The organism is Paenibacillus sp. NPDC093718 (assembly GCF_050279985.1).
Classification (GTDB): Bacteria; Bacillota; Bacilli; order Paenibacillales; family Paenibacillaceae; genus Paenibacillus_AQ.
In genome coordinates, this window is sequence record NZ_JBNNUS010000001.1 from 634385 (window position 1) to 688951 (window position 54567).

A 54567-nucleotide genomic window follows, 5' to 3' on the forward strand; every position below is an offset into this window, starting at 1 on the left:
CGACTGATAGAGAAACTCTACGTGTTCCTGATGATAGGGTAAACCCCGGGAATCAAGGATATCCCGGATCGCGGCGTGATAGGTGGGAAAATGACCATTCATTCTTTGCTCAAACCGGATGCTCCACTCCCGTTTAAACTCCGCTTCGGATAGCCCGAGTCTATTCATATAATCATAGGACCTCTTGGATATCCGCTTGCCGTTTGCGAATTCTGTAATTAACGTCTCGAATAAATCAAAGAACACCGCCCTGACCAACATGAACACAGCTCCCTTCGTTAATCAACGACACCTGCCGCCTGAGGTGATTTCGCCGGATACCGCTTGATGGTTTCATCCAGAACAATCCCCGTCTGCTCATCCCAAATCTCGCTTAATTCAAATGTGCCTTCTTCAAAAAACAACGGAAACCGGCGTTTAAACCAATCCTGCATGGGCAGCTTTAATGCCTCTTCCCGGTCCACCCATAACAGCTCTCCTTCAGGTGGATGCTCCAGCAACTCCCCTTCAAAGGAAGTGGCCAAATAATTAAACACCATATACCGTAGACCTGTATTCGGCTCACACGATTCCTCAAGGCCCTTATAGACGATGTCTTTTACAATCAAGCCGGTTTCTTCCCGAACTTCCCGAATCGCTCCGTTCACAATGCTTTCCGGAAAATCCACTTTGCCGCCGGGCGCAATAAAACCGGGAAATCCTTTGGCATCCGGTCTGTTCATCAGCAGGACTCTGCTTCCGTCTTGTATCATGCACATGGTGTACAACTTCACTTCGGTCTGCAACCTAACCCCTCATTCCTAACGGTTCTACTTGGTTTATAGTATACATCCGGAAGCGCTGAATGACGATATGGTGGACGGAGATTCATGTTGTCATTTTCAAACTCAAGATTGTTAATTTGCATCAAAAAAAGGCCCGAGCAACCTCTGCTCCGGCCTTCCCGATAAGTGTATGATCAACCTGCTCGAATCTTCGCTTTTACGCTGCCATTCTCATGTCGGACGAATATCCGCCGTACATCATATAACTTGCGCTCGGGGTTTCAACCTGCATCGGAACCATGCTACCGATGGCTGAGGCTTCGCGGCTGTTCCATTGAATAAGTCTCACAACCGCTTCAACATCCCCGGATTGGTATGCCTCTGCCAATGCCTGAAGATTCAGGGTCATCTCCTCGTCTTCCGGCATAGCCAATTCAAGTTCCTCTTCCTCCGGATCCAGCGACTGCAGCACTTTATGGGCACGATGAAGGGCCGCTTTCACCGCTCCCTCCGTCGTTTTCAGTTTCATCGCGGTTTCCGAAACAGAATATTCGTACACTTCACGGAGCACGAGCACCGTTCGCTGCAGGGGCGACAAGTGTTCCAGCAGCCATTGAAAAGCGAACTCAATGTTCAGTTTGCTGTCCTCGTTCGACGCTTCTTCCCTAGGCAAAACATGTTCCAGCTTCTCATCCAGAATTCGTCTATAGGTCTGATCCCGGCGGATCCGGTCAATCCATGTATTCTTGGCAATCCGAAGCAGCAGCGCTTCGGGGTTGACATGGCACCGCTGCTTCATATGCTCCAGTGCCTTGATCCAAGTGTCCTGCACCAGATCATCGGAATCCCATGAGGAGTTTGTGAGAGACAGACAGTATCTGTGCAGGGTAGCATTCATTTCCTCAAAGCTCAGATCAGCCAGTGGGGTAACGCTCGGTCGAAATATCGTCATCGGAAGCCAACTCCTTTCCTAATCTCGATAAAGATATCTTATATGTAAACGAATGAAGTTATCTTTTCGTTACTTTGATTTTCGAACAATTTATTTCGTGGTTTCTCCGTATCTTTTGCGGCTGCCTCTTCGTTTACTTGCTGAAACCTGAAAACCTAACGAGTATGGAGGATGAAACCATGAATGTTGTTCCTTATGTTGTAGAACAAACCAACCGGGGCGAACGATCTTACGATATTTATTCCCGATTGCTGAAGGATCGAATCGTGTTTGTGGGTGCAGCCATCGATGACGCCATCGCTAACAGCATTATTGCACAGCTGTTGTTTCTGGCGGCTGAGGACCCTGAGAAGGATATCCACATGTACATCAACAGTCCTGGCGGCTCGGTATCCGCGGGCTTTGGCATTTACGATACCATGCAGATTATCAAACCTCAAGTCAACACCATCTGCACCGGTTTTGCCGCTTCTTACGGCGCGATCCTGCTGCTGGCCGGGGCCAAAGGCAAACGACTTGCGCTGCCAAACAGCGAGATCATGATCCATCAGCCGCTTGGTGGTGTACAGGGGCAGGCTACCGATATTGCCATTACGGCAAAACGCATCCTGAAAACCCGTGAGAAGCTGGCACAAATTATATCCGAGCGGACAGGTCAATCCGTCGAGCGCGTCGAAAAGGATATGGAGCGGGATTATTTTATGTCGGCGGAAGAAGCGAAGGAATACGGGATCATTGACGATATCGTCACGAAACTGTGACGCTAATCGAAAAAATGGCATGATCCGTTAGATTCGATACTCTAATTTATTCACAAGGAGTGGACCGAATATGCTGAAAAGTTTGCTGAATCAGGAAGTGAGCATTTATTTTACGGATGGAAGCTATGTGCGGAACGGCACGCTGGAGGAAGTAGGCGATCAATTTATCCGGTACCAGGACGAATATGAGATGCTGTATGTACCGTTAACCGCAATCCGCTACGTTTCCGTGAATACCAAGGAACGAGACAAACCAAGAGTGGGATTTGCGCCAACCTCCCGATAAGATAACAAGAACCGCATGGGCTCCTTAAGCTCATGCGGTTCTGTTTGTATCGCGGTTGATTTTTTCTAATATGAATGAGAGCATTCGCTGTTTGCAGACATCGTTGTGCTCCTTTTTATGAAAGCCGATAAACTGCAGGGCATGAATAACGGAGTAGAAATCAATCAGCGCCCGTTGTTCTCGCTTCACTCCCCAATGCCTGCATAACGCCTCCACGTAGGGCATCCCCTGATCTCCAATATCGGAGACCACCGCCGTCTGGGTGAGGGCGATCATGTACAGCGGATCCCCGTAGCAGACCCAATCAAAATCAACGATACCCTGAAGCTTGCCTTCGTCCACAATTACATTCTTGATCGTAAGATCATCAAGGAAGCAGATGGACTCCACTTGGTCAAAATAAGGCGTGTAACGCTGCTTCATTTTTTGCAATTGGACGATAGTCTCCGGAGTAACATCATCGATTATGTGATCTATATGCTGGCGGATATCACGATCGATGATCTGAGTCCAGGATGAGAAGGGCCCCTGCTCTCCAATTGGAACCCATCCGAATCCGGTGCCTCTGGGAAGCTCTGACACGCTGCGTTGGTATGAAATGATCTGTTCGGCAAGTTCTGTCATTTGTTCATGCGTCATACCCTCAAGCTCATATCGGAGATCCCGTCCGGGAAAGTGCTCCAGTATCATATAAGCAAAGGGGACCAATTCCATGGATACATCCGTTCGAATTACGCTCGGTACCGGCAAGCCCAATGAAGAGAGAATCGCAATATTGTCCGCTGTATGCTCCAGGACGCCGGGCTTGTCATTGGTTCTGAGAATGATTTGCTCATCGGATAACGTCACACGATATACCTGATTGGTATGGCCAAATGACATGGCTTCGATCTTCAGCGGCGGACTGCCGTAAACCTCTCTTATAAGATCCTCCAGGCTCATCTCCAACACCTGCCTTAACGGTCACTTTATGTATACATCTTCAAAATGTTCAACGACGGGGAATGGATCATAAAAGTGATGCAGCAATTCTTTCCATTCCTGATATTCGGCGGATCCCCTAAAACCTATCGTGTGATCCTCCAGCGTCTCCCATTTCACCAATAGAACGTATTTATCCGAATCCTCCAGGCACCGCTTCAACTCATGATGGATATAGCCCTTCATCTTGGATATGATCCCTGAGGCGATTTGGAAATTGCGTTCAAAATCTGACGTAAGTCCTGGTTTCACTTGCAGCATGGCCACTTCGAGTATCATTGCGTTCCCTCCTTGGTATGTAAATTAATATTCATATCACGGTCTATCCACTATATTCAAGCTCGGTAGAAGGCTGAAACGCAAATACCCCCTCTTCATCCGGCTCAAGACGATACACCTTCTGGACGGCGTTTAGGTTCAGCCCTCCATATATATGCGGGTACAACTGGTTCATCTCATATAAGTCCTCATACACAATCTCCGCATCCACCTGGTCTTCCTGGATACCCAGAACAATTAGATCCGTCATACCCGTGTAGAACGTATTGGCTACTCCGCTGACTTGCTCCTCTGTGGAGCAGTGGATGAATCCGTCCGTTTGTAAGCTCGGCGGCTCGTACAATCTATTCGCTCGTGCTGCCATCCAGGCTTCTTTAGAAATCATATGATAGATCATGCCGTCCGTTCCCCCTGATGCTTATTTTTCGTACTATCTTGACACACTTGAGATAAAAAAACCATTCTTTTCTTATTTTTGTCAGATGGCATCCTTCCCATTGGCATACAAAAGGGTGTGTCCCAAAAGATCTTAGATATGGCGGATGCCCCTTTTCCAGTCAGGAGACGCTCCGTGTACGAATCGTTCCTCCCATCGCTGTTGCCCCCAAATTTCTTGGAATGGTTTGAAAGCAAGGAAGAAATTCGGGGACAAAGCATATGCTTTCGATGCGAGCTTTCCGTTGGAAAGCTTTCAGGCGACCGCTCTCGCTTGTCCGGAATCGTTTCGTCCTCTCCGCCTCCGTTGTGCGAAAACATACGTTAGACATACGAAAAGAAACCGTTTCTTGGTAAGATGGAAGTGTGACCCCACCCTTTACCAAAGGTACGGTTTCTTTGTACGTTCATTATACCTTCAGCGTCCGCCGAGTGAGTACGCCTACTTATGGGACAGCCCCTTTACAATCGTATATTGATCCAGGTCATCTTCCTCGAAGATGACTTCATGGACGGCTTCCCCCAAAGCATAAGCCAGCTGCCCATTGATAAATACGGCACAGGCCTGCTCATCGATGCCGATCCCGCGCTTCACCTTCTTAGTCCTCATACCCTCCAGCAGATTGGACTGGTCGCTCCACTCCGTATAATGAACGCTGATCAATACATTCGAAAGCAACCCTACCCCTTGTTTAAACAGCATTACGCTTTGCTCATTATCCAGTGGCGATATAAGGCAGGTCTCCGGAAGAATCAAGGCGCCTGCCGAATTTCCTGCAATAGGAACGCCGTTCTCGTAACAGTTGATCAGCAGCTCTTTAAAACGACCGGTCGCGTAATAGTGATGGTAATTCTCCGTGTTGCCCCCGCCAATAAATATTCCCGTGGCCTGTGACAGCACCTGTTCAGCCTGTTCCATGTCCAGCTTTCCATCCTCAGCAGGAACGATGACCTGCAAGTCCCGAGCACCTGATTCTGCCCACATCTGCTGAACAGGGGAACATACTCCTCCCAGCCCGGTCTGTTCATAATGCATAAAACGATTCTGGCGTTGGAACCGCCAGCTTGCTCTATAAATTGTCTATTTGCCTCTGCTTGAAAGGAGTTTCCTCCAAGCAAAAATAGATATCGATCCCTCACGGTAACGCCCCCTTATTTCTTCTTTTTCGGACCTCGTTTATAAACATAGAACAGCAGCACGGATATAAAATAAATCGGAAGCAGAATAATGCCAATCACTGCACTCAGCAGGACGATGGAGAGCTGGCCGCGGTCTGCCATAGCATCGTAATTCACATACCCGTAGACAATCCATACCAGCCATACCAATGTAACGGCATATCCTATTTTATAAGGTAATCTCACAGCATGGTTCACATCCTAGAAGTTGTTTGTGTAACACATTCATAAACATTTCGAATACAACAATTCAGCAAACTCATGTTGCTTTCGTTCCATCCATTCTCTTCTGATCCGAAGTTGATTCAACATCAGCTGAAAATAGGAGGCGATGTTCCTTCCGGCAAAATGCTGTCCGATATAGATGCTTAATAATGAAACATAGTATAACTGCATAATATAGGGAATCCACTGAATCTCTGCACGGGTCAACCTCATATATTTTCGATATTCATCTAAAAAAAGCTCGACCTTTGTCAAGGTCTGGTCCTCATGTTGAAGAAGATGGTTCAGACAAATGGATAGTTCCCATATCCGGATGTCCATAGCCGCAAAATCAAAATCCAACACACCACTCATCTCCCTGGACTGGGGATCGATCAAGAGATTAAAAACTAAAATATCATGATGGACCATTTGCTTAGGCAGTACATTCAGTTCAGCTGCATGGTTAAACCCTGATTCATAGTATCCATGCAATACAGCTTTCTGTTCGGCATCAATCTCAAAAGGAGGGTATGCCAAAAACTCATTAATTTTCGTCTCATCTGACAGAGGATGGAGATTGTAAACATCATGGAACGCAATCGCAGGACAAACCACACTAACGGAATTTGATTCGAATTGCTGAAGAGCATATGATAATTCCCCAACTGTCCGCCCGTAACTTAGCACATCGGTCATGCTGGATAGTTCAGGGACCTCACCTTCGATAAACCGTGACAGGGAGCCCAGGGAACCGTCCGACAGAACCACGTACTTCGCATCATCCTTACTGGAGACGAAACCGGGAACATCAAATGATAAGGAACAACGCTCCAAGTAAGCTGTTAGTTCAACCTCAAACCGTAACCTCTCTTCATTCTTCGTATGATGATTGTATATTCTTGCAACGTATTTCTTTTGGTTCATTGCTACAATTCGGGAGTCATTCGTCATGCCGAAAGGAACGGTCTCGATCGAATGCACAGGGCCATGAAAATAATGATGCAACAGCTCTTGAAATAAGTGTTCCAGTATCTACACCTCTTTTCTGTTCAGCGCGTTCCCTCTATGCAACATATTTCTCAGACGATCACTACACGTCAATGCCCAGCTTCATCAGCGGCGAATCCATATGTCCTTGAAATAGGTGCAGCACACTCCACTTGGTCTGTCCGTGTCTCACGAGGTAGATCGTGGTTGTTTCTTTCATCAAACGTTCCCTCGCCTAACTCATGGCTCATTGTTAGTTAGTTGAATCGAACGGTCTTCTTGACGTATGGCATAAGCAAGCTTGTACAGGTCCGCAATATCTTGCCTGCCCGTCTCTTCCAATCACTTCACGGCTTCCTCCAAATCAACGGCTTCTACCGCGATGACCTGCTCCCCATCCTCTGGATTCAGCGGTTCACCGACGATGCGTACATCCCCGTATCCAACCAATCTGACAAAATGAGGATGGGGAATATGCGGCCGATAAGGTGTCTTGCTGCTGGATTCGCAACGGAACTGGCCGAAGACCCGGAACGACTCGAGTTCTGCGCCAAGCTCCTCTCTAACCTCCCGTCTAAGTCCTTCCATATAGGACTCGCCGGGTTCCAGGGTTCCCCCGGGAAGCTCCCAGCTTCCGTCCGCTACCTGATAAATAATGCAACGATCCCCGGCAAACGGAAGAATCGTGACGTTGCTGACCTTCGATTCTTCGATTTCATCTCCGAAGGCAAACCTGGCTCGGACTACGCCCCATTGGATATCTTTCGAGAGAGCCGGGTACAGGCTCATATCCGTGTTTTTTCTCATACACGCAATTCCTTTCGAACTTTACGAATTCATTCAACCTATGTAGCGCTGTACTCATGAACCATAAGCACCTGCTCCATCGAGTTCGTAAATCCAAGCTCCTGCAGCACGTTTACCAGTTCCTTATGCGAAGAGCGGATGTTGAATGCGGACCGCTTGCAGGCATAACCGGGTTGTATCATCTCCAGTACCGCGGTCTTCATTACAGCTTCTGCATCCGGATGTTCTGGAGCGGCCTCACAGCGAAACAGCGTAATGGCTGCCAAACTACCTGAGCCATCAAACACACGCTTAAACAAACCAAAGCCCACCTGTTCTTCTCCTTCATACACAATAACGCATTCGCCATCCTTGATACTGGAAGCGTCTGTCTGCCAGACTTCACCGGATCGATAGAAGGCTACCGATGCAGCCTCCGCTGCTAGGCCTCTGACCAGCGTATACGGTGAACGAGTATTCTTCGCACCTTGCTGCTCCGGAGACTGTTCATTCGCCATGATGAGCAGCCGGTCGATGATATGATATCCAACGCTTTCGTAGAGTCGAATCGCCGGCGCATTTGTGCTGATCGCCTCTAAATAGGCACGACGGACGCCTTGTTCTACGTACAGCTCTTCGTTTTTCTCCATCATGTTTTTGCCGATTCCCTTCCCCCGGAAATCGGGAGCTATCGCTGTCCCGCCGTTACGTGCAATCTTAACGCCATCTTCCTCCCGAAAGCTGTTCATGACGATGCCGGCCGGTACGCCATCCATGTAACAAGCGAGTGATCTCTCCATGCACAGACCATCGTTTCCGATACGGGCAATGAAGCGGTCCAGCGGCATCGAGGCGTTCACCATGTATCCTTCAAATGAGCGATTCCACAACTCCGATACTTCCCGAATCGGAAGCTCGCTTAACGGTTTGTATGTAATCATAGTCATAATCCTCCTAATTTTTGGGCAATAAGTTGGTACTATGAAAGATGCTTTCTATTAAAAACATGCAGGAAGAACACCTGAGTCTTTACTCACTCATGTTCTCCTGCATGTCTTAGCCATGCTTATTTACGATTTAAAGAGCTGCATCGTCTACGCTGTCCAGCCAAGCTTCGATGCTGCCAATGACGGAAGTGACACAGCCATCCTCGAATGGGGAAATCAAACCTGCCACCTTCACCAGTTCGGTGAACGACTTGCTTCCGCCTTGACGGCACAGGTTCAGATAATCTGCCCATGCAGCGGATTGGTCCTCATGCATCTTCTTCCAGAATTGGAATGCACAGATTTGAGCCAACGTATAGTCGATATAATAGAACGGTGAACTAAAAATATGACCCTGCTTATGCCAGAAACCGCCTTGCTCCAGATAGGAATTGTCATCATAGTTCCGGTGCGGCAGATATTTCCGCTCAATCTCGCGCCATGCCTGTTTCCGTTCAGCCGGCGTCGCATCCGGATTCTCATAAACAAAGTGCTGGAATTCATCAACCGTTACGCCGTAAGGGATGAAGATAAGTCCGCTTGCGAGATGGTCGAAGCGGTATTTATCGGCCTCATCCTCGAAGAAACGGTCCATCCACGGCCATGTGAAGAATTCCATGCTCATGGAATGGATTTCGCACGCCTCATAGGTTGGGAACCCATACTCCGGTACCTCGAACCCTCTGCTCTCGTACACTTGGAATGCATGACCTGCTTCGTGCGTCAGCACATCAATATCACCGGAAGTCCCGTTAAAGTTGGAGAAAATAAACGGTGCGCCATACTCGCTAATATAGGTACAGTATCCGCCGCTCTGCTTGCCTTTTTTGGCAACCAGATCCATAAGGCCGTTCTCCTGCATGAAGGTAAAGAACTCATGAGTTTCCGGAGACAATTCTTCATACATCTTCGCACCGTGGTTGACGATCCAATCCGGGTCACCCTTCGGTGTTGCGTTCCCCGATTTGAATGAGAAGTTCTCATCGTAGTACAGCAGTTGGTCCACATCAATTCGTTTCTGCTGACGTTCTTTCAGCTTGCTTGCAACGGGAACGATATGCTCCAGCACCTGGTTACGGAAATTAGCGACCATCTCCGCGTTATAGTCCGTGCGGGCCATGCGGGCATAACCAAGCTCTACATAATTGTTAAATCCAAGCTTCTTGGCAATCTTGGTTCTTACTTTAACCAGATCATCATAGATGCGGTCAAAGTTTGCTTCGTTTTCAGCCATGAAGCCGCTGGATGCCTCCATTGCACGTTTACGCATATCGCGGTCCGTCGATTGCTGGAAAGGAATCAATTGCGACAGGGTACGCTCTTCACCTTCGAACTGAATTTTAGCAGAAGCGATCAGCTTCGTATATTCCGTCGTCAGTTTATTCTCCTGCTGTAAATCCTCGATGATCTCAGGACTGAAGGTTTTGAGGGAAAGCTCTGCCAGCTGGAACAGCTGCCGCCCCCATTTGTTCTCCAACTCGGCTCTGAATTTCGAATCCACGAGGGCCCGATAATAATCCGTTATGTATTCCTGGATGACCGGTCCGTTCTCGTCAAAGAAATCCTGCTCTGCCTTATAGAACTCGTCGTTCGTATCAATCGAGTGCCGGATATACACCAGTTGGCTCAGGGTATCCATCTCACTGCGTAGTTTGTTAATGCGGGTCATCGCCTCATCCTGTTCCTCGTACGTGCTGGCGGCGGTGAAGGCGTTAAGCTGCTCTTTAAACTTTTGCTCAAAAGCTTTTACGTCGGGGCGTTCATAGCGATACTCGCTGAATTTCATAAGATACACCTGTCCTTTCCCATATAAAAAATGCAACCTGGCGTCTGATCGCATGGATTCAAAACACCAAACTATATCTAAATTCTATATGCGAATCAGAATATCCTTCACAGGTCTATGAAATTCTACACCCCCCTATGGGTTACGTTATAATCTTAAGGCCGATCGCTGAAGCCAGGATTAAAGCAATGAAAAATATCCGACGCGCTTCCTTCGGTTCTCCGAACGTAAACATCCCCAGCAAGGTACTGCCGGCCGTCCCCATTCCCGTCCAAATCGCATAAGCGGTTCCCATGGAAATAAAGGCCATCGCGTACGTCAGCAGCAGGAAACTCGAACCGAGCGAGCAGGCCAAAAAGATGTAGGATCCCAAGCTGCGAGTCAGGCTCACCCTTCTTAACGCAATCACACCCAACACTTCACATAACCCTGCAGCGATCAGAGCGATCCATTCCATTACGCACCACTCTCCTTCGCCTGATTATCCGTATCCTTCGTGACCAGTTTGAGTCCGAGCACCCCTGCAGCCAACATGCCAATCAGCAGCAGCTTAATGGGATTCGCCTGCTCGCCAAACACGAGGATCTCTACTAGCACCGTACCGGCTGTCCCGAGTCCTGTGAAAATCACATATACCGTACCGATGGGAAGTTTAGCCGCTGAGTCCAGAAAAACTTTAAAGCTGAATATAATAGAAGCGATGGTAATGATCCACTGCCACCAGGTATCGGAATGCTTCAATCCGGATACCCATACAACCTCCAGTGCCCCCGCCAATAGTAAGAGCCACCATGCCTTTTTCATCCTGCAACATCCTTCCGCTGTATTTGTATATAAAATGTTCGTGATGTAGTTGTGATTGTAATCTAAAAATGGCATACCGTATAATGATAAATAATAATGTTGTCATCATTTTTAGTGATGCCTTAAGGAAAGAGAGGAGGGTTTAGATGGAGCTTACCGATCTGAAGGTTTTTCTAAGGATTGCCGAGGAAGGGAATATCACCCGCGCTGCGGAGCAGCTTGGGTATGTGCAGTCCAATGTTACGGCCCGGGTCAAAAAGCTTGAGAATGAACTGGGAGTCCCCTTATTCAACCGACACTCCAATGGAGTGACCTTGACGGAAAAAGGGCGCACGTTCCGGGACTATGCGTGTACTATTCTCAATCTGTCTGAAGAAGCGGTGCGTGCTGTACAGGAAACGCCTTATCCAAGCGGTTCGTTAACCATTGGCGTCGTGGATACGGTGCATTGCGGACATTTCATTAAATCCTTGTCGGACTACCAAACCATGTACCCGGACGTCAAGCTATCGCTCTTGACCGGCAGTTCTTCGGAGCTGATTACCCAAGTATTAAACTATCAGCTGGACGGGGCATTTGTGACAGGAAACATTCCGCCGAAGCTGGTTGCTGATTATATAGAAGAGGATGAAGTCAAACTGCTGACCAAGTCGAAGGAGCAGCCCTTTCCCGATCTGGCGGTGACCAAATGGGCCGTTGCTCCGGCGGGATGCCCGTTTCGAAGCATCCTCGAAAGATGGCTGTTAAGCGAAGGGGTTCCGCTGACCAATATGATCGAAGTCTCATCATTAGAGACCCAATTAGGCATCGTACAATCAGGTCTTGCCGCTACGCTGCTTCCCACCTCCGTCTTGAGTGGAGAATTTGCGAATATGGGCAGCTTCTCGATCCCGGAAGCCTTCCGGCATACCTCGACAAGCCTGATCCGGCGCAACGACCGGTTCAGGAACAAGGCATTTTCCGCTTTTGCCGAGCTGGTTAAAGTTAATTTCGATAAAGGTGTGAGCTCTAAGTAATGGGTGTAACGTGATGTATTGTCATTATTGTCCTCCGAGAGTGGATATAAAGGTATTCTCTCCTGACAGTTCCATCTGTTGCCGGATATAATGGGCGACGCCATCAAGTTCATTCGATTCAATAATATGGTCAGCCAGCTGCCGTATCCTTTCATGCGCGTTTCGCACCGCGATCCGGGTGCCTCCGGCTTCAAACAGCCCCACATCATTGATGTGGTCGCCGAAGACAACCGTGCTCTCCAGATCAATACCCATATGGGAAGACCATAATTGGAGTCCGTCACGTTTGTTTGCTTTGGCATGACTGAATTCCAGGAAAAAATGGTTATGGATGTAGTAATCCGGCATCATATGAGCATGAACCTCATCACCGTATAATTCCATAACCTCGCACCGTATCGGCTCCAATTCCTCATAAAGTCCAATATATGTAAGAGCCAGCGTCCGGTAATCCGGTGGGCAGTTCAGGCTCCGCACTTCCATAAATCGCGGATCATGGGGCCGGCTATGATAAAAAGCCTTCTCTCCCTCTCGCCGCAGCGACTCATGCAATACACGCTCACGATGATCCGCATCCAATGAAAAATAGTAAGGAGTAATACCAAACTTCCTTCCCACGTCGATAATCTCATTCGAGATGTCCCGTTCAAGCCAGTAACCATCGATTACCGTTCGATTCACCCCGTCATATACCAAAGCGCCGTTATATAGAATCAAAGGGTACTTCCAGGGGATATCCGAGACAACGCTTTGAGCACTAATATACCCGCGGGCAGTGGCATACGTGATAATCACGTCCTGCTCCAGCGCGTTTGTCATAACATTCGTAGTAAAAGGTGATAGTGTTTGATCCGAACGCAGCAGCGTGCCGTCCAGATCAGTAATATACGCTTTTTTCTTCATCAAGAAGCAATGCCTCCTTCGCCGTCCAGTATGTGACAAAACCCAGCCGTAGAGTAGCTCTATCTTAGACTGGGTCCTTATTATGAATTTGGCGTCTTCCATGATTATACAACGTCTAACATGGAGATGGTAAAGGAATTCTATAGAGTCATCAATATGACAGAACTTGTCTAGGGGATGGCACCTCCGAGATTTATTTAGTGGTACGCGGCTGAAGATAACCTATAACGTCTTGTATATGCTGAATCTCCGCAAACGGAAAAACACCCATGCTGTTCATTCTGGCGATGTTCCCACAATAGGCGATAAATGGAATTCCGGCGCTCTCGGATGCCTTGCCATCCACCCAGGCATCTCCGACAGACAACCATTCTTTCGGCGATGTTTGAGGGAAATGCTTCAGTACCTCCATATAACCATCGGGTGCCGGCTTTAACAAACCCATAGCCTCTCTGCCAATAATGAGATCAAAATAATCCGCAATCTTATTCTCTTCCAGAGCAGCCATTGCTGCTTCCACCGCATTATTTGTCACAATGGCCAGATGCAGCTGCCCGTGCAATCGCTGAACAAGCTCTCTTGCACCCGCTTCAAGATCTGCACCGATCATCCCTCTCATCTCATGTTCCTTGGCAATATCCCACATCACGTGACGAAGTTCTTCCGACAGCAGCCCTGTATTCATAGCTTCAGCAATGATGGTTGAGGTAGTGTGGGTGTCCATGGACAGACCTTGGGGCAAGATTCTGTGATGGCACAGAAAGGCGTAGATGTCCCTCTTCATTGCGCCAAAATCAATGCTTGAACGCAGCAGCGTATTATCCATATCAAAGACAATTCCTTTTATCGTAAACTCGATATCTAATCAACTCCAATCATGGAAACGCCTTGAATTACCGCTCCGACAGCAATCCAGATTTGGATAACCCCGTTCATCTCCTAATCATACACAACTTCCGTACCGGCGATAAAATCGTGCAGAGAACGCTTATCCTCGCGCATCGCTACCATAAAGATGCTCACGATAAGTCCAATTCCAAACGTCAGTGCATACACGATTCCCGCTACAAGGTTGCGGAGAAGCATCGTTCCAATGCCTGGCGGCTCAAGAAAATCGAATTTGCGAATGCGAATGCCGCATATGCGCTTGCCGATGGTATAACCATTCCAATACACGGGGACCAACAAAGCATACAGACTGTAAATCAAATTAGAAATCGGCTCATTCTCAAAATCTCCCGTGATAATCCCTGCAATGATCCATAACGGAAGGCTCACGATAATTCCATCCAAAAGATTGGCACCTAGCCGGATCCAAAAGCCGGCAACTTGATTTTCGCCCATCAGCATTCCTCCTTAATAATCTAAATAACATTCTGTTATGGATTCCTATCGGCGTTGTCTGGCTGGTCAAACTCCTTCCAGTTATCCTTGATCTGGTTCAGGTCATCCGCTAGCCATTTACGAATGACGGGGACGATGATGCATAAGATACCGAGAATCAAACTGATGATGCTGAATATCAACGGCCCTTTTCCATAATCCGATAACAAATCCTCAAACATTCTGGGACTGTATATCCCAGCGATCGCGGCCGTTAAGTACCGGATACCGTACAAAAAAGCCGAAATACAGATAAAAATCATGCCTATCGTTTTATTGTTCATAGGGTGTGTAATCCTTCCGTTTATCGGTGGCTGTATCCGGTTGCACAATGATTATACCCTTTGGTTAATTAGCTCACTTCTAGCTGCTATTAACCACGGATGCACCAATTTCATTTTGTCACGCTGATTCCATACATGTTCCAAATACACAAGCGCCGCTCCGTCTAAATCCAGTTCGCTCAGTTTATTGCGCATGTCCGCTTGATAGGCGTGATCGCCCTCAAGTTCCCAAGAGATCTTATCCGCAACGAATAATACCTTATCCAATTGGCTTGCCCCGGCTTTTAACGTTGTATGGCATTCAATCGCGTTCAATATGTCCGGTGAGGTGCAGCCGAAGATGCGCTGAGCCATTTCCATGGAAAGCTTCTGATGAATGATCCTGATATATCGATGCTCCTCTTCCATAATGGGAAGAGACCATTCCTCTGCGGCATCCTTCATTTCGCTCACCGGAATCGCATTGCTGATATCGTGCAGCAGCGCCGCCTGCCGGGCTGCATCAGGACTGACATCAAATAACGGTGCAATGGCTAACGCCTCTCGAACTACATTCATGATATGCTCGAACGTTTCCTGCTCTCCATGCTTGATGAGAAAAGCTTCCACATCATCCCGAAGGTTATGTGTAAACTCTATGCCATAAGTCAGCTTACTAATCACGGAATCCTTCATCGTAGTTCCACCTTTCCACACAACATTTTCCAGCACCTCATATCATTGTAAGCTTAGGTTCCTGATCGAACAATAGTTTTTTCCACAATTCCCCATATCACTGTTATCCAGCTCGAGTAGAGAATGTAACGTTAACACAACAAAATCAGCCACACATAAAAAAACAGAATGACTTCCCTACATCGTAGTTAAGCCATTCTGCTGATTGTTATAAACTATTTTAGGTATGATCGAAATATGCGGCTACGGTTGTCTGCCCCTTGATTTCATGATGACCCCAAGCAAAGCATAGCCCAGGATAACACCAACCGAGTTCAAAATAAAATCATCCACATCCAGGCTTCCTCGCCGCGAGATCAGTTGCGCCATTTCGAGCACGAATAACCCGGTCAAAAAGTAGGCTAGCATCTTACGAAATCGAATTTGAAATGCAAGCGGAATGAGCACTCCAAAAGGTACAAACACAGCGATATTTCCAACGATATTGATCAATGAGCCCAAGCTGCGAATCGGAAAATAGCTTGCCATCGTCGTGAATGGAACCAGATTATAACTGAATTCCGGCTGAGTGGTCCTCCCGAATCCCCAAATCATCCAGTAAGTTAGCAATACGGTATAGCCGATGAGGAGGATCAAGGCGATCATTTTGACATGCGATTTCATGAAGGTCTCCTGTTACGTTCAACTCACACATATTTGTCCAATACGTAATCCTCGATCATGTCAATATTTCGGCGTTCTTGTGCATACTGAATAATGTGCTTCTTGATATTCGGATACAAAATAATGTCGTCCAGCTGCTCAAGCGGAATCCACTTCACGTCGGTTTGATTCGGATCTGGAATAGCCGGAAGTTTAGGGGACGATCCTTCATGTGGATAACATTCAAACACGATGTATAACGTATGGATGCCCGATATGTTATCTCTAGACTGTTTATGCGGAGCATTCTCGTACACAAATGCAACAGGCCCAGTCTGCGCTTCCAGCGTGGTTTCCTCGTACAATTCTCTCAAGGCTCCCTCTGCGATCGACTCTCCTGGCTCGGCCCCGCCCCCCGGCAAATTGTAATGCAATCCGTTCTCATCTACATACTCAACCAACAAAACATGCTCATTCTGAAAAACCAACGCTGTCGGTCTCACCCGAATATGATATGTCATCTTAACCACCTCTCCACACGGCTAACGAATAGCTGCTGAACTTTCTTGATCTGTCTATCATACAATTAACGAGGCTAACATGGAAATATTATGTATAATTGCAGGTCAAAAAGGTTATCAGGCGAGGCGAATCACATCGACCTCCCCAACAACCTCCATCCCTCAGGGATTCACATGGCGTCTGTTCCGTTAGCGTCCTGTTCGATCGTTCTCATCCAGTCTCACGGTTTCACCCGTTTCGCGGGAGACATTCGCAGCCTCCAGAAATCGAATGATCTCCAGCGTCTCAGATAAAGGAACATCCGAGACACCTGTCGTGAACATCTTCATGATCTGCTCCAGGAGACTCGCATAATAGGGTTTGGGGTGCGCCATAATGTCCACAAAGCTGCTACCCTCCGTGCGATGAATGGTCATCCCAAATCGTTCATTACCTGCACGGTTGCCTCGAATCGTCCCGATCCTCCCGTCATTCCAAACCGCTGTTAATACCTCATGCCATTCGGTCGCGGCGACATGTACGCTTACGCATCCGGGTCCGAGAACGCAGTAAAGCATCTCCGCCGCGTGGATTCCATACCAGAAAAACCCCGGCTGTGTCGGTTGAAGGGGAAGCGGTCCTGCGCAGTCCACGCCAATGATATCATCGACACCGCCACGAGCCAGCTCATCCTGAAGTCCTTGCGCATATCGAAGAGACGAGCTGCTCATAACAGTAACCTGAAACTGCTCCGCCAGTTCGGCAATTTCCACTGCGTCCTTACTGCTCACCGCAAACGGCTTATCGATAAATACCATTTGGCAGTGAGGAGCAATCGCGCGAAACAAGGACAGATGCGATCTTCCGTCGACCGCTTCAAGCATGACGGCATCAACCTGTTTGGAGACGTCTTCCGGAGAATCCAATATTTTGCTTCCCCGTGCAGCGAGTTCCTTCGTATATCCCTCCACCCGGCTTATGCTAAGCTCGAAGTCCGGGGATCCACCGGGAAATGCCGCCGTAACCCGTCCGCCGGGAACATGATAGGGATGCGTCTTGTCATGCAGCATTTTCGAGAAAATGGAGACATGCGATGTATCCAAACCAATCATACCGATTTTCAAAGTCATAAGTTCATTCTCCTTTACCTTCAGCATTTTAGATGATCACGCTGGCTTCTCCATTTCGCTGCGTTACTGAGGTTATCCAGCAGGCGGACATAGGCTTTTCTTTCAACCATCATATCATCCTGAACGACTAAAGGACGTGACTTTAATTCGTCTTTTAACCTGATCCCGGATCCAATACAAAAAGACCGCCTCCATCTAATTATCTGACGTTGGCAGTCTTTCTAACGGACTTATAAATGCGTCGTGCAGTTGAATAAGGGGCAATTCCATATAGTTACAGCTGCATTCTCCATTTTATCACGATGAAGCGGTTGACCAGAGCCACAAGGGCAAAAACGATGGCAAACGTAATAAAGCCCGAATAAATCTGGCATGCCACCGCGGTTGCAAATATAAGAAATTCGATGAGCAGTACCACGGCAAGCGGCAGCTTGATCCTTGCCTTCGGAGAGATGGTCATTCCCCAGACGACGGCTGCAAGCAGCGGAAGCCCAATACCGAGTCCGACCTGTGCCATGAGCCCGGAACCGTAGTGGAAGCCCCAGTAACCTATCGAAAATAACATGATCAATTCCAAAATAAATCGAATCGCAAGATTCCATAATTTGAACATATTGGAGCACCTTTCGTTTCCTGTTGTACACCCATTTCCAATGCTGTAATCACAGCTCGATTTGCTCCAGGTGATGGATCATATGATCCACATAGTCGTTAAACAACCACTCCAGGGTGACCTCCGTTTTATCGGGCAGCACGCATTTTTTCTGAAAATCTGATGAATCGGCTTTTTGCATGACACGCAGAATCATCCGGTTCAAATGCTGCCACAGTGACAACACTTCCGATTGATCATATTGATCTTGGTAATCGTTCACCCGGACCCAATCGTTCTGCGCGTACCCCGAAATGGCAATCGGATAATCGGATAGCAAGATTTTCACAAACCGGATATGGTTATTAACCGCTGAATCGCAAAGGTGACCCAGGATCTCCTTCTTGGACCATTTATCAGGCGCAAGCTTCAGATTGAACTCCACCTCATTAGTCGCCGTTACAATCTCTGTCATTTCGGTAATCAATGATTCCAGCTTTATGATGGACTCCATGCGCTATTCCTCCTTCAAACTTATGATTCCATTCGTGTAATCGGCATTCCCACGAAATCGCTATATTGCTTGGCAGCTTCCATAAACTCCTCTTCTCGATCCTTCCTTTGCGAGAACCGACTAAACGTGATTTCGATACCGCTGCGCTTGATCTCCCGCTTCCAGATACCAACCACTTCCCCTCCTGCCACCATCATCGGTTGAAAAACCCCGTTACGATGGGGAGCGATCTTCGCATCGTGCTCTGTCTCTATGATCGCGCTGCGGTCCTTGTAACCCAAGTAATATTCATCAAAACCTGGAAGCAGAACCACCGAATCCGTATCAGCGGACACGGCCGGCGCAGTAACAGAGCTCCAGTATTCCGTGCCGTTGACAAAATCTAAACGAAGATTTGATTTGACCGCCTCAAAGCCTCGTTTAGCTTCCGTCAGCGTTAACCCGACCCACCACGCAAAATCCTGAATCGTTGCGGGCCCGTGACCGGTAAAATAACGAAGCGCCAGCTCCCCCAGCGATTCTTCGAGCGTCAGCTCCCTTGAATTCGGGACCCACTCATCGAGCAGCACGAAACTCTGCTGTTTGCCTTCATGCGGACCGAAACAGATCATGCCTGTCCGTCCCAAATATCCAAGAATATAATAACCGCGGCCGTTCTTGGTACTGATCCCCGCTTCCTCCAGCAGTTCCATCAGTCTGGGACGGGATACGGGTGTGCAGCCACTCAGCGCGTCGCCAATTATTGTTCGGCATCGATGGAGCGTACCTTCGTCAAGCTCAAGTTCGACCTGCTTCTTCTTGTCATTCGTTTGAAAGCGCGATTCCGTCAACTTCACCATCCATTTGGCGTCCTCGGACGGTACGAAGAATATCGTCCCTCGCATCGGCCAGGTTAGCACGATTTTGCGATCGTTAAGGGCCTGCTCCACATCGGATACCTTGGCGGACTTCGTACGGAGACCGATTCCCCAGACCGCTTGGTGGTAATCCTGGGCTTGCACAGCGCCGAGATTTCTGACGACTTCCTCCGGAGTTTCATGCTTCATGCCGGTTATCCCTGAATTGAACAGCCTTCGATTCGCTATGATTCGATTTGGCACAATGGTCACTCTCCTAGGTCATGAATATCTCGCGAGCTTCAAAGCCATCATTATAAGTCCGGAATGGACATCCAGGCCCGATCATTCTGCCAGCTCACCTCGACCGGCGTCTCAAAGAACGAGCTTAAATTGTCGCTGGTCAGCATATCCCGGGAACGACCTTTTCCGAAGACGGTGCCCCGGCGGATGAGCAAGGAGTGCGAGAAGATCGGCAGTATTTCTTCGATATGGTGCGTAACGAACAGCAGGGTCGGCGCATCGGGCTTTGAAGCCAGTGCCGTAATGCTGGACAGCAGCGCTTCCCTCGACAGAAAATCCAGTCCGTTACAGGCCTCGTCCAGTATCAACAGCCTGGGCGAAGCCATAAGCGCCCGGGCAATCAGCAGCTTCTGCTTCTCCCCTTGCGAACAAGTTTCATATGTACGACCCATCAGATGAATACAATTAAAATCCTTCATAAGCTGCTCGGCCTGCTCCCGGTCTGCTTCATCCACCTTCTGATACAGTCCGATCGAGGCGTGTTTGCCGCTAATCACGACGTCCAGCGTGGATTCGCTCGGCCGGATTCTTTCCTGCAGCGAGGAGCTGACCCAGCCTATCGATTTACGCAATTCTCTTAAATCCACCCTGCCAAAGAGATGCCCGAGCACCGAAACCGTACCGCTGGTTGGCCAGATGTATCCGTTAATCATATTCAAAATGGTTGTCTTTCCGGACCCGTTCAGCCCAAGAACCGCCCAATGCTCTCCTTGCTGTACGGTCCAATCCACGCCTGTAAGAACGGTCTTCTGCTCCCGTTTCCAGGTTACGTTATTCAGTTCAATCGTCGTGTTCATCACTGCTCCCTCTCCTTCTTCAATCTGCTGCGTCACTTCGTTTCTCTTTTCAAGGATTATACCAGCAATTACATATTCCTCAATAGCGAGATGAAATCCAGTCTTGTGAGCAGACTACGACTTGGAATCATGCTTGTACCCCAGCCGGACATTTCATAGATTAACGAGGGCTCTGGCTCATGAATTATCTATTGACAAATAATTATTTTTGTGTTATAATATAATATTTTTCTATTTACATGGTTCTGCTTGTTTGATAATCTACTTCTGCTCAGTCTTCTCTAGAAGTTGAAATCGGGAGAAGAGATCCCCATATAGTGGAGGTATGTAACATGTTAATCGATCAAGGCATTGCCATGCTGGAAATTTCCGCAGCCATGATGGGACGAATCGAAACGATCCATCCAACATTCCTATGGGATCATCAGAATCTAGTTCTGATCGATACCGGCTATCCCGGCCAGTTCCCGCTTATTCAGGAGCAGTTATCGAACATCGGCTTTTCCGTTCAGGACATAAACAAAATTATTATAACACACCAGGATTTGGATCATATCGGCAGTTTGCGAGCCATGATCCAACACAGCAGCCACGCGCCTAAGGTGTTCGCCAGCGAAATAGAAAAGCCTTATATCGAAGGCGATACAAGGCTTGTCAAACTATCGCCCGAAGCCATTGCACAAGCGTTGGCTTCGATGCCCGATAACGTGCCGCCGGAGTGGAGGAACGCGTTTAAACACACGCTGGAGAACCCGCCCACAGCACCAGTGAACCGCATTTTGCGCGACGGCGAGATGCTGCCGTTATGCGGCGGTATCATCGTGATCCATACGCCCGGCCACACCCCGGGCCATACCAGCTTATATCATATGCCGAGCAAAACCTTAATTGCCGCAGATGCCCTGAACGTGATCGATGGACGGCTGGTCGGCCCGGATCCGGCAACCACTTTTGATTTGGTGTTAGCCCAGCTTTCCTTGCAGAAGCTCACTCACTATGGCGTCCGTAACGTGATCTGTTACCACGGCGGATTATTTACGGACAATCCCAACCAGCGCATTCGTGAATTGGCTTTTGCTTAAGCGTTTGTCGGTCCTACCGGACGGTCAACCAGACTTCGCTACTTTTTTGATCCATCGATCCAGGATACCTCAAGCCACCACGAATACGTACCGCCGGCCGGCACTTCGGCCGCTGCCTGACGATGCATAGCATGCGAGAGATCATCGAGCAGCCCCGTCGCGGGTTCCAGCGCAAGATGATACTGTCCAACCGCCCGGGTAACCTTCGTACATCACATAAGCTATATTGATTAGTCAAAACTTCAATTCTGCGAGCTATGACGTAACATGCAATGCCGTCAGGACCCGTAAAACTGGTATCTTACCCCCTCCGCAGACCGTGTTCATATGGAGTTGAAATATGTCATTGACACGACACCATATGGTGACCTAAAATCAAAGTATCACTAAATGGTGTCCAATTAGAAGTCCGGATGAAGATATAGCGATTGCCTTACCGATAACGTTATAAGAGGGAGATGGGGCAATGAGTTTTTTTCAAGATATGTTCTCCATAATCAAGAAGAGAGAACTATCATTTATAGAAAGCCGCAAGGAATCAGCCGATGTCTATTCTTTTCTATTTGAAAGAGAGAAGGATTTAACCTGGAAGGCAGGGCAATATGGTTTGTTCAGCATTACTCATAAGACCATAAAAAAAACCACAAAACCATACAGCTTGGCACCTGCTCCTACAGAAAATATGGTTAAAATAACAACGCGTATCAGTGATGATCCAAATGATTTTATAAAAAAGCTCTATTAGAATTAAGACAGGGAATGAAAGTTAAAATGAGCGGTCCTGTCGGTTCATTTTATTTGCAAGATAACAGTCCTTCGCTTACGATCGCAGGCGGAATTGGTATCATACCATTTCGATCGATCCTTAAACAATTAGAGGCAGAAGGGAATTATGACGGGAAACAAAGAAAGCTGCTCTATTTGGATGGCAGCAAAAAGTCTTGTATCTTCAAGAATGAGCTAGATGAAATGGCTAACCATACTTCATTAACTGTGACTTATCTTGATTCAAGAGATGACTTGCATCAGGAAATCGATAGGTTTAACACCTTATATAAAAACAAGGGAAAATACTTTATTGCGGGTCCGAAGTCATCGGTAGATTCTATTTCCAGCCATTTGCAAAATAATCAGATTACTAAGCGGAATATCAAAAAGGATGCCTTTTTTGGGTATTAGTTTAGAATGGACATTAGAGATTAACACTAACTCTCTAATCGAGTGATCGTCATTTCCAGGTATATCTGAAAATTTCACTTATAAAATCATGAGGCAGAGGTGGTGAAATTAACGGCGGTCCCTTCACACATCATTAGATTACTAACAACAAAATTAGACTTTTAGGAGGGTTGTCGTGATTGAGAATAATCCGTCCCGCGATGTATTTGACGCGATTGCAGATCCCACTAGGCGTCAACTGATTCATCTGTTATCACAGGCAGAGGAGAAACCGCTTCATGAACTAAAGGCACCATTTTCAATGGGCCGTACAGCGGTATCCAAACATTTGACCATCCTTAAAGAGGCCGGACTGGTGCTCGACCGGAAAGTAGGCAGAGAAACGCGATTTAGGCTAAACGCCGATCCGCTTAGAGAAGTTCAAGATTGGGTGGCTTTCTACAGCAAATACTGGACTACAAACATGCTGCGCTTGAACCAGCTGCTCGAGGAGGAAGAAGAATGAGTTTAATCTTATCCATGGATTTTCAGTACACGACATCGATCGAGAAGGCTTGGGCTGCCTTAACCGATTCAAGCAAGTTAGCAAAGTGGATCACGGAAAATGATTTTAAGCCTATCGTTGGACATCGTTTTCAATTTCGCCATGAGCCGTCCGAATATTGGGATGGAATCGTTGACGGCGAAGTACTTATCGTAGAGCCACCCAACCGGTTGTCCTATTCTTGGGCTACCGGAGACGAGCGGCATACCGTCACCTGGACACTGCATGATTTAGGAGACGGTAAAGTTAACCTTCATCTCGAACAAACGGGCTTCTCCAATGTTCATGGACTCGAAGGGGCCAGATATGGCTGGGGTGAGTGGTTCGGCAAGTTTGAGAACGTGTTGGAGCAATAACAGAGCGTTAACCCTGCTTGACTCGAATCAAGATAAACCGGCTGCATGTGTTTGCAGTCGGTTTATGTCTAATTTGTACTATCTTATAAGCTCTTGTCATTTCGGATCAAGAACGGCGATACCTTAATTAAAGGTCATCCATGCCGTACTTCCTAGAATCTCAAAATTCTGCTTGAACCAGAAATTCCGTGATTTATCCAGGGTATAGACATACATTTTTTTGTTAGGATACTTTGCTTTGAGCCAGTCCACGAAGAAAGCCGCGTATCCTTTGTTTTCGAATTCTTTGAGTACATCCAAAGCTTGGATAAAGATAAAATCCTTCTTATTCTTGACATCAATATAGAAGTCCTTCTCTAAATACCGCTCATCGGCGCTAAAATAATCTTGTTCGGCCTTCTGCATGAGCTGCTTCCCGTTATCGTATTCCCACACGACTCCGTACCCCACCATCTCATCTTCCGCCTCAATAATGTAGATTTCCTCCGGTAATTCCGCGAGGTCCATCGTGCTCAGTTCCCCTGCATGATAAGCCGATGTAATTTCACTTAGACATCGCTGCATTTCATGATCAAATGACTTTGTAATCATCGTTGGCATTCTCTGTTCTCCTTATGATCCATTAGCAAACATCTTCAAATCAAAAAAAGCAGGGCTCACATACGTTCCCTTCTTCTCCAGTTGAATGTGTATGGGTTATTGTCCTTCGCAATTCTACCACAAATTCAGCAGTGCGTAACCGTTCAACATAAGATAGCTAATTCATTGAAAGATCACGTCGACCACTTTGGTCAATACCACGCACTCTATGACAAAGATCCCTAAACAACAAAAATAGAACACGGACAGCTTCAGCTCTCCAAATTGATCCTTCCAAAACCGACTGCGGAACAAGGAGATGATATCCGGCGTAAACGAATACTTTACCGACTGCTTCAGATCATCCACATCATCAAAAATCCTTCTGAAAATCCACTTGTATATCGGAATGTTAAGAATAAACAAGACCACATACATTAGAAGTTCCACGAGGCCACATCACCGTCCTAGCTTAAACATGCTTCCACCAGATCCCCGCGCATTCCGGCACGGTTGACCATTGGTTCGCCTGAATCTTGTTCGTCAGCTCTTCTCCGAAAAAGAATCCCGTGTTATGCAGCGCTTCTTCAACTGTTTCAAAAACATAATCCGTTCGAATCCACTGATGGTTAAATCTATATTGATGCTCTAATTGTGCGTAATAACCCGTTAAGAAATCGGGAGGATTCGGTGTCTCCGTTCCGGTTCCCATCGTTTCCAGAATCAAGATCGTCCCGCCTGGTTTCAATACTCGCTGCAGCTCTGTCATAACAAGTTCAAGATTCTCACGCCAATCGTCATGACTCGAATCGGCCAGATAACTAATGCTCCAACCCGATACAATCAGATCCACACTCGATGAATCAATCGGCAGGCTGCGATGATCAGCGACTACGGTCGTCCAATTACGAGAGTCATAGGCTTCAGATAATTTATCATCCAAAATATCCAACATCGGTTGCGCTATGTCAGTACATATCAAAGATCTGACATCTCCGGCTAACAGCATGGATAATCGACCTGATCCTGCCCCCAAATCAAGTACATCCAGCCCCTCGTATGGCCTTTTTTCATAAATAACTCCCGCTAAATCAGGCTGCTTGCTAATCATAGCCTCATAAGCTTCGGCCTGCTTATCGTAAATCCCTTTCGTTGACATACCATGCTCCTCCTATCCACCCAGTATACTGATTTAATTCTTCGCAGAGGTTCCTTGACTTCTGTTCATGAGTCCTTGGATCAACTTGTACCCGAAACACAATAGAAGCGAAAATGCCATCATCATGAAGTACGTATTTACATTAAAGAATTGATTATTCATATGGATCGATAAAATACCGGACGTGATGGATTCGATATGAGCCCAATCGACTCTACCATATTCCGATTCGAATGCCTCCGCTTGAATTTGTCTATAGATTTCGAGTCTTCGGAGCTGATATACATAACCCGCTATGATATAGCCAGCCAGGGTAAAGATCAACAAACTTAACGAGCTGAGGGACAGCTTCACACCTTTGAAGACACGAATCCATTGATTGACCAGAACAAGAAAAAGGATGCTCAGAGGGATGAACAGCAGGATGGCAGGATTGCCATTACCCGAACTGGTGCCGAGTTTAGGTGTCATCGCATTCCCGAATAGAACCACGAGCAGACAGATTAATGCACTTATAAACAGCCAGGTGAATCGTTTCATCTTCAATGATCATCCGCCTCCCCTCAAGCTTCCCTGCAAAAGCCGATTATCTCTTCATGAACGAGGTCCGGCATCTCATGATTGATCGCATGGCCCGCGCCCGGAGCGATGCGGTAACGCACCCCATTCGTCTCCAGTCTGGCAACCGCCCTCGGATAAAAGCTCAGCATATCCTGATCGCCAATAACGAACAAGGACTTGCTGCGAATAATCTGAATGTCGGCAGACGAATGGATTGTAAATGGTGTGTTTCATTATGGAGCGATTGTTAAAGTACTTTAGTAAGTAGACCCAGTGCTGCATAAGCTCCGGATTGTTCTCGAATGCATCTGCATTCGTACCACATAGCTTGCGAAGCAGTTTACGCACACTCCGTTCTGAAGGGAACAGTGCTTCAGGCAGAAAAGCCCGCATCATTTTGCTCATCAGTTCAGATTGACTTCCGGCAATGCCGCCAGCCAAGCATACAATTTTTCTTACCCGATCCGGTCTGACGATGGCGTAATGATAGGCCAGGTAAGCTCCGTAGGATACGCCGGCAATATAGGTTGCTTCAACATTCATCGCATTCAGGATCTCGTCCAGCCATTTTGCCTGATTAAAGTCATGCGCATACCGGTCATTCGGCTCGCTTTTCCCCGAACCTCCGATATTATCCACGGCGATGATTTGGAAGTTCCGGGACAACTCCGCCACATTATATATCCACATCATGGCGATATTATCGCCCGTTCCATGCAATAACAGCAGCGGGGGGAGATCCGATGAACCTGCCGTTATTACGTGAGTTATCCCGTACGAAGTGGATATTTTATGCTGCTGGTAAGGTACCGTCCATCCCGCCAACAGGCGGTCATAGGATTCATAGACGAGCTTTTGTCCATTATCGCTTTTAAATCGCTTCAATAGATGCACCTCCTTACACAGGACTCTACCTTCATTGCTAACCCTCAATAGTGTTCGGCATAAATATGAATCAATTCTTCCAGCTTATGTATCGTCCTATATGGCTTTATTGCTTCAGAGTAGTCCCAATTTCCATCTCGCGTAAACCATATGGGTTTGATTCCGCATTGCGCTGCTCCGATGATATCGTTATGCGGGTGGTCTCCAACGAACCACGTCTCTGATGGCAGTGCGTTTAGCAAATTTAAAGCCTTCATAAAGATCCTGGGATCCGGTTTTTTGACGCCAGCCTCTTCGGAAATCACGATAGAATCGAAGTACTCGCGTATACCCAATTGACGGATCTTCCCCTCTTGAACTTGGACGGTTCCATTCGTAATGATGCCAAGCCTCAGCCCCTTAGACTTCAAATGACGCAGTACGGGAAACACCTGATCCATCGGCTGGATACAAAGCGGGAAGGCTTCCCTGAAAAATGTCAGGTATTCATCGGCAGTAGGCGGATTCTCCCACCGAAGATGCTCGACCAGCATCTCATACACTTCATGCTTATCCCGGTAGCCGTTCTGATCCGCTTCCTTAAATCGCTTGACTATCGTAAGCTGAGCATCTTCATCGGAGTCTGGGAAATACCTGGCAATCAATCGCTCAATAAACGAGTCAATCGCCGACCTTCTGTCCGTTAGTGTCTCATCCAAATCAAAGATTATCGCTTTTAACGTCATAGGGAACCTGCTTTCTATCAGAAATGAGCCCGCTCTCCATTCGCTTTGGTGAAAATATGTTCCGGATATTTTAAAGCCGTGGGTGGCAGCTGATCCTCCGGAAAGAATACGAGTTCAGCAAACTCGTCATTCTCAAGATCCAACTCACCCGAAATGATGCGGCACTCAAACACAATCGTGAGGTACTCCACTTGATGTCCGTTGCTGTAAGTATATCGGCGTTCTTTTCCACCATATACCCCAATGATTCGTTCAGGTACAATATCTAGCCCAGTTTCTTCCTTCGCTTCGCGAACCATCGCCTCTGCAGGGGATTCTCCCAGCTCGATGGCACCGGCCACAAGTCCCCATACATCTTCGCGATGCTTTCTTCCAAATAAAATAAAATCCTGATCATTACGGATAATGCCCGCAACGGACGGCATGAATATTAACTGGTCTCCGATCTTTTCTCTTAGATCCTTATAGTAATCTGACATTCCCATGATTTGATAGCTCCTTTGGATTTCTAATAAAATGGATAACTAGAATCTGTTCTCAATTATCAATGCCCTCATCGTATGTATCGCACTGATTAATGCATCTGTATCCCGTCGTCTACCTATTAAGGTTGTTGTCAATTCTATCAGTTCAAAGGCCTGCTCAACGCTAACCCACTTGATTTCCTGCGTTTCCTCATCATAATGGGCGCTCCACACATCCGGCCTCATCAAAAAATACTTCGTCACGCATGTATCCGATTCATATTCACCCGGAATGGCTGCGATAATGCTGCATTTATATCCTGTCTCCTCTAACACTTCCCGGATTGCGGTTTCTTCCGGGGAGCTATCGCTTAATTCAGCACCGCCTTTGGCGAAGGTCCAAACATAGCCGCCCCAATGGTCGCGCGGACTTCTCATGAGGACCTCTTGATTCTGATTGAACACAATGCCTCCATAAGCATACTTGGATCTCCAGCTCAATTGGGCTCACTCCTTATGTAACTTCGCGTTTTCACGGTTCAATATGGATGTAATCTGCGCGATATGATGCTGGTTGTGCCACACGAATCGCTGCAGCGCGATATCCAGGGTAATGCTGCCGAGCACTTGAGTTCTCATGGTTCTTTTGAAATCCTCGGGCTGTAAGTCCTTAAGCAGTATAAGAAAACGAAAATGAAGTGTTTCCAGAAGCGTAAGCGAGTTCTCAATGGGAACCTCCGTGTAATCACTCAATTCAGCCCATAAATCCTCCCGGTACGAGTTTGCCACCGGCTCCTCCTCGGTCAATGCACGTTTAAATCGCAAGTATGCGTTCATGTCGTTATCAGCCAGATGGTGCACGATTTGCTGAATACTCCACCCCTGTTCACGATAAGGCATATGCAGCTGGGAAAGGGGACATTTCATTATGATTTGCCGGAGCGTCGGTACGATTGAAGGTATCTGCTGTATAAACCTCTGCCTCTCCTCCAATGTCGGCTCCACCTTCGGCTCAAAGGAACCCAAGGGAAAACGGATGCTGGCCACTTCCTCACCTCCTCGATACATCATCGTATCCTTCACATACGAAAGAACTGTGTTCCACGGCAAAAAAATAATACGAAATAATCCGCTAAGCATTATGAATATGCGATGACCCCGAAGTTAGAAGCAACGACGGATGAAACAATTCAAGCGAGTGCTGCACGCCATTCTTGAGATTCTCAACGATCTGTCTCATGACTTCGACATCCCTGATCTTCATACTGTGATCAGCTAAGATGTCAGGCAGTGTGACCCACCGGGCATCCTTAATCTCGCCTGCTCCCAAATGAAGCGAGCCTCCCACCACTTTTCCGGTAAAATGAAACATGATCACAGGGTGATTCAAACTGCTTATGAATGGATACACGCCTGTAGTGCCTGTCAAATGGACATCATATCCTGTCTCTTCCTTCACTTCTCTTATAGCCGCCTCGAACATAGCTTCCCCAGGCTCGATGCGCCCTCCCGGGAAGTTCCAGGTATTCCGCACCGTAGGTTTATTTTCTTGGATGATAAGCACTTGATCCCCTTGAACAAGGGTCACGCTGACCACGAGCACAATTCCATTTTCCGTCATATCCACATTCCTTTGCACTTGATCATAAAAAACAGAACCCACCGTTGGCGTTAACCGCGAGGAGGGTTCTTGGATGAAATATCAACTGCTTAACAACATTCTACCGTTAACGGACATAACGCGCAATCGCGCGACGTTGTTACAACTTCAACTCAAATGACTCCCCTTCTCGCGCATAATGATCCAAGCTTGTCCATAAGGATCCTTAAAATCCAGAAACCATGCGAAGCCTTCGTCCCGAATTTGCTCAATTCTCGCACCAGCGGCAGATAAATAAGAGCTCAGTTCTACGATATCCCGATTGGTTTTGAATATAAATGATGCCTCTTGTCCAGACTCCAGCTCCCTTGCTTTCACGCATTCCAATATCAAATTCGGGCTGTTGTACAAAGTTAACATATAGAAGCCTTCTTCCTGCATCAATATGTTGAATCCTAAATTTCGGGTATACCAGTCAGCCGCTGCATCAATGGTATCTTTTGTAAATATCATACGGATGTCGTCCAATCCCTCAAGAACCGGAATGGGCTCCTTCGCAGACTCCACATGCGGCATTGGGGCAGGCTTATAACCACCTTCAAGATAGAGGGCTTCGATCTCACGGTCCTGCATGGCACGATTATAGATCCGCAGGTCGTCGATACGCCCTTGGAAAAAGAAATACGGTTCATCGGTTGATTTTCTACCTACATACATCGGTTCTTTATTATAGGGTGTAAAACTGCCTGTACGCTCAGCAACGAGACGGCCATTGACAACCATTCGGTAACGGGATTGCTCATAGGTTATAACCACATGATACCAGTGCTCCTTCACGATCTTGGTGTTCATCGATAGATCCGGTTCTCTAAGGAAACCATGGAACGTAATATACTCATCCTTCGTGCTAAGCTGCATCGCCCGGTTCTGGTGATGGCCATCTTGCGAGACAATCGCGCTATGCCATCCACGGAGGATCTTGTGTGCATCATAATAACACCATACGGATACTGAAAAAGCATCATTCACAAGAATAGGCGGTTGATCGATTCGGACATAATGACTTCCACCATCCAACACTAAAGCCCCGCCCTTCCGACCAAATCGGTCTTCACCATAATTCCCGCCTTCTAGTCGCCCATGATGTCCCTCCCCGCTGGTATCCCTCACATTGCCGTCGAACAAATACTCAAGTACGAGTCCTTTTCGTAAATCGATGTTATGGGCAGTCCTGCCAAAAAGCTCATCGATCGTGACCCCGAATACATCTGCCAGTATCGGAATCAGTAAAATATCCGGACAAGATTGTCCATTCTCCCATTTACTTACGGCTTGATAGCTGACGCCGAGTCTGTTAGCCAATAGCTCCTGTGTGATGCCGAGCTGTTTTCGCAGCCTGCCAATATTGTTACCAATCACGCCGTTTGCCTGATTCATCAATCCAGACACCACGCTTTCCATGAGATGCCTCTACTATACACAACAACCTCACGAAAAAACATAACGCGGAAGTAGAGTAAGCTAACATGCACTCAACCTCTGGTTGAGTGCACGCTTTGTCCATCTTCATGTTAGTTTAAGGGTCTTAGATCGTAACGATAGCATAATCAATATATCCTTCTTTCCCGCGTAGCCCCCTCAAGCCACGAAATAAGCCCTATTTGGCTAACGTAGATTTCGTTTTGCACCACAATATAAGGAAACGACACCCCTTCGGAATCACCCTGCGCTCTTAGCGCATTCTCGGATGAGATGATACTCTTCACCTGAGACTCGGTGAGGTTCAAGAATTCGGCCGTTTGTTCAAGAGTCATTAATGGGCTTTCCGTTTGCATCGAATAGGCTTCATCCGTTACAGCTGGCACCGACTTTAAACTCTCAGTCCCCTGAAGTATAAAACTTGCCGTTACGATGGATATCCCGATAATGAAAGAGCAGATCAATGCGCTATAATTCAATGGCTTCAAACCATATCACCTCAATTCCTAAATGGTATTATTCCTGATGCACTCATCCATTTCCTCCACGATTACCCAAAAGGAAAGCAAAAACCTAAAATATTGTAAATACGCAGCCAACTAAAAATAAGATATGATATGGGCAAATCAGGAAGGGAGGACAGGATACATCTACTTAACGTCCACTTTAGAAGGAATCAATTCTTGCACATGACAAAGGAGGAACTTTAATGAGAATCCCCAAAATCACCAGCCTGTTCATGATGCTTACATTTCTGACGACGGCGTCGCTCTCCCCTTCCGGCGAGCTGGGAAGTACCGCGGAAGCATCGTCGGGGCCTTTGCGTGTTATGAGCTTCAACCTGCGTTATGCCGCCAATGACAGTCAACCTTGGGAGAAACGCCGCCCTGTCACCAAGAATCTCATCCTGGAGCATAAACCGGACGTCATCGGAACGCAGGAAGGGCTTCACCGGCAAATCCTCGATCTGGAGAATGATCTGCCGGGATATGATCGGATTGGAGTCGGACGTGAAGGCGGGAGGTTAGGCGAGTATATGGCGATCTTTTATAATACGGAACGACTGAAACCATTGGAACAGTCTCACTTCTGGCTGTCCGATACGCCGCAGACGATCAGCTCCGCCAGTTGGGGGAATCAGATTCCGCGGATGGCAACCTGGGTTCGCTTCCAGGATCTTCAGAACGGCAAAACCTTTTATATGGTTAACACGCATCTGGATCACCAATCCGAGGTTTCCCGGCAGAAGAGCGCCGAACTCATTGTCGACAAAATGAAGGCCTTTGCCTCGGATATCCCCGTTGTCATAACCGGCGATTTCAATACCCGTCCGGGAAGCGATACGTATTCGATTTTTACAAGCAACGGGATGTCGGATGGACATGTCACCGCCAAGAAACGCACCAACGATGACCTGGGAACCTTTCATAATTACAAGGACCCTACGGGCGGCGGCAGCGGAAACCGGATCGACTGGATTCTGCACAGCCAAGGCTGGAATGTCCTGCACAGCGAGATTATTAATTACAATGAAGTCGGCCAATACCCTAGCGATCATTATCCCGTCATGATGGAGGGTACCCTGCAAAGATCCAATAAAACCACCGAAGAAACGGTACCTAAGCTGCCCTTGACTACCGCCCTGCACATCACCGAGGTGGTCGCTAACTCGAACGAGCAAGGGAATTACAATTATGTGGAGATATACAACCCTACGGACCGGGAGATCGACCTGGAAGGGTATCAAATCTACTATTATTACGACCCTGCTCTTCCGTTCGACAAATCCAAGTCCAACCGCTGGACCATTACGAAGGATCGCTACAGCACGGACACCGTCATCGGCCCGAATGAAACCAAGGTGATCTGGATCAAGAAGCAGCCTTGCTGTTATGACCTGAGCATGGAGCAGTTCCTTGCCAACTATAATGCTGATGGGGAAGATCTCTCACCGTCTCAACTGCTGGCCGTCTTTACGCCGGGCAACAATCAGGGCCTGAACGGAACCTCCGCCAGCGGACGCTCTTTGGGCATTTCAGCGCCATCCGGCACGCATCTTATCGGCGTACAGTTCAATAACGGGCAGCTGGATGCCGGGGTTAATGAATCGATCACGTATCGAGAGCCCGAGCCGCTGACGAGCATTATGCAGAAAAAAGAGACCCACCAGGTCCCTTCTCCAGGTCAACCGTAAAATAAAAGTCCCCCTTGATCGCTGGATACCCCAGCTAAGGGGGACTTGCTTATTAGATCGATGTAGCTTTATATTGAACCGCCAAACACTGCTTCGCGATATAAAAAATTTGACCCATATGCTCCGAATAATGCGTGGCGCATTGATGCAGTATGTCGAGATTGCTTCGTTCTTTACCGCGTACCGGTTGAACCTGTTCAAAGTCCTCACTCGACATGGATTTTACCGTATCGATCAGGAACTGAAACCGATTCTTTACAATCTGAATCAGATCATCCCGGCTGACAAAAACCTGCGTCAGCTCTTCCTCCCGGTTTCGTGTGATGTCTTTGTGCAGAATCCCTTTCATAACCCGCTCTTGAATGTTGCCTTCGATATGCCTGATCAACGTCGAAATGCTCAGACTGGAATGGTTGGGCCGCCAATTGACTTGCTCATCGTTTAACTGCACCAGCACTTTTAAGGTACGGCTGCGGATGTTTTCAAATTTGTCCTCCAGCCACTTCCGGTTGAACTCATGATCCATAACGCAACACTCCTTTTTCGGTATGATAAACGACTTGACGTCACCTCTTCATGGCTTTCCAGATGTATTTGTGTTCATGGACTCCAAGCTGCCCGTCGATCTGATTCTCCCGTATCTTGGCCTCGAGTTCACCCTTCATTTCCGGCAAGGTGAAATCGGGATTACCCGGCACATCCGACAGAAACAATGCAAATTCGCGGGCATTCGGGAAGTAAGTAATCGCTTCATTATACTCCTCAATCACGACATTCATGTAGCCATTCTCCGACAATCGCCTTCGAACGGCAGTCACATCATTATGTATGCCGATGATGGTGCCGCCTGAAGCTAATATCCTGGGATGTTCGATGATCGAGGTGGGCCCTCTGCGGTCATAGATGAGATCAAACTGAGCTTCTTGAAAGGGCAACTCGGTCTTCGTTGTGGCAAACACAAATTCCACATTACCGATTCCGCTGCTTTCGAGTAAGGATTGGGAGATTCGGATCATCTCCGCGGAGTTGTCAAAACCAATGATGTTCTTAGCATGCCTGGACATCCGGAGCGTGAACTCGCCATGCCCGCAGCCAGCGTCCAGCACCGAATGAAACTGCGGCAGCATCTCCACTAACCGCTCCTCAAATACCTCTTCCGCCGACCTGCCGACGATGGTACATACCGCTCTTCCTTTGTAGCCGCCATTCCTTCGTGCGATCATGTCATACCAGTCTATTCCCATACATACCTCCTCCGTCATAGGCTGTATTGCATTCACTATCCAAGATAGCAGAAATCTGTTATTACATGGTCTTGAAAGAAGCCAATAGTCACCAATTTAACCGCTATATATCTAATGACTTAAAATATTACCATTTTGTTCCGTAATGTCAACTGTTACATTGAAAAAAATCCGTCAAAATCATACCTTTCATGGTCGATATTCCGATATTCTTCTCCTCATCCGATACGTTCAAACCAGAAGTGTGTGCAGGCCAACTCCTTATTGCTATGTATATACTCATAAAAACATTGCTCCTGTCATAATTTGTCGTCTACAATGGAGGAATATTAATCCAATACATAGATACATACAGGAGGATTTCATGTTTCTAAAAAGGTGGCGTCGATTATTATCTTTTACCCTCATTCTATCGTTGTGCATGACATCCATGGCAAGCGCGGCGGAAACCAGTCAAGCCAAATATGGCTGGGCCAATGAATCCGTTGATTTCCTTAGATCTCATGGAGTTTTTGAGAATATGGAGTATCGGACAAAAACTTTAGGCAGAATGGTAACCAAGTCCGATCTCACGCTCATGGTTCATCGGCTGTTTACCGATTTACGGGTCGAAAACGATAAGAACATCAAGATACCGGGGGTCCCAAATGCACATTCATCCTACCAGATCTTTAAGGATGTATACGGCAGCATGCCGGGCGGATTAATTGCAGCCGCCGACAAAATCAATTATCATGACGAAACCTTCAAGTTTATACCGGAGAAAGTGTTAACACGCTGGGACTTATTGATTACGCTGAATGCGCTGTTCGATGATATTGGATATTCTGTGGAGTTATCGGAAAGTGAGGAGATTGCGAGACTGCGGGAGATCAAAGATCTTCCCAAAAGGTATTTCAATTCCTATAACCAATACCAAAAATGGAAGTACGCCTATCAACCATTGGCACCCGAAATCGGATTGATGCAAGACAAAAAATGGGGGCCTTCCTTAGCCTCCGATCTCGATTACGTTAAAGCTTATGCGCTGCTCGGCTTTGCCGAGGCCGGCATCATGAAACCTGACGCGAAAGGGTATTTTCGTCCGAATCAAAAGGTAACGTTAGCCGAAACCGCGGTCATCCTGCATCGCATATACGATTATTATGATGGCAGCGACTATGTCCGGGAACCATCAGCAGATGATCTCATTCCGAATGGCACTAGAAACTTTATCTATGCAGGTTCTCCATCAGGGCACGGAGAAAGTCCGGTTGCTGACTTTGCTTTAGTGAATCCCGATTCTGTACCGGAGTTCTATCTGGCCGTGAAGGCTTCAGAAAAAATCGACTTGCAAATCAACGTGAACGGGGAGCCATCCTTTTATACTTACGAACAATTAAGCAACCCTAAGCAGCCTGTTCGAATAGCTTTGAACGGCGCATCCTATGCGGAATTCATTCCCATTATAAGGAGTAAGGGTCAGAAAGCCACCAATGACAATAATAAACTGAAAGTTAATTATTATTATTCTGATACATTCCAGGACTTCACCCAATTATTGGGGTATGAAGCCGATCTTTAGTTAGGCTAACAAAGGGAGTGCACAACTGTCACGAACAGTAGGCACTCCCTTTTGTCATGGCACTAGTTACTTCAAGCTCTTAAAACACCCTCCAACCCGCTGCGCAGATCCTCAAATACCGGTCTTTGCACAGAGCTGATATCCTCTAGATCAATCTCATGCAATGCCTTGAATTCCAACTGCAACGACTCGTTGTTGACATCATGATGATTAAGTATTCTGCCCTGCTCCTCCGTCTTCCCTTCCAAATCTGCCGTGGCGTTAAAAATAAACATGACAAACACGACTTCGTTTCCGTCCGGGTATCGATACTGCATTCTGGGTCCGCTATAAACACCATAGAGTTCATGATCGCGGACGACCAGCCCCGTTTCTTCGAATACTTCCCGTCGCATCGTCTCCTCCACGGATTCTCCGGCCTCCATACCACCACCGGGAAGTCCCCAATTGCCGTAATCCGAGCGTCTCTGAAGCAATATTCGTCCTTGATGATCCCGGATGATGGCGCCGCCAGTCACTATGATTTTCATATCAGCATTATCCTCTCCGCACACTTGTAGGCTGAAGGTTTACAGCATCAGCTTCGCTACGGATTCACCCTCCGACCACGGCATGACGCCGATTTCCTCAAAACCCGCTTTGACATAAAGCTGCCTGGCCCGTTCGTTCTTCGGATCAAAACTTATCATAAGGACATCAGTCCGGTCAGGTTTGTTTCGGATTTCTTCAACTATGTATCGCAAAGCCGCTTTACCGTAACCCTTCCCTTGAAAATTCCCGTCGATCATCAAACGGTAAATCCAGTAGTTCCCGTCATCGGAGTCCAAGCCATACAACGCGAATCCGACCATCGTCTCTTCCTCATAAATGGCCATCGCTTCAAAATGTTCAAGAAATTGATACTGAGCAATCGAATACAGATTGGAGGCGATAAAGCCTTCTTGTTCGGCCTTCGCTTTCAGTTTAATGCATTCGGTCCAATTATCCTTATCAATGGGCTGCAATCTAATCATATCTAGCTCCTTTGGATGGTTGTTGGTTTTAACTCATTGGTATAGACCATGTTCGTCAATTCATCTCCTGGTAAAAACCCCAGCTTTGTGTATAGAAGCTCAGCTTTATTCCCCGTTGTTACAAACAATCGTAAGACGTCATAATGGCGGTCTAATTTATGTATGGCTTTTCGTAACATATACTCGGCCAATCCCTTCCCCTTACAAGCAGGAGCAACAGCAATTTCATAAATTAACGGTAGATCCTCCCAGAGGGATACGAAACATATGCCCACGATTTCATTGGATTGTTGATCGACTATAGTTGAAGAAGCATCCAATAGAATATCAATTGAATTATTCTCAAAATAATAAAGGATATCCTGAGTAAAAACCTCACCATCACGATCATCGATACTATTACAATAGGCATCCATCATTAGTCGGGTTATTTGCACCAATTCACCTGGTTCTGGTTGTTCACACCTAAATTGGTCGACAAGAGAGGGTGAGTGTGTATCGGCTGTGGGCCGAATCATGCATTTTCTTGCTTGCTCGGGTTTAAAGCCTTCCGCAGCGAATGCTGCAATATGTTCAGGTAGAACGTTGTCCGCATGTATTCTATTGATTCCAGTTATATTCTCCAAAATATATTCCTTCAAGTAAGCCACAATCGGTTGCGAAAAAACAAAGGGAGGAATAACAAACAGGGATCCCATCGTATTCTCCGATATCGATATTCCTGCTATTCTTATACCGTCAGACATAATCCAGTAGCAGTCGTCCGCATCCGCCATCATCTGCTGCACATGCTTCCAACTCGGTCTGAACCAAACATTTTTCCTATAGGTCGCAAAATACTTAGAATAAATAATAGGGTCTGCTTTAACTAAAGAATATACCGGATGAGCCTGTAGCTGCGCCTTTCCCATTTATCCATGACCTTCCTTCATAAACCTGGCTTAATGTTTCTACACCAAATGCTTTATCAAGTAATAATGCTGATGCCCCCTTGGGGCATCGTCGATACGTGCAATCTCTCGAAATCCATGCTTTTGATAGAACAGCGGCGCTTGAAAGCTGAAAGTATTGAGCTTGATGAATGTGCATTGCTTTTCTCTGGCTATCCTCTCGATCTCCTGTAGCAATCTTGAGCCGTATCCCCGCCCTCGAAATCGATCATCGACCCATAGAATATCGACCTCAATCCAATTCCAGCAAAATACACTGTTGATCCCGCCTGCGATTTCACCATTCTCATCTTTTATATGTAAATTGATCTCCTCGTAATTCGGCTGCAAATCTTCTGCGATAAACTGTGCATTAAATTTAATCAGATTCGTCCGTACCGAATGCGCTTCTTCAGGACTGCTTCGATTGATGCTGATCTGCGACAATTGGTCACTCCCCTTCCTCTTTACTTCTTGGTTTGATAGAACATTTCCGCTTCATCACTTCCTCATCGCCAAACCAGTTTCCCGTTTCCACAAAACCTAGATTGCTGTACAAATTTTTCGCTATCCGGTTATCCTTATGCACGGTCAGGCGTATTTCTTCACATAGCGGAAATTGGCTTTGGATCCATGATATCATCTGGAGTATAGCCGCTCTGCCATATCCTTTGCCCTGTTCCTTTGCATCTATTAAAAAGCCGTTGATCCAATAACCATCGGTTGTATTCACTTCATAAGCATGCATGATAAATCCAACCATTCGCTTCTCGTTGTATATCGCAAAGGGAATGTATTCGACTTCATCACCATCCGGTTTGATGTAGATCTTGGCAAGAGATACGGCTACCGCCGGCGCAAACCCCTGCTGTTGCTCCGAAACCTGCAATGCCAGCGCTTCTTCCCAGTTCTTTCGATTGACGGGCATTAATTCAATGTCCATATCTCTGGCCTCCCTAGCAAGAGAATACACTAAACCAAATAATACCATGTGGAGGAGCCCTGTTTCCGGGATTAAACAACTATAGATAAACTCTTCCTGCCTTCCGACCAACGCAAGAGGTGGTGCTAATACAGTTTGGAATTATCAACTCAGGTGCACCTAAAGTTCCATCTGCTCAATCAACTATAATCCTCCATCACTGCTACCTTATCGTCTCTAAACACAAATACGGACTTTCCCTTCATATGAATCTTCTCGCCGGCCTTCATACCGTTGGGGAGATCTTTAGCAAGGATACCCTCGTAGTCGATCTCAACCTGAGTCTTGTCATCTTCGAACGAATAACCCATGATCGTCTGACAACGATAGGAGAATAACGACTTGGACTGTTCGGCGATCTCTCGAAATTCCTCGATTCCTTTGGTCTCCACGTCGATCGATCCGCTTGATATGTTTCTGAACTCGATCTCCTCATGCAGAAGAGCAATCATCCCCTCGATATCAAAAAAATTATAGGCTCTTACATACTCATTAATCATGTCCTTCATTTTCATAGAATTCACACCACATCTCCCCTTCCGTCAGTTTGGGTTGCAACCATGTTCTAAAAAAACTCCGCCTTTACTGTGCACACTTCATAGCAGATTATCATTTAATATACTGACTCTACTATAGTAAAAGGAGTGATTCAAATGAGTCGTGTCAGTGCTGTTCCAGAGCCGGATTTAGTATTAATCAGCTGGTCAAGAAACCCTCTCGTTGCGGGTTCCCCGCGTAGAATCGTTGCTGCTCGTGTCATTGGCAATGCTTCTCCTTGCCGAGCTGATTTGACGCCGAATGCATTGCTAAGAACTGCCTTAGCCTGTTTACTGGATAATGATGTAGGTTTCAAAATCGTATTCCGCCAAAGAACATCCAGCATTAGCGGTTACCTGTTATTACAGCGTAATTAATGGATTTTAGAAGGAGCGGCGATCATGCTGCTTCTTTTTTTTAGCTCTTTTCATAAATATTGTTAGAAGCTTGCAAGCAAGCCAATTTCGCCACAACGTAAAGCTGTGAGCATAACAAAACCAGTTGCTATAGAGCAACTGGTTCAACATAAATACTTAACTTGGATAGTTGTTTAACCAATTGAGTGCTTGTTCATAATCATCAAAAAATTTAACGGATTCTTTGGTGTTAGATTGCTGCAGGTAATTCATGATCTCCCCTTCTTCAAGAAGAAACGCAATTGCCTTGCTATGATTCAGGATGGTGTCATTGAAGAACTTTTCTTTCCATACTTTTTGAACGGAGAAGTGGTTTGGGGTATATCCTTTTCTATCCACCAACAATTTGTACTTCAGACCTTTACCAATAAACTGCTGACATGAGTTTTCAAAACCATTAAACCATTCAATAACATCATCCGTGTTTATCTTCCCTATCAGATGAGTAACAATTAAATCTCCATTAACAACAGTACTGATATCCTTATCATTCAAAGTGGAATCATCTCCCTTAGTTTCTATTATGCGTAAACTTATTATAAAATCAATGCAAAACTAAAACCTATTCTTACATATACTAGAAGTTTGGATTGCCCAGGAAATGTCGATGCTCGTGACAGCTTTTCGAAATAAAAAAAGCTCACAGGGCATTCCTTTCACCCTGCAAGCTTCCTCGTACTATCCTCTATTCACCTTTTTCATATCTAAGCCATATCTCTATCTCTTTTATCTCTATATTTATTTCAAATGGGCAATACTTACAGCAACCTTCTCCAGCTGCGCTTTGCTTAAGGAATGATCCGGTGAGCTGATTGTCACAAAACGGTCATTGATCTGAAAGCCCAGCATGTCCGTGTCATCCGGTGTATACCATTTGGCTTTGGTCCCGTTGGACAACGTTACCGGTTTGCTGTCATATCCATGAGAGTAGTCTCTTGGGGAGATGTATACCGTCATGTGTTTGAATAACAAGTTAACGCCATCTTCCGATGCACCCGTCTTTTGATAGACATCGCCTTTTACCATCTGACTTGGAGCATACGGCGTTTGGAAACCATCAAATTTAGCGAACGCGCTTTTGATTTCTTTTAGTTGTGCATCACTGTACTTCACGTTGGTCAGTTCGATCGTCTGACCGTTTCCAGGATGGCTTCCAATCAGCACCTGGTTATTCTTCGCATCGTATCGCACAGGAACTTCCAGCACATCGGCAATCGCGCGAACCGGCAGATACGTCGTGTTCTTGTACGTAATCGGAGTCAATGTTTTGCCGGTGTTATAAACGGTACCATCCACTTGGATACCGATGCTGTGATTCAGGTAAGCCGAGATTTTCTCCAGGTTGGCTCCCGCATAGACGCCTGCCGCTCCCGTTAACGTCATTCCCAGCACGGCAACCGCCACGATTGATTTTTTCAACTGTTTCATTTCATCCATTCCTCTCGTTGTCTCACCAACTTTCCAAGTCGATGAGTTATAGTATGAAGCGCAATATCTTATTTAAAATCAATGACATGCGTCGCAATTAAAGCTTCTTTATCGTCAATCGTAATTCCTAGTCTTTTTCCAGATGGACTCCAAGTCAGCGGATAGACCGGATGGGCCGCAGGATGCACCGCTGAATAATAGGGCGCCATCCAGCTTACTTTCCCGGAAGCCGTATCAAACACATACACGCCGTTCATCCCGCTTTCATTCTCGGAGTACACATCAAAGGCTAATCTCGCAGAATCCGGCGACCATGACGGGTAAGAAATCAGATTACCTTTACCGATAAGCGATCCTTGTAAGCTGCCTGCGGCGTCATAGATCAGTAAATTGCTGCCTGAGTTCCCTTCCGTGTTGGTCGCTGTGGAGACGGCAATGTACTCTCCATCCGGCGAAATGGTGAAGCTCCATACATTTTCAATGAGATGTACCGGCTTCGACTGCCCCGGTTCAGCCACCTTAAGCACCTGATTCACATCGATATAATAGATCCGGCCTTTACTCGCTCCGAATTGGTTGTAAACTTCAACATCCTCATCCTCAATGGCGGTGGTGGTGTAAGTACCGTCCGCAGATATGAGACGTATCTCTCCCTTGCCGTTCATGGAGCCTGCCGCAAGAACATAGGTGTCTGTATCGAGCCAGCCGCCAATCTCCATGTAGTTGTCACCCTCTACCGGTATACTCTTGCCAGTACTTAGATCCTTCATGAAATTGTCTGCCGTGTACTTATCCCTCCATTTCTGAATAAAGCTATATTTACCGTCTGGCGAGATTTCTTCTTTGACAAGATGTTCGCCTGGATGCGACTCTTCATGATTCGTGAGCTCTCGCCGCTCACCTGTACTTACGTTCACTGCTTCGGAGGAATAAGCATATTGCGGTTCTTCCGTTTCGGTCGCTTCCTTGATCAGCTTGGTTGTAAGCACCTTGACCTCATTCTCCGACAGCCATGTCTCAATGTTGGACGAGGCGATCCGGTGTGTCTGATTCACAACCACTTCCTGACTGGATTGACCACTCGCTCCTTCTATAACCGTAAGTTTGCGCTCTCCTGATGCCGTCTCTCCAGCATTCGATACAAGGGGCTGGCCGGATTGATTGTTGCCTGGCTCCACAATCGTCAGCCGATCCTGGGATTGGCAAGCCGTCAGTGCTACAGCAATAACAACAGCAGACATCAACTTGAACCCATACTTACCAACTCTGTTTCTCATAACAGGTTCCTCCCAATGGCATATCCCCCAAGGAGCTTCGGCAGCTGCACAGAATGTGTCTTGGCATGCCGCCTCTTTCCCTGTTGAACTCAGTATAGAATGCGATTATCTCGATACGATATCGAGCTTGTAACGAACTTGTAAACAAATAGATAACCTTGAAAAAAGAAAGTCCAGACCTTATTCCAAGTCTGAACTTTCTTCTGTCGAAATAACCTCTGAGGATTGTGGCCGATTCATCGGCAGGGCAATCACAAACGTAGAACCGCCGGGACCCGATTCCGCAAGCTGAACGGAGCCATGCTGTTTCTCTGCCAGATTGCGTACCAGGGATAACCCTAGGCCAGTTCCTCCGTGAACCCTGGAGCGGTCGCTGCTCACCGTATAAAACGGATCAAAGATCCGTTCTCTGGCATCATCCGGAATTCCGATTCCGGTATCGCTTACCTTAATAACCATACGATCATTGCCATAAGGATCCTGGTCCACTTCGTTCGAGAGCATAACGCTCCCTCCGGGCCTGTTATATTTAATGGCGTTATCCAGCAGATTCAGAACCATATGCATCAGATTCTCCGGATCAGCCCACACCTTACCATCCGTTAAGGATGATTGAATCGTAATGTCAGATCGCTCTGCCTTGGCCTCTAACCGGGCTGCCGCCTCTTCAAGAATCGGCATAAGATCTACGTGCTCCGCATGGGTTTCGAATTCATAAATATCCATGGACGATAACTGAAGCGCCTTTTCTACCAAGCGGTATAGACGCTGTGCTTCCTTGCTGATCTGTCCTCTGGCTTCCTCAAGCAGGGCGGGATCATCGCGATACATTTCAAGCAGATCCGCATAAGCCAATATGGAGGTCAGCGGCGTTTTCAACTCATGGCTGATATTCCCGATAAACTGCTTCTGCTGTTGTTCCAGCTCCTGCAGTCTTTCGATGGCATCCAGCAGCTTCAGCTTCTCTTCGGTAAGCTGGCTCACCGACGAGGAAATTCGCCCGCTCATTTTATATATGCCTTGCGCCAGCTCGCCGAGCTCATCCTTTCGCTTCACCGTCGGCTCGCGAAGGTAGACGCCTTCACCGATCCTCTGCGCAGCCTGGTTCAGCCTACTAATGATATGCACCTGCCGCCAGACATACAGAAAACCGATCAGGAAGCCTGCGCCCAGCACCGCAAGGCCCGTCACGATAAACAGGTTCTGGATCCGGTCATAGAACGCGTGCTGCTCGGCCAGGGAGGCATGGAATTGAATCGTTCCGATCGGCTCCTCCATATTCCGAAGCGGGGCAAGATAGAGCAGCTGGTCACCTTCGGTAATATAGGCGGAACGCCCTTGCGCCGTGTGTGCCAGCGCGTCTTGTACATCCATCTTTGGCTGGAACGGAAGGGAAGTCCCCGTGAAAGTACCATCCAGCTTATACAGAGTCACCGGCATGCCGCTTTGGGTTCCAAGATCGACGGCTAGCCGTTGACCGACACTTTCCATGAAATCATCCGGCTGCGTTTGAGGATTCGTCAGTAATTCCTGATGAATCCTGAGATTGGCTGCTTCTGCTTCCTGGGCGAAGGATTGTTCCAGGCGCACCCGCTGATCCTCCCGTATCCCGGCAAGAACCAACGTGCTTAGAACAACAACGACGGCGATCAGCAGCAAAGCGAGAAGCAGTGCGACTTTCCACTTTAAGCCGAAACGCACTTTTCCTTTGCTCATGATGGAATCTCCGTGCTTTTATATCCAATGCCATAGACGGTCTGGATTACTTCGTGCTGGTTCCCCAGCTTCTTGCGCAATCGCTGGACGTGAATATCTACCGTCCGCGTGCCGCCGGCAAAATCCATATCCCATACCTGTTCTAGCAAGGCCTCGCGCGAATATACCCGCTCCGGATTCCGGGCCAAGAGAGCCATGAGGTCAAACTCCTTCGGCGTCAGCTCAAGGGGCCTGCCTTCAGCGTGAATAGTGCGATTTAACAGGTTAATGGTAAGTCCGGCTATCCGGATCACATGCTGTTCGGGGGCTTGCTTCCCGGCTGCCTCAAGAGCACGGCTTCTTCGGGACAATGCTTTTACCCTGGCAATGATCTCCCGCATGTCAAAGGGCTTCGTCATATAATCATCGGCACCTAGCTCCAGCCCGAGCACCTTATCCACAATATCGTCCTTCACCGTCAGCAGCAGGACGGCAGGACGCTGCCGATCCTCGAGCTTGCGACAAACATCGTACCCGCTAAGCTTCGGCATCATGACATCGAGCACCATAACGTCAGGATCAAACGTTTCCACGCGCTCCAGCGCTTCCTGCCCATCCCCTGCCGTCTCCACCGTATGTCCTTCCCTTCGCAGCGCATAAGCGACTGCGCTTGAGATACTGATCTCATCATCTACTACAAGTACCTTGGTCATCGCAGATACGACTCCTTTACTGGCCGATTACACATTTACTAATTCCATGATGGTAACGTATCCGGCATCATAATTCAACCAAGAGTGGTTGTAGCACGCTTCAACGGAAAAAGAGAACCCATAGGTTCTCTTTAGATTTAACCCACTTATTTTTCGAAAATGTACATGGCACCATTCCTGGGTTGTACAAATCCCTTTCCTCGGTAACTTCTTTTGTGCAATACCTGAGTCAAGACCTTCATGAAAGCGCCGTGACTGACCACTAATACGTTGCGATCACGGTAGTGTTCTTCGATCCAATCGATGATATACCCAGCTCGCTTCAGTGTCTCGCTTCGCCGCTCCACTTGCGAGCGGTGAGACAAATACCAAGCCAAGCGCCCCATCAGCAACCACATGTAGTAATGAAGCTTTAGATTTCCCAAAGGATGAATCGATTGTACCTCAATCTCTCTTAACCGATTCGTTGCTATGATGGGGCCTGGATATATCGTTTCTGCCGTCTGCACGACCCTTGGCAAATCACTGGATAAACAGACAGTCCACTCCGAATAATCACAGTCCAGGTAGGGTTGTTCAATTTCAGCGTTATTGTAAGCTTCCACCCAAGCATTGAACTGATCGGACGTCATCCATTCCCTATCAAGTTTATGTATAACTTTAAAATGTCTTACCAATCCAATTTTCATAGGGCTCCTTAAGCAAGTTTATTCTCGACCAACCGTTCCATAAGAGATCTTCATATTCGGCGCATAAGTAAACCACGAATCGCTATCAAACTCCTGGAGCAACTTGAGTTCAGCGGCATATTGGGCTTGGGCTTCTTCTACTGATAAACCTCTCTGTACGAGCTGCTCCACTACCTTTACCGGATCCTCCAGTTCCTGCCCAATGCCTTCTTCCTTCAAGGACTGAAAAAGTCGAACCTTCTCTGTTGCATCCATATTCTGATCTAAAAAATTCACCTTGTCACTTACTCGGCACCCCACATTCCGTAATCCCAATTGACTTAGAAGAATAGGAAGCCTCATGCCGATATTCCCGTCTTTTCCGCTATCTTTGGCGCTCGCTTCATACAATTTCTGTAATATGCCCAGACGGACGACTTCAGACTGCTGAATTCCATCGAAGCCATAATTAGCCGTATTAGCAATCCAATGAGGCTCAAAACAAATGACTCGTCCGCCGTCCAGTACACTATCAATCATTTTCTGAAGGATATCCCGGGGACTCTTCATATGTAATAAAAACGCGTGGCAGAGCGCAATGTCGTACTGACGATGCACCTGAATTTCTTCGATATCTCCTTGAATCAATTCAACGGAGTGTGGCAGCTTGTCAAAGATTTGCCTTGCTTCCTTGATCAAATCTTCACCTTTGTCTATACCTGTGTAGGTTGACCCGTCGGGTAAAAGCGGGAGAAGCTTTAATCCTAGATACCCATAACCACAACCATAATCCACAATGTTAACGGGAGCGTTTATTTTCCAGACGTTCTTAACCAAAAACTCCAGGTAGTCGTCATTGTAATATAACCATCTGGTATTCCTCAGGTATTCGATTTTGGAATTCCAGTAATATTCGGACATCCTCTTTACTTCCTTTCTGCGTCAAGATTCTAACTCTGTATCCAGCTTTGCCTTACGGATCACTTCACGAATGAAATCAGCCTTGCCGTTGGTATAGGCTACTCGGTCATGTTTGAACTTGCTTTCCAGAACTTTTTTTAAGGAATAGTACTGATCCCTCGTGTCCGGATGGTTCTTCAAATACTCCCTGAATAAAATCTGGTCGTTCCACTGTTGGCCTTGAACCTTGTAAACATGAAGATGATGCGTTCCTGCCCGCCATTGCCCTCTTCGAAAGAACAGCCGCTCCGGAAACTCCGGTTTAACAACATATTCATAGCCGATCCCTGCCAGATTCTCAATGTAATACTCATCGACTTCCTCTAAACTAAGAACACCGGCCATCATATCGATGGTCGGTTTCGATCCTAAGCCCATCACCGATGTGCTCCCGATATGTTCAATGTGAACGTCAAGGCCTTTCAGTGCCGACTCAATTTTCGCTTTTTCCCGGTTGAACTCATCTTTCCAGTCCGGGTTGTATGGTGTGACAATCACTTCTTCCATGGGATGTTTCCTTTCGATTGCAGATAGTAAACCTGCCTATTTAAATACAGCTCATCCCTCTGATCTGGCATTCCTCATCCGAATCATGGAAAAATTCACCGATGAAGCTGGAATACGTTCTTTTAGCGGCATCAGAGAGGGGGTAATTCTTAATTCAATGCCTTCCTGCAGGATCGACGCGACCAGATCGTCCATTCGTTCTATACGTACCGGAGCAACGGTTTTCATTGCAATATAATATCCCGCATTCGCATCAAAAAGCTCAAAATCAGTCGGATCAAAGCTATACCGGTAGACGCACCCTGTTCTCACCCGCTCATACCACGCCGCTTCGATCGCAATCATCCTGCGCGCGTACGACATGCCGAAGAATGTCTCCACATCCGCTTTAGTTGTACCCTCCACAGCTTCCACGCAAACTCTCGGACACTCTCTTGGAAAATAATAATGCGGAGCATGATGCGCATCGATGGCCCATACCTTAGCCGGTTCATTATTCTGATTGTATAGGATCCTCGGTTCAAATATTGGAATGTCCGGTTCCTCGCTAAAATGATACAGCACGATCAGATTGCCTCCCGTATATGGATTGACCACGACTACCAATGGCCAGCTCGAATGCCTATATATTCCGTCTCAGCTTAATTTCAAACTCCGGTTTCGTAATATATTCCATATAGACGACCTCTCGATTAAAATCCAAATAAGCCTGAAATCGCGTACGAATGGCCGGGGCCGTAATCAATTGAAGCACTTCATCCTTAGGGATCCAACGACTGTCCGTCGTTTCATCCGAAATGCTCAGTTCTCCCCCCGTAGGCTTACACACAAAATCCATCATCACTTTCGTTGGAACCACAGCGACGCCGCTATGTCCCGGATAGGTTGATGTATTGGAATAGACGCCGATCAGATGAGAAACGATGGTATCCATGCCGCTTTCCTCTTTGATTTCTCTTATCAATGCATCCACTAGATTTTCTCCGGCTTCCACCTGCCCACCTGGAAAAACCCAGCCGCTGCGATGACCCTTCACCAATAGAATCTCACCGCATTCATTCTCAACTACGCCGCCGACAGCGACGATATGTGTTGGCATCAACATGATAGATAACACCTCCGATAGATAAGATATACCTCAACTTTCACAAGGTCCCTTAGATTTCGTCATAATTCACAATACTTCCGGTTGCAATATCCTTGTCGATGATACGTAACAGATGCACCCCGATTTCCTCTGTAGATAGAAGCTGCCCTGACTCATGCGCATGGGTGAAGGCTTTGGCCATTTCAAACTCCTGCTCATTTTTCCCTCTAGCCATTCTTTGCATATCCGTGTCCACCATACCTGGATTAACCGCAATGATCTCTACCGGATTTGGCCTGTGCCTTTGCTCGCCCCCTACACTTTGCGTAAACATATTGATTCCGGCCTTGACCGAACAATAGACACTCATCGTAGGTGCTGGATATATGCCAGAGCCTGAAGAGATGTTGATGATTTTCTTCCGAATGGACAACCCCTCCGTTTTCTTGATGAAGCCGGAAGTTAGAATCATAGGGGCAACCAGACTGATTTGCACATTCATATGAATATCTCTTGCATCACATTGTTCAATGGCCTTCAGTGGTTCAAGCATGGACGCATTATTGATTAGGCAGATCCTATCCGCGTGAACAGGATCCATCTCGTCAAACACTCTATCCACAAGCTCCTCCAGCCCCAACGTATCGCTCAGATTATATACATGGTGTCTGTATTTTGGATGGCTGCTCAATCTCTCGGACGTTCCTCTCGCGATTCCATGCACTTCATGGCCCTTCTCTAGGAGCATATAAGCCAGTTGCTCGCCGATCCCTCTTGAGGTTCCCGTAATGATGAATTGACTTCCACTCATTGTTTTAACCCTCCGTTATCCTAAAAAGTTAGCTTCGTGCTATATTCCAGGAATAAATCGCAATTGGAAAGAAATCGTGTTAAGAAGGATATGGTACGATTGCATTACATTCTATTACCTGTGATGAAGGAGTTGGAATTATGAAGAATAGAGTCCAAAAGATTTCGCCAAACCTGTGGTTTGATCACCAAGCTGAGGAAGCAGCCCTGCATTACGTCTCTATTTTTAAACATTCACAGATCGAGCGTATCACCCGCTACGGTGCAGAAAAAAATGATAACCATACGTTTGCCGAAGGTGCGATAATGACTGTGGAATTCCTGCTGGAAGGCCAACATTTTGTTGCCCTAAATGGCGGTCCGCATTTTACCTTCAATGAAGCCATTTCATTTATTGTGCATTGCGAAACCCAAGAAGAATTGGACTATTATTGGGAGAAGCTGTCTGAGGGCGGCGACGAGAAAGCCCAAGTATGCGGTTGGCTGAAGGACAAGTTCGGTGTATCGTGGCAGATCGTCCCGGCTAACCTAAGCGAAATGATAACCGACTCCGATCCGGCAAAATCCGAACGCGTCATGAAGGCTTTACTTCAGACGAAATCAAAAATCGACATGCAGACGTTACAGCAAGCCTACGAGGGGTAGGGAAGGCGGCCTTTAAGGTGGCCTTTTTCTTTACTTTATGATTCCTTCTAGATCGAGGCATGGCAGCCGTGATTACATCCAAACCCAAGTTCATGCGTGATCCGTACATCACCCTTCACTTCTTTAAAACCCAGCTTCTTATAAAAATCGGGCCGCTTTGGGGTTGTCCGTTCTTAACACGAGTTTGCTGTAATGACTGCTCGCCTTATGTATTACCGTTTCGACCAGCCTTCTCCCGGCACCATGATGCCGAAATTCCTTTAACACATACAATCTGCGGAGCCTGCCTATGCTTCCGTCAGAATACGGATCACGATTCAACCCGCAAAGTTGAAGGAATTCCACAAGATTATCGACCTTATGAGTTTTCTTTTCTTAGCATTCAGGCCTGAGGAGACAATTTCAAAGAAACATTTATTAGCAAAAGTAATATACTAATACGAGAACTGGTTGCTCAAAAAAGTTAACTCTCCTTGGCATATATTTAGTTTTACTTTGTACCGTCACAGGAAGGGGTGAAAGCAGTCATGAATTCTGATAATTCACATCTTATTTTCACTGGGGCTAAAACTGTCTCAGGTAAACAAAAGGAGTTCTATTGCCTCACTTTCCATTGTAGTTTAGTGTGTCTTAGAGAATGGGGTACAGGGAGCACTTATTTGGGACAATTAAGATTATATAATTTATCTCAACTTGGATTGACATAAATAAGGTGAGGTGATTCCAATTGAGTGACCTTAATTACGAAGATATTTTTTACAAAGATGCCATAGATAGAGTAAGCACCGTTATAAGCGCCTTAGGTAAGTTTCATAGTGAAGTACTAGTAAATATTAAGGATTTTGGTGCGAGAGGCGATGGCTCTGATGATACTGATGCAATACAGAGGGCCGAGGATTATGCATCTAAGATCAAATGCTTTTTGTGTTTTCCTCCTGGACGTTATAAGATCTCTAAGCCCATTATTAAAAAATCTCTCTCTCAATGGAGAGGTATTAACGCGACAATATATAGCCAAATCACAAATGGCGTAAGTTTTTCCCTGGTTGTTGCAAGTAGAACAAGTGATTGGAGTATTGATGGACTTTCTTTTGAGGCGATTGACCATGCAACCTTTGAAGCAAAGGGCTTGACTGCTAGTTTCGGTACTGTTGGGTTGTCTAATGCATGCATTGACGCATATTGTTCAACCAGATTTCTCATTCAGAATTGTTTATTTCGGCGATTTTCTCAGGGAATCCTTTATCGAGGATGCACTCAATTCGAAATAGTGTCAAATAAGTTCTACTCTGATAATGGTAAAACACTAGATTCCATGCAAAGTAAACAGTATAGTAAATTTCTTAGATATGCCTATACAGGCGCTATTGTGTTTGCATATAAAAGTGGTTATGAGAATCAAAAAGCCTCAGACTTTCTAATATCGAGAAACTATATAGAGGTGCCAGGCTTGGATATAGGAATAGATGGATTGGCTCAGACACCAGACGAGAATCCTGGATTGATACAATCAAATATCATTAAAGGGGCCCATTGCGGAATTCAAGTGTATAGAGGAAGTTTCAACATTCCCTCTAACTCTCCGACATTTAGGGCAAATTTATTGATACAGAATAATAGAATATGTCTTACTTGGGAACAAGGTATATATATACGAACATGTATAGGCGTTCAAGTAAACGATAATTATTTGGAAATGACTGGTCTGTCAGGAACAAGCAGATCGGGTGCATCTGTTGGTGGAATTGTAACAAGGGCAGATGCATTTGGTAATTTCCCAAATTACTTCTCTGCTTCCCCAGACGTACCAGTCACGATCTCTAATAATTATATAATTAATCCAGGTAGTATATCTGATTTAGATGGCGCAATCCAAATACGGGTCTCTTATTGCCATGTAATGAATAATATAATCATAAAAGAAAAGGATAAATTTCCTAATCGTTCTGGAAACGGAATACTAGTAGATAATGGTGAAGGGATTATAGGCTCTGTTATTTTTGGAAATAAAGTTAAGAATCATAATAGCGGTATAAGATGGATCGGAACATTAAAGAGTCACGACTCAAACTTTTATTCACGAGTTGAACACAATATTATTGAAGATTGTGCGTTGGGCATTTACGTAGATAGTTATCGTACAAATTCAATAAAGATATGTAGCAATTTCACACAGGGGTGCTCTGTGGGAATAACTATAAAGAATTCTCCTTACACCTCTTGTGAAAATAATACTATCGCTAACTGTATAGAAGGCATTCAGTTAGGTGCTGGTAATCTTGCATCTGATTATTTGTATTTAAAAAGTGGTGGGATAATTCCTACATCAAAAGGAAGAGCTGGCGGTACATTAATCGTTAAGAACAATGAATTTACTAATACAGCAACTTCTCATTCGATAACTAATACAATTCCAGGGGATATTCATTTTTTTGGTAGATGCATCGTTTGGAAAGGAGATGTTGTCGATGGCACGACAATTGAGATACATGAAGTTATCGATATGCAAGAAAAACTATTTTCGGTAAAGACTTGGAATAAAGGGGATATCATTTCGAGTACTTCTATTATCAAAGGGGCTCCATATAAAAAAATATGTGTAACCGGTGGCACATACGGAACCTATAACCTCAGTGAAACTGGCAATATTAATGCCGGTTCCAAGGTTATCAGCAATGTATCCAATATTAAGGACGTTGGTAAATGGATGATTCTATCGGTTAATGGAGAAGTCCGAAAAGTTATAGATATTGATTATAATAGCAGAACAATAATCATGGATTCTCCATTCTCAGCAACAATTAATGGTGCAAGCATATTGTTTAATATTCCGACATGGATTGAAATCAATCTTATATAAGAGATAAAAAGACTGGGGTTATATTTCACCAGATAGCTGTCATATCTCTCGAATACTTTCTCGCCGTGAGACTTCTCACACTGGTTTCTACTGCATACAAACAATAATTCAATCTACTTCACCCTCTATGAAAGTTCCCTTATCGTTTCTGCCCAATAAACAACAAATGAGATGAAACTCCCAAAATGCTAGGGTTCCCCGCTTCCTTATAGATCAGTTTCATTACTTCCTGGAATTCCTCTCCCCCACGGGACCGCCAATAATCGAACTGCTCGGCCTTGAAGGAGCCTGCTATACTTGACGAGCCTATCAATTTAATCGTCTTGAAGCCATGCGATTCCATGAAAGGCTTGATATCCTCCAAGTTGTAATAATATGCACCGGTAAATCGTCCTTCATCGCTATGATTGAATATCCCGGTCCTAACAAATTCCTTAATGCTGCTGATATTATCATTCGGTTTCCAATGTTCCGGAAATGATAATGATGTCATCAGATGCCGAATTCGGGTCATGAATGCCACAAAGACGTAGCCTCCCTCTTGTGTAACGCGATACAATTCCCGAACGGCCATAGACCGATCTTGTTCTGTCTGTAAATGGTATAGCGGTCCCATCATAAGTGCTGCTTCAAACAGCTCATCTTGAAAAAGGCTAAGATCGTTGGCATTGGCGCGGTGAAATCCTTTGAACTGGCCGGTTAACTTGAGTTCCTCAGCTTTAGCAGCCGCAACCTCGACTAATCTTGGCGTAAGATCTGTTAAGGTCACATCGTAACCCTTCTTCGCTAATTCCATCGAATACTTCCCAGGTCCCGCTCCGTTATCCAAGACGTGACCTTTCTCAGGCAGCATACTCAAGATATGATGCAGATTGACAATAAATTCAATGGGTTCCCTATCCAAGCGCCCCCATTCATCGAAGGCATTATAATAATCGATCACTTTGTTCAACTGAGTCCCCCCTCCATATACAAGCATCTTATAGCACTAAACGACAATATGTTACTCCCCGTTTAACCCTTACTCGTCACTTCAATCCATCGAACGATGACTTCCTTTAATTGTTCTTTCTTCTCCTCAAGATCGTTTAAATTGAATATTTTCACGATTGCCCGATCATTAGAGGCCCATTCCAATAGAGCATCCTCAGGCATAGCTCCCTTGATGTCATGATTTTGAACTTTTGGCCCACAATGAAAAATGATGCGAAAGAAGCCTTTCCCCTGCAAATTCAAAGTAATCCGGTCTTCGCCCTGAACGCAGAAGCTGGGTGCATTCCATTTAATCTGCTCGGTTATTTGATCATCGACGCTTAATATGAAGCTTCTTACTTCCTCAATTTCAGCCTTTAGTGGATGCTCAAGATGGTGAAGATACTCCACGACTTGTTCATGACCTGATAATTTGGCCATCTATAGTCCTCCTTATATATGATGGGATTCGAAGAAACTCATTTTGCCTAGGTGGATTTCTTTCATGATTTCCTTGCGGTCAAGATCGGCTGATAGAAGCCCGATTCCGAAGGCATATGCCACATGATATCGGTAAATCCCGCTTCCTCCAATTGTGTGCTTAACTCCGATCTCAATAAAGCTCTGTAGGATGTGCTGTTGACTTGAGTCTTCCATGACCCGTCAATCTCTTGCACAATAAAT

At 46.4% G+C, this 54567-nt stretch carries 73 protein-coding genes and 1 pseudogene (2 of these 74 only partly in view); 12 read left to right on the top strand and 62 right to left on the bottom strand.

The window, feature by feature from the left end; all coding sequences use genetic code 11:
• From ACQKPA_RS03045 to ACQKPA_RS03055, 3 genes are all read right to left on the bottom strand, one after another.
• Positions 1–261, bottom strand: partial view of an HAD family hydrolase gene (locus ACQKPA_RS03045; protein WP_427489258.1) — the 5' end (the start) only. It extends 453 nt beyond the left edge of the window; only the first 261 of its 714 coding nucleotides appear in the window; it begins with the start codon at positions 259–261; its stop codon lies beyond the left edge, outside the window.
• 17 nt (positions 262–278) lie between these two features.
• Complete coding sequence (locus tag ACQKPA_RS03050) at positions 279–758, bottom strand: 8-oxo-dGTP diphosphatase (RefSeq protein ID WP_427490246.1); 480 nt, start codon at positions 756–758, stop codon at positions 279–281.
• A 223-nt stretch (positions 759–981) separates the two neighbouring features.
• Complete coding sequence (locus tag ACQKPA_RS03055) at positions 982–1716, bottom strand: RNA polymerase sigma factor (protein WP_427489260.1); 735 nt, start codon at positions 1714–1716, stop codon at positions 982–984.
• Between the two features lie 164 nt (positions 1717–1880).
• Here ACQKPA_RS03055 and clpP point away from each other — a divergent pair, with 164 nt between their 5' ends.
• Together clpP and ACQKPA_RS03065 are read left to right on the top strand one after the other, a co-directional pair.
• On the top strand, positions 1881–2477 hold the full coding sequence (gene clpP / locus ACQKPA_RS03060) for an ATP-dependent Clp endopeptidase proteolytic subunit ClpP (RefSeq protein ID WP_074961827.1): 597 nt from the start codon (positions 1881–1883) through the stop codon (positions 2475–2477).
• Positions 2478–2547: 70 nt separating this feature from the next.
• Positions 2548–2763, top strand: a complete 216-nt coding sequence (locus ACQKPA_RS03065; RefSeq protein WP_071219928.1) for a hypothetical protein — start codon at positions 2548–2550, stop codon at positions 2761–2763.
• Between the two features lie 30 nt (positions 2764–2793).
• Here the strand turns inward: ACQKPA_RS03065 and ACQKPA_RS03070 are convergent, their stop codons facing one another.
• The 12 genes from ACQKPA_RS03070 to ACQKPA_RS03125 all read right to left on the bottom strand — a co-directional run bounded on the left by ACQKPA_RS03070 (position 2794) and on the right by ACQKPA_RS03125 (position 11193).
• Positions 2794–3705, bottom strand: coding sequence for a phosphotransferase family protein (locus tag ACQKPA_RS03070; protein ID WP_427489262.1), 912 nt, complete (start codon positions 3703–3705; stop codon positions 2794–2796).
• A 21-nt stretch (positions 3706–3726) separates the two neighbouring features.
• Positions 3727–4023 (bottom strand): antibiotic biosynthesis monooxygenase family protein, encoded by a 297-nt coding sequence (locus tag ACQKPA_RS03075; RefSeq protein ID WP_427489264.1) that lies wholly within the window; start codon positions 4021–4023, stop codon positions 3727–3729.
• A 43-nt stretch (positions 4024–4066) separates the two neighbouring features.
• A complete protein-coding gene (locus tag ACQKPA_RS03080; RefSeq protein ID WP_427489266.1) occupies positions 4067–4420 on the bottom strand; it encodes a DUF952 domain-containing protein in 354 nt (117 codons plus the stop codon).
• 480 nt (positions 4421–4900) lie between these two features.
• Positions 4901–5416 carry a Type 1 glutamine amidotransferase-like domain-containing protein gene (locus ACQKPA_RS03085; RefSeq protein ID WP_427489268.1) on the bottom strand — a complete coding sequence of 172 codons (516 nt, stop codon included), beginning with the start codon at positions 5414–5416 and terminating at the stop codon, positions 4901–4903.
• Positions 5417–5610: 194 nt separating this feature from the next.
• Positions 5611–5823: a hypothetical protein gene (locus tag ACQKPA_RS03090; RefSeq protein ID WP_427489270.1), complete on the bottom strand. Its 213-nt coding sequence runs from the start codon at positions 5821–5823 to the stop codon at positions 5611–5613.
• Between the two features lie 39 nt (positions 5824–5862).
• Positions 5863–6795, bottom strand: coding sequence for a phosphotransferase enzyme family protein (locus ACQKPA_RS03095; RefSeq protein ID WP_427490248.1), 933 nt, complete (start codon positions 6793–6795; stop codon positions 5863–5865).
• A gap of 139 nt (positions 6796–6934) precedes the next feature.
• Positions 6935–7051 carry a histidine phosphatase family protein gene (locus ACQKPA_RS03100; RefSeq protein WP_427489272.1) on the bottom strand — a complete coding sequence of 39 codons (117 nt, stop codon included), beginning with the start codon at positions 7049–7051 and terminating at the stop codon, positions 6935–6937.
• A 122-nt stretch (positions 7052–7173) separates the two neighbouring features.
• On the bottom strand, positions 7174–7638 hold the full coding sequence (locus ACQKPA_RS03105) for an NUDIX hydrolase (protein WP_427489274.1): 465 nt from the start codon (positions 7636–7638) through the stop codon (positions 7174–7176).
• Between the two features lie 38 nt (positions 7639–7676).
• Complete coding sequence (locus tag ACQKPA_RS03110; RefSeq protein WP_427489276.1) at positions 7677–8558, bottom strand: GNAT family N-acetyltransferase; 882 nt, start codon at positions 8556–8558, stop codon at positions 7677–7679.
• Between the two features lie 136 nt (positions 8559–8694).
• A complete protein-coding gene (locus tag ACQKPA_RS03115) occupies positions 8695–10389 on the bottom strand; it encodes a M3 family oligoendopeptidase (RefSeq protein WP_427489278.1) in 1695 nt (564 codons plus the stop codon).
• A gap of 142 nt (positions 10390–10531) precedes the next feature.
• Positions 10532–10846, bottom strand: a complete 315-nt coding sequence (locus tag ACQKPA_RS03120; RefSeq protein WP_427489280.1) for a DMT family transporter — start codon at positions 10844–10846, stop codon at positions 10532–10534.
• Positions 10846–11193, bottom strand: a complete 348-nt coding sequence (locus ACQKPA_RS03125) for a DMT family transporter (protein WP_127591125.1) — start codon at positions 11191–11193, stop codon at positions 10846–10848. Before ACQKPA_RS03125 ends, ACQKPA_RS03120 begins: the two co-directional genes overlap by 1 nt.
• A 146-nt stretch (positions 11194–11339) precedes the next feature.
• On the opposite strand from ACQKPA_RS03125, the gene ACQKPA_RS03130 reads away from it, so the two are divergent.
• Positions 11340–12209 (top strand): LysR family transcriptional regulator, encoded by an 870-nt coding sequence (locus ACQKPA_RS03130; RefSeq protein WP_427489283.1) that lies wholly within the window; start codon positions 11340–11342, stop codon positions 12207–12209.
• Between the two features lie 24 nt (positions 12210–12233).
• Here ACQKPA_RS03130 and ACQKPA_RS03135 read toward each other — a convergent pair whose 3' ends face one another.
• From ACQKPA_RS03135 to ACQKPA_RS03190, 12 genes are all read right to left on the bottom strand, one after another.
• The gene (locus ACQKPA_RS03135; RefSeq protein WP_427490250.1) at positions 12234–13112 is read right to left on the bottom strand and encodes an HAD family hydrolase; all 879 of its coding nucleotides are present in this window, start codon (positions 13110–13112) and stop codon (positions 12234–12236) included.
• Positions 13113–13305: 193 nt separating this feature from the next.
• Positions 13306–13959, bottom strand: coding sequence for an HAD family hydrolase (locus ACQKPA_RS03140; protein ID WP_427490252.1), 654 nt, complete (start codon positions 13957–13959; stop codon positions 13306–13308).
• 92 nt (positions 13960–14051) lie between these two features.
• Complete coding sequence (locus tag ACQKPA_RS03145) at positions 14052–14456, bottom strand: RDD family protein (protein WP_071219906.1); 405 nt, start codon at positions 14454–14456, stop codon at positions 14052–14054.
• Positions 14457–14491: 35 nt separating this feature from the next.
• Positions 14492–14779: a hypothetical protein gene (locus ACQKPA_RS03150; RefSeq protein WP_427489285.1), complete on the bottom strand. Its 288-nt coding sequence runs from the start codon at positions 14777–14779 to the stop codon at positions 14492–14494.
• Between the two features lie 51 nt (positions 14780–14830).
• Positions 14831–15454 carry a bis(5'-nucleosyl)-tetraphosphatase (symmetrical) YqeK gene (yqeK, locus tag ACQKPA_RS03155; protein ID WP_427489287.1) on the bottom strand — a complete coding sequence of 208 codons (624 nt, stop codon included), beginning with the start codon at positions 15452–15454 and terminating at the stop codon, positions 14831–14833.
• 243 nt (positions 15455–15697) lie between these two features.
• Positions 15698–16117, bottom strand: a complete 420-nt coding sequence (locus ACQKPA_RS03160) for a VanZ family protein (protein WP_427489289.1) — start codon at positions 16115–16117, stop codon at positions 15698–15700.
• A 23-nt stretch (positions 16118–16140) separates the two neighbouring features.
• Entirely contained in the window at positions 16141–16617 is a 477-nt protein-coding gene (locus ACQKPA_RS03165; RefSeq protein WP_427489291.1) for an NUDIX domain-containing protein, read from the bottom strand.
• A 189-nt stretch (positions 16618–16806) separates the two neighbouring features.
• On the bottom strand, positions 16807–17727 hold the full coding sequence (locus tag ACQKPA_RS03170; protein ID WP_427489293.1) for a Gfo/Idh/MocA family protein: 921 nt from the start codon (positions 17725–17727) through the stop codon (positions 16807–16809).
• Between the two features lie 274 nt (positions 17728–18001).
• Positions 18002–18340 carry a YrdB family protein gene (locus ACQKPA_RS03175; RefSeq protein ID WP_427489295.1) on the bottom strand — a complete coding sequence of 113 codons (339 nt, stop codon included), beginning with the start codon at positions 18338–18340 and terminating at the stop codon, positions 18002–18004.
• Positions 18341–18389: 49 nt separating this feature from the next.
• Positions 18390–18833, bottom strand: coding sequence for a DinB family protein (locus ACQKPA_RS03180; RefSeq protein ID WP_427489297.1), 444 nt, complete (start codon positions 18831–18833; stop codon positions 18390–18392).
• 20 nt (positions 18834–18853) lie between these two features.
• Entirely contained in the window at positions 18854–19933 is a 1080-nt protein-coding gene (locus ACQKPA_RS03185; protein WP_427489299.1) for a winged helix DNA-binding domain-containing protein, read from the bottom strand.
• 50 nt (positions 19934–19983) lie between these two features.
• On the bottom strand, positions 19984–20769 hold the full coding sequence (locus tag ACQKPA_RS03190; RefSeq protein ID WP_427489301.1) for an ABC transporter ATP-binding protein: 786 nt from the start codon (positions 20767–20769) through the stop codon (positions 19984–19986).
• Positions 20770–21101: 332 nt separating this feature from the next.
• Between ACQKPA_RS03190 and ACQKPA_RS03195 the strand changes: the two genes are divergently transcribed.
• From ACQKPA_RS03195 to ACQKPA_RS03210, 4 genes and pseudogenes are all read left to right on the top strand, one after another.
• On the top strand, positions 21102–21851 hold the full coding sequence (locus tag ACQKPA_RS03195) for an MBL fold metallo-hydrolase (RefSeq protein ID WP_427489303.1): 750 nt from the start codon (positions 21102–21104) through the stop codon (positions 21849–21851).
• Positions 21852–22317: 466 nt separating this feature from the next.
• Positions 22318–23030: pseudogene (locus ACQKPA_RS03200) on the top strand (FAD-dependent oxidoreductase).
• 175 nt (positions 23031–23205) lie between these two features.
• Positions 23206–23535 (top strand): ArsR/SmtB family transcription factor, encoded by a 330-nt coding sequence (locus ACQKPA_RS03205; RefSeq protein ID WP_427489305.1) that lies wholly within the window; start codon positions 23206–23208, stop codon positions 23533–23535.
• A complete protein-coding gene (locus ACQKPA_RS03210; protein ID WP_427489307.1) occupies positions 23532–23930 on the top strand; it encodes an SRPBCC family protein in 399 nt (132 codons plus the stop codon). Before ACQKPA_RS03205 ends, ACQKPA_RS03210 begins: the two co-directional genes overlap by 4 nt.
• A 123-nt stretch (positions 23931–24053) precedes the next feature.
• On the opposite strand, the gene ACQKPA_RS03215 is transcribed toward ACQKPA_RS03210, so the two are convergent.
• From ACQKPA_RS03215 to ACQKPA_RS03270, 12 genes are all read right to left on the bottom strand, one after another.
• Positions 24054–24530, bottom strand: coding sequence for a GNAT family N-acetyltransferase (locus ACQKPA_RS03215; RefSeq protein WP_427489309.1), 477 nt, complete (start codon positions 24528–24530; stop codon positions 24054–24056).
• Between the two features lie 162 nt (positions 24531–24692).
• Positions 24693–24959: a hypothetical protein gene (locus tag ACQKPA_RS03220; protein WP_427489311.1), complete on the bottom strand. Its 267-nt coding sequence runs from the start codon at positions 24957–24959 to the stop codon at positions 24693–24695.
• Between the two features lie 22 nt (positions 24960–24981).
• Entirely contained in the window at positions 24982–25668 is a 687-nt protein-coding gene (locus ACQKPA_RS03225) for a class I SAM-dependent methyltransferase (protein WP_427489313.1), read from the bottom strand.
• A 33-nt stretch (positions 25669–25701) separates the two neighbouring features.
• Positions 25702–26208 (bottom strand): hypothetical protein, encoded by a 507-nt coding sequence (locus ACQKPA_RS03230; RefSeq protein ID WP_427490254.1) that lies wholly within the window; start codon positions 26206–26208, stop codon positions 25702–25704.
• Positions 26209–26283: 75 nt separating this feature from the next.
• Positions 26284–27114 carry an alpha/beta fold hydrolase gene (locus ACQKPA_RS03235; RefSeq protein ID WP_427489315.1) on the bottom strand — a complete coding sequence of 277 codons (831 nt, stop codon included), beginning with the start codon at positions 27112–27114 and terminating at the stop codon, positions 26284–26286.
• A gap of 44 nt (positions 27115–27158) precedes the next feature.
• Entirely contained in the window at positions 27159–27839 is a 681-nt protein-coding gene (locus ACQKPA_RS03240; RefSeq protein ID WP_427489317.1) for an HAD family hydrolase, read from the bottom strand.
• A gap of 17 nt (positions 27840–27856) precedes the next feature.
• The gene (locus ACQKPA_RS03245) at positions 27857–28324 is read right to left on the bottom strand and encodes an NUDIX domain-containing protein (protein ID WP_427489319.1); all 468 of its coding nucleotides are present in this window, start codon (positions 28322–28324) and stop codon (positions 27857–27859) included.
• A gap of 39 nt (positions 28325–28363) precedes the next feature.
• A complete protein-coding gene (locus ACQKPA_RS03250; RefSeq protein ID WP_427489321.1) occupies positions 28364–28804 on the bottom strand; it encodes an NUDIX hydrolase in 441 nt (146 codons plus the stop codon).
• A gap of 6 nt (positions 28805–28810) precedes the next feature.
• On the bottom strand, positions 28811–29350 hold the full coding sequence (locus ACQKPA_RS03255) for a YfiT family bacillithiol transferase (protein ID WP_427489323.1): 540 nt from the start codon (positions 29348–29350) through the stop codon (positions 28811–28813).
• Positions 29351–29435: 85 nt separating this feature from the next.
• Positions 29436–29924 carry an NUDIX hydrolase gene (locus ACQKPA_RS03260; protein ID WP_427489325.1) on the bottom strand — a complete coding sequence of 163 codons (489 nt, stop codon included), beginning with the start codon at positions 29922–29924 and terminating at the stop codon, positions 29436–29438.
• Between the two features lie 147 nt (positions 29925–30071).
• Positions 30072–31364, bottom strand: a complete 1293-nt coding sequence (locus ACQKPA_RS03265) for a LamG-like jellyroll fold domain-containing protein (protein ID WP_427489327.1) — start codon at positions 31362–31364, stop codon at positions 30072–30074.
• Positions 31365–31510: 146 nt separating this feature from the next.
• Positions 31511–31870, bottom strand: a complete 360-nt coding sequence (locus ACQKPA_RS03270; RefSeq protein WP_427489329.1) for a hypothetical protein — start codon at positions 31868–31870, stop codon at positions 31511–31513.
• A 221-nt stretch (positions 31871–32091) separates the two neighbouring features.
• Here ACQKPA_RS03270 and ACQKPA_RS03275 point away from each other — a divergent pair, with 221 nt between their 5' ends.
• Complete coding sequence (locus tag ACQKPA_RS03275; RefSeq protein WP_427489331.1) at positions 32092–33576, top strand: endonuclease/exonuclease/phosphatase family protein; 1485 nt, start codon at positions 32092–32094, stop codon at positions 33574–33576.
• Between the two features lie 52 nt (positions 33577–33628).
• On the opposite strand, the gene ACQKPA_RS03280 is transcribed toward ACQKPA_RS03275, so the two are convergent.
• Entirely contained in the window at positions 33629–34102 is a 474-nt protein-coding gene (locus ACQKPA_RS03280) for a DinB family protein (RefSeq protein WP_427489333.1), read from the bottom strand.
• A gap of 40 nt (positions 34103–34142) precedes the next feature.
• A complete protein-coding gene (locus tag ACQKPA_RS03285; protein ID WP_427489335.1) occupies positions 34143–34820 on the bottom strand; it encodes a class I SAM-dependent methyltransferase in 678 nt (225 codons plus the stop codon).
• Positions 34821–35184: 364 nt separating this feature from the next.
• Between ACQKPA_RS03285 and ACQKPA_RS03290 the strand changes: the two genes are divergently transcribed.
• The gene (locus tag ACQKPA_RS03290; protein ID WP_427489337.1) at positions 35185–36384 is read left to right on the top strand and encodes an S-layer homology domain-containing protein; all 1200 of its coding nucleotides are present in this window, start codon (positions 35185–35187) and stop codon (positions 36382–36384) included.
• Between the two features lie 71 nt (positions 36385–36455).
• Here ACQKPA_RS03290 and ACQKPA_RS03295 read toward each other — a convergent pair whose 3' ends face one another.
• From ACQKPA_RS03295 to ACQKPA_RS03320, 6 genes are all read right to left on the bottom strand, one after another.
• Complete coding sequence (locus tag ACQKPA_RS03295) at positions 36456–36914, bottom strand: NUDIX domain-containing protein (protein WP_427489339.1); 459 nt, start codon at positions 36912–36914, stop codon at positions 36456–36458.
• Between the two features lie 39 nt (positions 36915–36953).
• Positions 36954–37397, bottom strand: coding sequence for a GNAT family N-acetyltransferase (locus ACQKPA_RS03300; RefSeq protein ID WP_427489341.1), 444 nt, complete (start codon positions 37395–37397; stop codon positions 36954–36956).
• A gap of 2 nt (positions 37398–37399) precedes the next feature.
• Positions 37400–38308: a GNAT family N-acetyltransferase gene (locus tag ACQKPA_RS03305; protein WP_427489343.1), complete on the bottom strand. Its 909-nt coding sequence runs from the start codon at positions 38306–38308 to the stop codon at positions 37400–37402.
• A gap of 39 nt (positions 38309–38347) precedes the next feature.
• Positions 38348–38773: a GNAT family N-acetyltransferase gene (locus ACQKPA_RS03310; protein WP_427489345.1), complete on the bottom strand. Its 426-nt coding sequence runs from the start codon at positions 38771–38773 to the stop codon at positions 38348–38350.
• A 4-nt stretch (positions 38774–38777) separates the two neighbouring features.
• Positions 38778–39269 carry a GNAT family N-acetyltransferase gene (locus tag ACQKPA_RS03315; RefSeq protein WP_427489347.1) on the bottom strand — a complete coding sequence of 164 codons (492 nt, stop codon included), beginning with the start codon at positions 39267–39269 and terminating at the stop codon, positions 38778–38780.
• Positions 39270–39448: 179 nt separating this feature from the next.
• Positions 39449–39832, bottom strand: a complete 384-nt coding sequence (locus tag ACQKPA_RS03320; RefSeq protein ID WP_427489348.1) for a nuclear transport factor 2 family protein — start codon at positions 39830–39832, stop codon at positions 39449–39451.
• 129 nt (positions 39833–39961) lie between these two features.
• Between ACQKPA_RS03320 and ACQKPA_RS03325 the strand changes: the two genes are divergently transcribed.
• Complete coding sequence (locus ACQKPA_RS03325; RefSeq protein WP_427489349.1) at positions 39962–40222, top strand: hypothetical protein; 261 nt, start codon at positions 39962–39964, stop codon at positions 40220–40222.
• Positions 40223–40378: 156 nt separating this feature from the next.
• On the opposite strand, the gene ACQKPA_RS03330 is transcribed toward ACQKPA_RS03325, so the two are convergent.
• The 11 genes from ACQKPA_RS03330 to ACQKPA_RS03380 all read right to left on the bottom strand — a co-directional run bounded on the left by ACQKPA_RS03330 (position 40379) and on the right by ACQKPA_RS03380 (position 49407).
• Positions 40379–40810 carry an STAS/SEC14 domain-containing protein gene (locus tag ACQKPA_RS03330; RefSeq protein WP_427490256.1) on the bottom strand — a complete coding sequence of 144 codons (432 nt, stop codon included), beginning with the start codon at positions 40808–40810 and terminating at the stop codon, positions 40379–40381.
• A 189-nt stretch (positions 40811–40999) separates the two neighbouring features.
• The gene (locus tag ACQKPA_RS03335) at positions 41000–41689 is read right to left on the bottom strand and encodes a stalk domain-containing protein (protein ID WP_427489350.1); all 690 of its coding nucleotides are present in this window, start codon (positions 41687–41689) and stop codon (positions 41000–41002) included.
• Between the two features lie 68 nt (positions 41690–41757).
• Positions 41758–42966: a WD40 repeat domain-containing protein gene (locus tag ACQKPA_RS03340; RefSeq protein WP_427489352.1), complete on the bottom strand. Its 1209-nt coding sequence runs from the start codon at positions 42964–42966 to the stop codon at positions 41758–41760.
• Positions 42967–43146: 180 nt separating this feature from the next.
• Positions 43147–44682 (bottom strand): sensor histidine kinase, encoded by a 1536-nt coding sequence (locus ACQKPA_RS03345; protein ID WP_427489354.1) that lies wholly within the window; start codon positions 44680–44682, stop codon positions 43147–43149.
• On the bottom strand, positions 44679–45374 hold the full coding sequence (locus tag ACQKPA_RS03350) for a response regulator transcription factor (RefSeq protein ID WP_427489356.1): 696 nt from the start codon (positions 45372–45374) through the stop codon (positions 44679–44681). Before ACQKPA_RS03350 ends, ACQKPA_RS03345 begins: the two co-directional genes overlap by 4 nt.
• 146 nt (positions 45375–45520) lie before the next feature.
• On the bottom strand, positions 45521–46063 hold the full coding sequence (locus ACQKPA_RS03355) for a histidine phosphatase family protein (protein WP_427489358.1): 543 nt from the start codon (positions 46061–46063) through the stop codon (positions 45521–45523).
• Between the two features lie 18 nt (positions 46064–46081).
• Positions 46082–46963: a class I SAM-dependent methyltransferase gene (locus tag ACQKPA_RS03360; RefSeq protein WP_427489360.1), complete on the bottom strand. Its 882-nt coding sequence runs from the start codon at positions 46961–46963 to the stop codon at positions 46082–46084.
• 21 nt (positions 46964–46984) lie between these two features.
• Positions 46985–47509 (bottom strand): GrpB family protein, encoded by a 525-nt coding sequence (locus ACQKPA_RS03365; RefSeq protein WP_427489362.1) that lies wholly within the window; start codon positions 47507–47509, stop codon positions 46985–46987.
• A gap of 51 nt (positions 47510–47560) precedes the next feature.
• Positions 47561–48073: a DUF6886 family protein gene (locus ACQKPA_RS03370; protein WP_427489364.1), complete on the bottom strand. Its 513-nt coding sequence runs from the start codon at positions 48071–48073 to the stop codon at positions 47561–47563.
• Positions 48074–48131: 58 nt separating this feature from the next.
• Positions 48132–48614, bottom strand: a complete 483-nt coding sequence (locus tag ACQKPA_RS03375) for an NUDIX hydrolase (RefSeq protein ID WP_427489366.1) — start codon at positions 48612–48614, stop codon at positions 48132–48134.
• 52 nt (positions 48615–48666) lie between these two features.
• Positions 48667–49407 carry an SDR family NAD(P)-dependent oxidoreductase gene (locus ACQKPA_RS03380; RefSeq protein ID WP_427489368.1) on the bottom strand — a complete coding sequence of 247 codons (741 nt, stop codon included), beginning with the start codon at positions 49405–49407 and terminating at the stop codon, positions 48667–48669.
• 140 nt (positions 49408–49547) lie between these two features.
• Between ACQKPA_RS03380 and ACQKPA_RS03385 the strand changes: the two genes are divergently transcribed.
• A complete protein-coding gene (locus tag ACQKPA_RS03385; RefSeq protein WP_427489370.1) occupies positions 49548–50051 on the top strand; it encodes a VOC family protein in 504 nt (167 codons plus the stop codon).
• 138 nt (positions 50052–50189) lie between these two features.
• On the opposite strand, the gene ACQKPA_RS03390 is transcribed toward ACQKPA_RS03385, so the two are convergent.
• The gene (locus tag ACQKPA_RS03390; protein WP_427489372.1) at positions 50190–50396 is read right to left on the bottom strand and encodes a GNAT family N-acetyltransferase; all 207 of its coding nucleotides are present in this window, start codon (positions 50394–50396) and stop codon (positions 50190–50192) included.
• Between the two features lie 382 nt (positions 50397–50778).
• Between ACQKPA_RS03390 and ACQKPA_RS03395 the strand changes: the two genes are divergently transcribed.
• The gene (locus ACQKPA_RS03395; RefSeq protein ID WP_427489374.1) at positions 50779–52911 is read left to right on the top strand and encodes a glycosyl hydrolase family 28-related protein; all 2133 of its coding nucleotides are present in this window, start codon (positions 50779–50781) and stop codon (positions 52909–52911) included.
• Positions 52912–53050: 139 nt separating this feature from the next.
• Here the strand turns inward: ACQKPA_RS03395 and ACQKPA_RS03400 are convergent, their stop codons facing one another.
• From ACQKPA_RS03400 to ACQKPA_RS03410, 3 genes are all read right to left on the bottom strand, one after another.
• A complete protein-coding gene (locus ACQKPA_RS03400) occupies positions 53051–53863 on the bottom strand; it encodes a class I SAM-dependent methyltransferase (RefSeq protein ID WP_427489376.1) in 813 nt (270 codons plus the stop codon).
• 62 nt (positions 53864–53925) lie between these two features.
• Entirely contained in the window at positions 53926–54324 is a 399-nt protein-coding gene (locus tag ACQKPA_RS03405) for a DUF1801 domain-containing protein (protein WP_427489378.1), read from the bottom strand.
• Positions 54325–54386: 62 nt separating this feature from the next.
• Positions 54387–54567, bottom strand: the 3' end of a protein-coding gene (locus ACQKPA_RS03410; protein ID WP_427489380.1) for a class I SAM-dependent methyltransferase. The gene runs 593 nt beyond the window's last position; 181 of the gene's 774 nt are visible here — the last part of the coding sequence; the start codon falls outside the window, past its right edge — the gene reads right to left on this strand; it ends in the stop codon at positions 54387–54389.

Bases quoted from the DNA above. Each gene is read 5' to 3' on its own strand.
- ACQKPA_RS03300 (WP_427489341.1), bottom strand. From the start codon at position 37,397: ATGATTAGATTGCAGCCCATTGATAAGGATAATTGGACCGAATGCATT.
- ACQKPA_RS03080 (WP_427489266.1), bottom strand. From the start codon at position 4,420: ATGATCTATCATATGATTTCTAAAGAAGCCTGGATGGCAGCACGAGCG.
- ACQKPA_RS03385 (WP_427489370.1), top strand. From the start codon at position 49,548: ATGAAGAATAGAGTCCAAAAGATTTCGCCAAACCTGTGGTTTGATCAC.
- ACQKPA_RS03130 (WP_427489283.1), top strand. From the start codon at position 11,340: ATGGAGCTTACCGATCTGAAGGTTTTTCTAAGGATTGCCGAGGAAGGG.
- ACQKPA_RS03190 (WP_427489301.1), bottom strand. From the start codon at position 20,769: ATGAACACGACGATTGAACTGAATAACGTAACCTGGAAACGGGAGCAG.
- ACQKPA_RS03405 (WP_427489378.1), bottom strand. From the start codon at position 54,324: ATGGCCAAATTATCAGGTCATGAACAAGTCGTGGAGTATCTTCACCAT.
- ACQKPA_RS03210 (WP_427489307.1), top strand. From the start codon at position 23,532: ATGAGTTTAATCTTATCCATGGATTTTCAGTACACGACATCGATCGAG.
- ACQKPA_RS03285 (WP_427489335.1), bottom strand. From the start codon at position 34,820: ATGGGAATAGACTGGTATGACATGATCGCACGAAGGAATGGCGGCTAC.
- ACQKPA_RS03145 (WP_071219906.1), bottom strand. From the start codon at position 14,456: ATGGGCGAAAATCAAGTTGCCGGCTTTTGGATCCGGCTAGGTGCCAAT.
- ACQKPA_RS03120 (WP_427489280.1), bottom strand. From the start codon at position 10,846: ATGGAATGGATCGCTCTGATCGCTGCAGGGTTATGTGAAGTGTTGGGT.
- ACQKPA_RS03345 (WP_427489354.1), bottom strand. From the start codon at position 44,682: ATGAGCAAAGGAAAAGTGCGTTTCGGCTTAAAGTGGAAAGTCGCACTG.
- ACQKPA_RS03175 (WP_427489295.1), bottom strand. From the start codon at position 18,340: ATGTTCAAATTATGGAATCTTGCGATTCGATTTATTTTGGAATTGATC.
- ACQKPA_RS03275 (WP_427489331.1), top strand. From the start codon at position 32,092: ATGAGAATCCCCAAAATCACCAGCCTGTTCATGATGCTTACATTTCTG.
- ACQKPA_RS03325 (WP_427489349.1), top strand. From the start codon at position 39,962: ATGAGTCGTGTCAGTGCTGTTCCAGAGCCGGATTTAGTATTAATCAGC.
- ACQKPA_RS03160 (WP_427489289.1), bottom strand. From the start codon at position 16,117: ATGAAATCGCATGTCAAAATGATCGCCTTGATCCTCCTCATCGGCTAT.
- ACQKPA_RS03170 (WP_427489293.1), bottom strand. From the start codon at position 17,727: ATGACTTTGAAAATCGGTATGATTGGTTTGGATACATCGCATGTCTCC.
- ACQKPA_RS03230 (WP_427490254.1), bottom strand. From the start codon at position 26,208: ATGAAACGATTCACCTGGCTGTTTATAAGTGCATTAATCTGTCTGCTC.
- ACQKPA_RS03350 (WP_427489356.1), bottom strand. From the start codon at position 45,374: ATGACCAAGGTACTTGTAGTAGATGATGAGATCAGTATCTCAAGCGCA.
- ACQKPA_RS03380 (WP_427489368.1), bottom strand. From the start codon at position 49,407: ATGAGTGGAAGTCAATTCATCATTACGGGAACCTCAAGAGGGATCGGC.
- ACQKPA_RS03110 (WP_427489276.1), bottom strand. From the start codon at position 8,558: ATGATTACATACAAACCGTTAAGCGAGCTTCCGATTCGGGAAGTATCG.
- ACQKPA_RS03280 (WP_427489333.1), bottom strand. From the start codon at position 34,102: ATGGATCATGAGTTCAACCGGAAGTGGCTGGAGGACAAATTTGAAAAC.
- ACQKPA_RS03375 (WP_427489366.1), bottom strand. From the start codon at position 48,614: ATGTTGATGCCAACACATATCGTCGCTGTCGGCGGCGTAGTTGAGAAT.
- ACQKPA_RS03240 (WP_427489317.1), bottom strand. From the start codon at position 27,839: ATGACGTTAAAAGCGATAATCTTTGATTTGGATGAGACACTAACGGAC.
- ACQKPA_RS03225 (WP_427489313.1), bottom strand. From the start codon at position 25,668: ATGTCAACGAAAGGGATTTACGATAAGCAGGCCGAAGCTTATGAGGCT.
- ACQKPA_RS03125 (WP_127591125.1), bottom strand. From the start codon at position 11,193: ATGAAAAAGGCATGGTGGCTCTTACTATTGGCGGGGGCACTGGAGGTT.
- ACQKPA_RS03075 (WP_427489264.1), bottom strand. From the start codon at position 4,023: ATGATACTCGAAGTGGCCATGCTGCAAGTGAAACCAGGACTTACGTCA.
- ACQKPA_RS03135 (WP_427490250.1), bottom strand. From the start codon at position 13,112: ATGAAGAAAAAAGCGTATATTACTGATCTGGACGGCACGCTGCTGCGT.
- ACQKPA_RS03070 (WP_427489262.1), bottom strand. From the start codon at position 3,705: ATGAGCCTGGAGGATCTTATAAGAGAGGTTTACGGCAGTCCGCCGCTG.
- ACQKPA_RS03315 (WP_427489347.1), bottom strand. From the start codon at position 39,269: ATGGACATTGAATTAATGCCCGTCAATCGAAAGAACTGGGAAGAAGCG.
- ACQKPA_RS03055 (WP_427489260.1), bottom strand. From the start codon at position 1,716: ATGACGATATTTCGACCGAGCGTTACCCCACTGGCTGATCTGAGCTTT.
- clpP (WP_074961827.1), top strand. From the start codon at position 1,881: ATGGAGGATGAAACCATGAATGTTGTTCCTTATGTTGTAGAACAAACC.
- yqeK (WP_427489287.1), bottom strand. From the start codon at position 15,454: ATGAAGGATTCCGTGATTAGTAAGCTGACTTATGGCATAGAGTTTACA.
- ACQKPA_RS03105 (WP_427489274.1), bottom strand. From the start codon at position 7,638: ATGAGAAAAAACACGGATATGAGCCTGTACCCGGCTCTCTCGAAAGAT.
- ACQKPA_RS03295 (WP_427489339.1), bottom strand. From the start codon at position 36,914: ATGAAAATCATAGTGACTGGCGGCGCCATCATCCGGGATCATCAAGGA.
- ACQKPA_RS03195 (WP_427489303.1), top strand. From the start codon at position 21,102: ATGTTAATCGATCAAGGCATTGCCATGCTGGAAATTTCCGCAGCCATG.
- ACQKPA_RS03150 (WP_427489285.1), bottom strand. From the start codon at position 14,779: ATGAACAATAAAACGATAGGCATGATTTTTATCTGTATTTCGGCTTTT.
- ACQKPA_RS03290 (WP_427489337.1), top strand. From the start codon at position 35,185: ATGTTTCTAAAAAGGTGGCGTCGATTATTATCTTTTACCCTCATTCTA.
- ACQKPA_RS03265 (WP_427489327.1), bottom strand. From the start codon at position 31,364: ATGGAAAGCGTGGTGTCTGGATTGATGAATCAGGCAAACGGCGTGATT.
- ACQKPA_RS03260 (WP_427489325.1), bottom strand. From the start codon at position 29,924: ATGACGGAAAATGGAATTGTGCTCGTGGTCAGCGTGACCCTTGTTCAA.
- ACQKPA_RS03165 (WP_427489291.1), bottom strand. From the start codon at position 16,617: ATGACATATCATATTCGGGTGAGACCGACAGCGTTGGTTTTTCAGAAT.
- ACQKPA_RS03355 (WP_427489358.1), bottom strand. From the start codon at position 46,063: ATGAAAATTGGATTGGTAAGACATTTTAAAGTTATACATAAACTTGAT.
- ACQKPA_RS03365 (WP_427489362.1), bottom strand. From the start codon at position 47,509: ATGGAAGAAGTGATTGTCACACCATACAACCCGGACTGGAAAGATGAG.
- ACQKPA_RS03115 (WP_427489278.1), bottom strand. From the start codon at position 10,389: ATGAAATTCAGCGAGTATCGCTATGAACGCCCCGACGTAAAAGCTTTT.
- ACQKPA_RS03095 (WP_427490248.1), bottom strand. From the start codon at position 6,795: ATGACGAATGACTCCCGAATTGTAGCAATGAACCAAAAGAAATACGTT.
- ACQKPA_RS03100 (WP_427489272.1), bottom strand. From the start codon at position 7,051: ATGAAAGAAACAACCACGATCTACCTCGTGAGACACGGACAGACCAAG.
- ACQKPA_RS03065 (WP_071219928.1), top strand. From the start codon at position 2,548: ATGCTGAAAAGTTTGCTGAATCAGGAAGTGAGCATTTATTTTACGGAT.
- ACQKPA_RS03335 (WP_427489350.1), bottom strand. From the start codon at position 41,689: ATGAAACAGTTGAAAAAATCAATCGTGGCGGTTGCCGTGCTGGGAATG.
- ACQKPA_RS03050 (WP_427490246.1), bottom strand. From the start codon at position 758: ATGTGCATGATACAAGACGGAAGCAGAGTCCTGCTGATGAACAGACCG.
- ACQKPA_RS03360 (WP_427489360.1), bottom strand. From the start codon at position 46,963: ATGTCCGAATATTACTGGAATTCCAAAATCGAATACCTGAGGAATACC.
- ACQKPA_RS03305 (WP_427489343.1), bottom strand. From the start codon at position 38,308: ATGGGAAAGGCGCAGCTACAGGCTCATCCGGTATATTCTTTAGTTAAA.
- ACQKPA_RS03245 (WP_427489319.1), bottom strand. From the start codon at position 28,324: ATGGGAATGTCAGATTACTATAAGGATCTAAGAGAAAAGATCGGAGAC.
- ACQKPA_RS03180 (WP_427489297.1), bottom strand. From the start codon at position 18,833: ATGGAGTCCATCATAAAGCTGGAATCATTGATTACCGAAATGACAGAG.
- ACQKPA_RS03215 (WP_427489309.1), bottom strand. From the start codon at position 24,530: ATGCCAACGATGATTACAAAGTCATTTGATCATGAAATGCAGCGATGT.
- ACQKPA_RS03340 (WP_427489352.1), bottom strand. From the start codon at position 42,966: ATGAGAAACAGAGTTGGTAAGTATGGGTTCAAGTTGATGTCTGCTGTT.